This window comes from Dysgonomonas sp. UBA7710 (genome assembly GCF_002482385.1).
GTDB lineage: Bacteria > Bacteroidota > Bacteroidia > Bacteroidales > Dysgonomonadaceae > Dysgonomonas.
This window is the reverse complement of the sequence record NZ_DLFW01000023.1, coordinates 115,344-173,014: the sequence shown is the minus strand read 5'-3', so window position 1 is coordinate 173,014 and position 57,671 is coordinate 115,344. Positions and strand designations below refer to the sequence as shown.

Here is a 57,671-nt window from a genome sequence, read left to right as displayed (position 1 = left end):
CCTTAGTAACATAATGGAATACAACACCACATTAATGAAATCATTTAAACTTAAAACGTTTAATAAAAAAGCTTTAGCTATCAGTACATTATTGATACTTTCAGTTTTTTTATCAACCATTATCTACTTTTCTAATACTCTAATTGATAATGGTATTGACTCGCTCCTCATAATTGCGATTCCGATCTTGATATTATCGGTTGTCCTCTTATTGAAAAAAGCTTTTGTTAAGACATTTACAGTTAACATTTCCAATGCGAACCTGGTTATCATTCATAAAGATAAAGTAATCTATTCCACTCTTTTAAGTGAGATCGTGATGTTTAAATACGTCCGCAAAGAAAATACAGATACTTTACTCTTCTTCGCAACAAACAATCAGCAAGCAACATTTAGCATCGAATGTACAGATCAACGCAAGCGGTTTCGGAAAATAGTAGACACTCTAAACAACTCCGGAAATTATACTGTAAACATCCAAAGTGATGAGATCAGCACTCTATGGACTGATTACATAAACAAAGATATTATTGCAAAAGAGACTGTGATAAGAAAAAAAGCGCTGCAATATTATCGTCAGGTGCCATTACACCAGTTCTCGAATTAAATTGCAACTCTATCTATAAAAGTAAAAGGCTGAATTATAACAAATTCAGCCTTTTATTATAGAATAAATTATCTTAATTATTCTCCGGTCTCAATTTTCTTACAACCGCTCCCGTTCTCCACATTTCACTTTCACGAAGAGCCTTTAATTCTTCTTCCAGCTTTTCGCGATAATCAGGTTTTGAGTTAGTGTCTATTGAGCGTTGAGCTTCATTTCCGCAAGCCACTTCCTTGTATAATTTTTCAAAGACAGGTTTTGTTGCATCATGAAAAGGGCCCATCCAGTCAAGAGCACCGCGTTGAGCAGTAGTAGAACAGTTTGCATACATCCAGTCCATACCTTTTTCAGCAAACAAAGGCATCAATGATTGAGTAAGCTCTTCCACTGTTTCGTTAAATGCTTCCGATGGAGAATGACCATTTTCACGTAATACTTCATATTGAGCAAGCAAAATACCTTGTATCGCCCCCATCAATGTTCCACGCTCACCTGTAAGGTCGGAATATACTTCACGTTTGAAGTCTGTCTCAAACAAATATCCCGAACCTACGCCAATACCCAAGGCGATTACACGTTCTTTAGCACGGCCTGTGGCATCCTGGAAGATAGCATAACTTGAATTCAAACCGCGGCCTTCGAGGAACATACGGCGAAGACTTGTACCCGAACCTTTAGGAGCTACAAGAATAACATCCACATCAGCAGGAGGGATAATACCTGTACGCTCTTTGTATGTGATACCGAATCCGTGAGAGAAATACAAAGCCTTACCGGCTGTCAGATAAGGTTTCAGGCGAGGCCATACTTCTATCTGTGCAGCATCGGACAACAGGTACTGGATTATTGTACCTTTTTCAGCCGCTTCTTCTATATCGAATAAAGTTTCGCCCGGAACCCAACCGTCAGCGATCGCTTTTTCCCATGTTTTACCACCTTTACGTTGACCAATGATTACATTGAATCCGTTGTCGCGAAGATTCAAAGCTTGTCCCGGACCTTGTACTCCGTAACCGATAACTGCGATGGTTTCATTTTTTAATACTTCTCTTGCTTTTTCCAAAGGGAATTCATCGCGGGTGGCTACTTGTTCTACAACGCCGCCAAAATTCATTTCTGCCATTTTTGTTTTTGTTTAATTAATTAAAGAACTATATATGTTTTATTTCAAAATTTAATGATTCCAAGTTTCAACATTGTTAAATCCAACTTTCCATTTTTAGTTTGTCACTTCCACGTTACTCTTGTAGAACAGACGGATGTATCCCCGTCCTTCATTTCCAGTACGAATATGCTGTCTTTCTCAGTTCGTTTAAGGATATCAAGTTTTGTCCCATAACGACCCTCCGAAATATAGTTTATCTCTATACGGCGAATTTCTTTTTCCCTGAACATATCAATATCGAAAACATCAACAAAGTGCTCAATATACTTCATACTATTAAGGTGTTTATTGATGTCTACATCGCTGTATTTAACAACAAAATCAGTGGCTATCTCATAATCATCTTTCAAAGCCGGTATTTTAGTCATTCCCTCTATCGGATTTTCCTTTTCAGTGATATAATCAGACAATCCTTCCAATTCCAAAACATTCGTCGGTTTGCGGGTCACCAGATCAATAGATGCCCAAAGAGATTTTGCAAAGCCAATCTCTCTGCCCTGTTCGTCCTCAAATGAGAAATGCCGTTCGGTAAACAATCTGTTGACACTGGCTACCCATGTTTTGAGAACCATTACCGTATCGTTTTTCGGATATTCAAATACTTCGATCGCTATTCGGGAAAGCACCCAGACCCGTTGTTGGGATGTCATTGCAGAATAGCCGAATCCACGTTCTTCGGCATGCTTTGTTGCTGCCTGAAGCATAAATCCGCCAATCATCGGCAATGTAGCTTTTCCTCTGAAATCTGTTAAGTACGCGTCAATTCCGAATTCGTATCGGCCAATAGGAGTCATCATGTTATAAGTATATGAGTTAGTATTAAGTTAATAACGATTTGTAAAAATACTCAAATCTGTTAACAACTCATTATTACTTATCTGCTTCGTATTTTTTATCCAGTTCGGCCAGCATATCGCTCAGGCGCTCTATTTTGGATTTAGTGATCGCCACTCGTCCGGAACGGATAAACTGTAGGACACCTATGGTTTTACTCAATTCTTCAAACAAATCCTGTGTTTCCTGATAATGTCCGGTTTTCTCTAAAACCACGCTATTTTCATTTATATCCAGAATTCGCGCATTATATTTCCTGATAAGTCCTTCTACCGACTCGATTTTCAGAAAATCGGGAGTAGACAGTTTGTACAGGGCAATCTCCTGATGTATCAACTCATCATTTGTATTATAATATGATTTCAGAACATCTACACGTTTATCGACCTGCAGAACAACCTTCTTAATCATCTCCTCATCGCAAAAGACGGTGATTGTAAATTTATGTATGCCCTTCAGGGCCGATGGTGAAACGGATAGAGTCTCTATATTCAACTGGCGACGGGTAAATACACTGGTTACCTGACTGAGCAGCCCGACTGTATTCTCCGAGAATATGGTTACTGTATATAATGTTTTATCTTGCATAATTTTTAATTTGAAAATTTGAAAATTAGCATATCGGCAAATATCGAAAATAGAATATATCTCTCATTCATTTTTTAATTTGCGAATATCCGAATTTGCGAATTAATTATTCATTCCCCAATAATATATTTGTCACACATGTACCTGCCGGAATCATTGGATATACCATTCCTTTAGTCTCTACCTGTACATCCAGCAAATAAGAGCCTTTATGATTTAACATGTCGGCTATAGCTTTATCCAATTCTTCTCTTGTATCCACCTTCTTGGCCGGAATGTTATATGCCTCGGCAATTTTTACAAAATCAGGGTTTTTCATTACAGTTTCGGAATACCGCTCATCAAAGAAAAGTTCCTGCCACTGACGTACCATTCCCAGAAAGTGATTATTCAAAATTACGATTTTAACATCAATATCCGTTTGCATAATAGTACCCAGTTCCTGTATGGTCATTTGTATACCGCCATCACCAACAAACAGGCATACAGTACGGTCAGGAGCGCCATATTTAGCTCCGATAGCTGCCGGAAGACCAAATCCCATGGTACCCAATCCACCGGAAGTAACTACGCTACGACTACGGTTGTATTTAAAATAGCGAACTCCCATCATCTGGTGTTGCCCTACATCTGTAACAAGCACCGCGTCATTATTCGTAGCCTCAGATACTTTATTAATAACCTCACCCATTTTCAACTTGCCGGATTCAGGATGTAGTTCATCTTTGATTACAAAATTATATTCCTCATCATCGCAGGCTTTAAATTCAGACAACCATTCCGGGAATTTATTTCCTTTAAGTTGCTCTGTAATTTTTGGCAAAGAATCTTTTACATCTCCCAATACACGGGCAGTCACTGTTACATTTTTGTTTATTTCAGCCTTGTCTATATCGAAGTGTATAATCTTCGCCTGTTTGGCATATGTCTTCAAATCTCCGGTTACACGGTCATCGAAACGCATCCCGATGGCAATCAACACATCACATTCATTCGTTTTACGATTAGGACCGATGTTACCATGCATGCCCAGCATACCTACATGTTGCGGATGATCGGATGGTATAGCCGAGAGTCCCAATATGGTAGATGCAGCAGGAATACCCGATTTTTCAAGAAAAGCAAGCAGTTCTTTTTCGGCATTACCCAGAATGACCCCCTGTCCTACTAAGGCCAAAGGCTTCTTCGCCTCATTTATTATCTGCGCGGCAACTTCTATCTCAGCATCCTTTATGTCGGGTTTAGGCTGATAACTGCGTATAAACGCTCCCTTTTCATATGTGTAATTATCCACCTTTCCAAACTGAGCATCTTTGGTTATATCAAGCACAACCGGACCGGGACGACCGGTAGAGGCTATATAAAATGCTCTGGCAACCGCCCATGCCATATCTTCGGGACGGCGTATCTGATACGACCATTTCGAAATAGGCTGGGTAATACCTACAACATCGGCTTCCTGAAAGGCATCGCTGCCCAGCAGGGAAGAAACAACCTGACCGGATATCACAACCATAGGCGTACTGTCGAGCATAGCATCGGCGATACCTGTAACAGCATTCGTCGCTCCGGGGCCGGAGGTGACCAAAGCCACGCCAACCTTACCCGATGTGCGTGCATAACCTTGTGCTGCATGTGTCGCACCCTGTTCGTGACGAACAAGGATATGATTAATCTCTTTTTTGAAATCGTATAAACAATCGAATACGGGCATAATAGCGCCTCCCGGATATCCGAATATAGTATCTACCCCTTCATTTATCAAAGAACGGATAAGGGCTTCACTTCCTGTTATTTTATTGTTATCCATGTTTTACCTTTTTTTATATTATATTTTCCGGTGCCGGAATCTTTTCTTACGTCCATATATTTCGGCTTTTTCAAACCCAATGCATACAATACCTTTCTTTTGTAATATCTAAATTTTCTGCTTAGGCTTATATTCGGCCAGGCTAAAGCCTCGTCTTTCCAAGGAGACAGTATTTTATACTTTATAAACTCCCGATTCAGCGGATGCATGCTAAGTCTGAGCCAAGGCTTTTCCGGTGATGTATAATGGATGATCGCAGGATCTGCCAGTGCCTCATAAACTTCATCTTCATGGCCGTTTATATCGTTATTCACAGACATATAATATGAATTGAGAATATTAAACCTTATCGGCAGAAACAATTTGCTGTCATACAGTGTTCCATTGATAACATCCTGATCATGGAATGCCAGATAGTCATACTTTTTTTTAATAAAGCTAAGGAAAACGTTTATTAGCTTTTTCTCTCTCCAGTATTTCAGATTAATAAGCAATACTCCGGCATTCACATATCCTTTTACACTGGAGTAATCCAATCTCTGAAAAGTATCCGGACGCGAACTGCAGATGTAAAAATCCGGTACTCCGGCAATTGCATAACCATCGATGTCCGTATTCCATAATTCAGACAAATTATTAACAACTATCAGATCGCAATCCAGGTACAAAACTTTATCCACATCATGCGGCAACATATTTTCGATGAAAAGTCTGGCATATGTAGCTAAACTCAGATGTCTGGAATTTTGCAAGGATAATTTATATGAATCTAAAGATTCCTTACTTACATCGTAAAATAATATCGAAGCATTACGATACCGGGAACAAACGGATGATAGCTTTTTCTTAGACTCTTCTTTAAGTTCCAAACCTACAGTATGAAAAGTAATCATATTGTCCTTATGGTTTTCCAATAAAGAGATTATCGTAACTCCACAAGGCATGATATAATTATCATCGATACAAAATACAATATCCATTCTATTGTTTAATATGGTAGAATTGGCTACTTGACTCATTTATACCCGAATTTATTCTATAATTCTTATTGCTCCCAAATCAGCCGAACTCACCATGCTTGCATAGGCTTTCAGCGCTTTGGATACATAACGCTCACGATTTGGCCTGAATGCATCTTTACCTTTTGCTAATTCCTCCTGACGTCGTGCTTCCAGTTCTGCATCAGATAATTTCACATTGATGGAACGTTTAGGAATATTTATTTCTATAATATCGCCGTTACGAACCAAACCAATTGCACCTCCCGATGCGGCTTCGGGAGAAACGTGGCCGATAGACAAACCGGATGTACCACCCGAGAAACGGCCATCTGTAACTAAAGCGCATGCTTTCCCTAAATGCTTCGACTTAATATAGGACGTAGGATATAACATTTCCTGCATACCAGGTCCACCCTTTGGCCCTTCATATGTAATGATGACCACATCTCCGGCAACAACTTCACCCTTCAGAATACCCTCACATGCTGCATCCTGCGAATGAAATACTTTTGCGGTTCCCTTAAATTTGAAGATGCTCTCGTCAACCCCTGCCGTCTTTACAACACATCCGTTCAGGGCAATATTCCCTTTCAGTATAGCAAGCCCGCCATCTTTCGTATAGGCATGTTCGAAATTACGGATACAGCCTGCTTCCCTGTCTATATCGAGTGTGGGGAAATAATTATCCTGAGATCCCATTACAAGATTGAAACGGTTGCCGGGAGCCGATTTGTATGTAAGCTCTGCGTCTCTGGTTATAATTGTATTTTTTGTAATATCATATTTACTAATGGCTTGGGCAAGTGTAAGACCATCAGCCCTTGAAACAGAAGTATCTATCAACTTGGCTCTATCCAGTTCTTTCATAATACCTAAAATGCCACCTGCTCGGTTTACATCCTGTATATGATATTTCTGTGTATTGGGAGCGACTTTGCAAAGACATGGTGTTTTACGGGACAATTTGTCAATATCATCCATTGTAAAATCCACTTCGGCTTCCTGAGCAATGGCTAAAAGATGAAGGATGGTATTTGTAGAACCTCCCATAGCTATATCCAGTGTCATAGCGTTAAGGAAAGCCGTTTTTGTTGCAATTTTGCGGGGAAGAACCGACTCGTCTCCATCCCTGTAGTAACGATAGGCATTAGTAACTATTTGTTTTGCCGCATTCCTGAACAACTGCATACGATTAGCATGTGTAGCTACGATAGTCCCGTTGCCGGGCAAAGCTAATCCGATAGCTTCGTTCAGGCAGTTCATTGAATTTGCCGTAAACATACCCGAGCAAGAACCACAAGTAGGACAAGCTGCCTTTTCTATTAAACTTACTTCCCTATCAGAAACAGAATCATCAGCTGACTTTATCATAGCATCTATAAGGTCGAGCTGTTGTCCATCCAGTTTGCCTGCTTCCATAGGTCCACCTGAAACGAAAATAGTCGGAATGTTCAGTCTCATGGCGGCCATCAGCATTCCGGGAGTAATTTTGTCGCAGTTGCTGATACAAATCATTGCATCGGCCTTATGTGCATTTACCATATATTCCACACTATCGGCTATCAGGTCACGCGAAGGAAGAGAATATAACATGCCGTCATGTCCCATTGCAATACCATCATCGATGGCAATTGTATTGAATTCTGCAGCGAAGCAACCTTGTGCTTCTATTTCAGCTTTAACCTTTTGCCCAATTTCGTGTAAGTGAACATGCCCCGGTACAAACTGCGTAAATGAATTTACGATGGCGATCAATGGTTTCCCCATTTGTTCCTCCTTCATACCGTTTGCACGCCATAAAGCTCTGGCTCCTGCCATGCGTCTACCTTGTGTGCTTGTCGAACTTCTTAATTCAAATCCCATAACTTTCTTAATTTAGCCGTTAGCTCATCGCCACACGCTTATAGTTGTCTTTTAGTTTATTTATTATCCGAAATATTATAAAAAAGCCTTTCCCAAGAATGAGAAAGGCTATATTTTATTTATTCCTTATATTATCGAGCTAATATACACACCTTTCTCATTTATTCTGGCCGACGAGGAGAATATCAAGAACGAGGACATGTAAAAAGCAATTTGTCATAATTTCATATCAAAAAGTGAACACAAAGTTATAAACTTTTTTTTAAATACAAATTTTATCATTGTTTTTTTACTTCCTGGAGAAGAAGTTGTTTTAAATACAACAAAAACAGACTGCAATTTATATCAAAATATCCAATAAAGGTACCAGTAATTGTAAAGATTATGTAAAATATTTGGAAGTCTGCTTTTTAAGGTCTATGTTTATCCAAACATATTACATAAATATTTTTTAAAGAAAGGGTGCGTATGAAAAGACTTCACTGCTAATTATTTTAAGAATCTAATTTCTTATAGTTTATAACAGATTAAAATTTGATTATTATGCAAAAATATGAGAAATACAAGGTAATACACAGGATTTCATACATCGTTTTCTTTTCTTATTTACTGATTCTGGCTGTGGGCGATTTTGATTTTGGAGAATATACAAGTTATATACCGTATTTTATTGTCGTTCCATTCCTGACATATTGCACAATAGCAATCTCTGTAAATATTCTTATCAGAAAAGCAAGGGCAGAAAAAGAGTTGAATAAAAAGAAAGAAAAAGAGTTGAGATATAACAGAAAAGAGATGCCGACATTATCTAATATTTAATTATATATAAAGAGATTACATACGAAGTAATCTCTTTTATTTTATCATCCGAATATCATTGGTACAAAACTCAGGCTACATTCAGGGTGTTTATCACCAAACTTTTTCGTACAATTCACTATATTTACATAGTAAATTTATAAAGGTATTTATCCGGTAACAATCTGATTATGAAAAAGGCCATACTGTTTATTCTGCTTTCTTTAATAATAAATAATGCTATAGCCCAAGACCCGGTTAAAAAAGGTAAAAGATTCCTGTATATAGGCGACTCCATCACTGACGGCAACTGGGGCGGAGGTGATGCAAAGCCGTCATCGGAACGTAATCATTGGGATCAAAACCATATTTTCGGCAGTGGCTATATGTATTTATGTGCGGCTTACTTTATGGGAACTTTTCCGGAGCAAGGATATGTATTTTATAACAGAGGAATTAGTGGAAACGCATTAGATGACCTCGAAAAACGATGGAAAGACGATGCTCTGGAAATAAATCCGGATATATTATCCATTCTTATCGGTACCAATGACATAGCCCGATATCTAAGCAGCGGGACAGATAAAGACTTTGATCTGACTGGTTGGGATATGAAATACCGCAAACTTCTGGATTTATCCACAGCAAAGAATCCGAATCTTAAAATAGTAATATGTACACCTTTTGCTTATGAAACAGAGAATCTGAACAAACAGGGACCTTGGAATTTACGACAGAAATTGCTTGGAGAATGCAGCAAAATTATAGAAAAGATTGCATTGGACTACAATGCTATCCTTGTTCCGTTCGATAAATTATACAGCGACCTATTGGTCAGATACCCGAATGTTCCTGCCGGCTACTGGCTTTGGGACGGTATCCATCCTACCGCCGCCGCCCATAAACGGATGGCTGACATGTGGATAGAGAAAACAGCCGGTTTGTTTTGAGAAATAACTTTTACTACATCTTTGTCATTCTGAACGCAGTGAAGAATCTCTTTTAATTATAGAGGAGATGTTTCACTGCGTTCAACATAACATGAGAATAATCTTATATAAATATCATTTCACTTCATAATCGAACCAGTCGTAATACGCTTTTGCCTTACTGGCTTTACCGTTCGATGAAGCGTACAGTCCGATCATTACACCGGTGAAACCTCCTGCAACCTCGGTACTCAGGTAACGGGTATCCAGTTTTCCCAATTCATTATAATCTCCATTTTCTGTATCGGAATAAAAAAACGAATATTGTAGTGGAGTCCCTTCAATCTTAAATTTCACGCTATTGCCCTTAATTGCTTTTTCGGCAGCTATATAAGAAAGTGAGCCTGCTTGCACACGCAATTGTATAATATACTGCCCTTTTACTTTTTTTAGAAGTAAATCATAGTGATGGGTATTGTTCTGAACAAGTGTGATGCCTGCTTCTTCATTTTCGGTAGAGGACTCAAATTCAAAAAACGTTTCCGCGCTGAAGTCATGTTCTGTCTGTCTGCGTGCCACGAAAGATACAGCCTCGGTTTCATTCAATGTATATGATGAAGCACTGATTCTCAAATATCCTTTTCTCTCGGTAAGAGAATAATTTCCCCTTATGGGGTTACGCAGATATTGCCAGTCGAAACCTAATTTTTCCTCATCAAAATTGGTTCTTACCGGAGTTTTCTCAAAAGGATGTAACGGCAATGCCGGAACATTCATATCCAGCGAAACAGTCCCGTTCCCATTCACCTGCGGCCACCCGCCTTTCGGCCAGTCTACAGGCGCAAGGAATGTTTCCCGCCCCAGTATATGATAATAGGAATATACCTGTGTAACCCTGAACCCGAGAAATACCATCCACCACGAGCCGTCTTTGGCCTGCACGAGGTCGGCATGTCCTACTCCCTGTATCGGGTTCCCCTGCCCTATCCTGTTTGCATGTGTGAGTATAGGATTCAGAGGGCATGATTCGTAAGGGCCAAGAAGGTTTTTGCTACGCCCTATCGTAGCACTATGCATATATTCCGTACCACCTTCACCCAGAAGAAGGTAGTAAAACCCATCTTTCTTATAAATATGAGGAGCCTCGGGAAAACGGCCTCCGATACCTCCCCACACAAGATGCTCGGGGCCAATCACTTTTCCTGTTTTCAGGTCTACTTCTGTCACTCTGATACCTTCATCGCCTTGTGTGACGAAATAAGTTTTACCATCTTCATCCCAAAAGATATCGGGGTCGATACTTTTTATATCCACCCATGTAGGTTCGCTCCACGGACCAGCAGGATCAATAGCGGTACAAAAAAAATTACCTCCACCCGACACATTTGTGCATATCACATAGAACAGCCCATCATGATAGCGCAAAGACGGTGCAAACAGCCCTCCCGAAGCCGGAGCCTTGTGTAACGGGAGCTGTGAATCGCGGGTAAGGCAATGCCCTGTCTGCCGCCAGTTAACAAGGTCTTTGCTATGATAAATGGGCAAACCCGGGAAATACTCGAAAGAAGAGGTAACAATATAAAAATCATCGTTCACCCGGCAAATGCTGGGATCGGGATTAAATCCCCTGACTACAGGATTTTTATAGCCGGACTGAGAGAATACATTCATAGTGGATATATTCACCAAAACCATAATGATAAATAATTGAAATAGCTTATTTTTCATTTTATGTATTTTCATATATTACTATTTTGGGTTGTTTTTGTGCCCTCTTTGTCATTCTTCACTTCGTTCAGCATGACAAGACGAATATTAGTTATTTAATCTGAACAGTTACAGAACTTTTCACATCGGCAGACGATGCCGCACAATGCAGTGTAAATTTATCCGGTTCTACTACCCAACTGTGGGTTTTATCATCGAAGAAGGCCAGATCTTTCACCGGAACAGATAGTTCTACGGTTTTACTTTCACCTGCATTAAGATACACTTTTTTGAATGCCTTCAGTTCTTTGGCAGGGCGTTCCAGCGATGGTTTTGCCTGCGAGGCATATATCTGTACTGATTCTGCACCGGCTACACTTCCGCTATTGGAAAGAGTAAAAGAAACTTTTATGACATCATCTTTTCCATATTCTTTCTTGTCGGCGGATACTTTCCCATATTCGAACGTAGTATATGACAATCCGTATCCAAACGGGAATAATGCAGGTATCTTCTTCGTATCGTGCCAGCGATAACCTACCAGTATATCTTCTTTATATATCTGTGTGATACTGTCGCCCGGATATGAAACCGTACCGAATGACATCGCTCCGTTGTCTTCCAGTTTTGCTGGAATACTGAAAGGCAGTTTACCCGACGGATTTATATCACCTGCTATTATATTCGCTGTCGCATTACCCGCTTCTGAACCAAGATACCAAGACTGCATCAATGCGGGTACTTTATCCAGCCATGGCATTGCCACGGCATTACCGCTGACAATAACGACACCCGTATTCTTATTCACTTTCAGCAAGTCTTCTATCAATTCGTTTTGTCCGAAAGGAAGGTCGTAAGTGATGCGGTCGGCCCCTTCACAATCCTGCTGATAATTTTTGTTCAGCCCGCCGAAGAAAAGAACTACATCGGCATCCTTAACTAATGCCAGAGCTTCACGTTTCAAAGAATCGGCATTATATGGGGACGGAACAAAATTATCATATACTGTGGGTCCGGAACCGTAGCCCATTGTGTAGAATACTTTATCTTTACCATATTTATTTATCAGTCCTTCGAGTGGTGAAACTTCTTTTTTAACTTTCAGTTCCGACGAACCACCTCCCACAGTAAGGGAACGTGTAGCATTTTCGCCGATCACCACAATTTTATTGTATCTGCCTTTTGAAACAGGGAAAAAATTGTTGGTATTTTTCATCAAAACAATACCTTCTTCGGCTACTTTACGGCTCACCTCGGCGTGTTCCTTTGTAGCAAAGCTGCCAAACGGACGTTTCCTGTCCATATTAGTCCGGAATGTCAGGCGAAGCACACGGCGTACTTTATCATCGAGAGTAGACATCGGCAATTCACCGCTTTTCAGCATCTTCAGATAAGGCTGGGCCAGATAATAATTATCGTATGCGAAACTCTCGCCCCAAGTCAAGCCGTTTGTCCATGTTCCCATTTCCACATCCAGTCCGTAGAGAGCGGCTTCTTTCGTATCGTGGGCACTACCCCAGTCTGTTACAACAATGCCATCGTAGCCCCACTCACCTTTTAATATCTTATTAATCAATATCTCATGGTGGCTACAATACTGTCCTCTGAACTTGTTATACGAGCCCATTACAGACCATACTCCACCCTCCTGAACTCCGGCCTTAAATGCAGGTAAATAAATTTCATATAATGCCCTGTCACTTACTTCTACATCAATAACATTACGCCATACTTCCTGATTATTCAGCGCAAAATGTTTTAAGCATGCCGACACTCCATTCTTCTGTACACCTTTAATATAGGGCACCACCATTTTAGAAGCCAGATACGGGTCTTCACCCAGATATTCGAAGTTACGCCCGTTCATCGGAGTGCGGTAAATATTCACACCCGGTCCTAATAGTATATCTTTTTTCCTGTAACGGGCCTCTTCACCTATAGCATTCCCGTATAATGATGATAATTCCGGATTGAAAGTCGCTGCAAGACATGTCAGTGCGGGAAAAGCCGTGCACGAATCGTTTGTCCATCCGGCATGCGCCCATGTATCCCAATCTATTTCCATACGCACGCCATGAGGACCGTCGCTCATCCACAATTCAGGAATACCCAAACGGGGAACACCCGGTGTACTGAATTTCGATTGTGCATGGATGAAAGCAATTTTTTCTTCAAGAGTCATGCGCGATAAGGCATCCTCTATCCGGGTCTCTATAGGTTTACTATCGTCCAGATAAACCGGAGTAGCGTTTATTTGTGCCTTCACACTATTGATTAAGAAAAGGCCAAGCAAACCACAAATAAATGTTTTTTTCATGTTATCTTATAATTATTATGTTTTTTACTAATTATGGGAATCAGAGGTTAAAACAGTTTTCAGTCAATAGATAACGGTCAACAATAATACCTCACTTAGTTGTAGCTTTTCCAAAAAGTTACAAAAGTTACATATTTTACAATCTTTTCTACTTGTTACCTTTTCCCATTCTTGTCAGGTATGTACTTGTGCCTTCCCGCTAGCTGCTATGCGGGTACCCACGAGGGATTCTCCCTGCATAAAATGTAAAAAAAGTAACACAGAAAGCAATTAATAATTAAGAATGAAAAATTAATATTTAGCTTGTCATGCTGAGCAGAGCGAAGCATCTCGCCAGTCATCAGGGAACAACTTGTGTCTCCTTACTATTCATTATTCATTTTCAACGTTCAACTCAAAAAGTAACATCTCTATATTTACGAATCTCTTTTTTTAACAATATACATCGTGTAACCTTTATTTATTTAACCTCTGTTTGCATTATATTGTTAAAAGGTAACAGATGTAACACTTTTCAGTCAAGAGTCAACAGTAATCAGTTAATAACTCGTTTCTTGTATCTTGTTTACTCGTGTCTATTTACCTAAAACTTATTACTTGTAAAAGGTAACAAAAGTAACACCTTTCTATCGTTTTTCTTATTGCATCCTTTCTGTCCGATAACACGCTTGCTATCTGCCTTGTATAGATAAAATCATATAGAAAAGTTACAGTCCTTTCAACTGCTGATTCTCATTCATTATGGAAATTTTGATATTCTAATTATTTCTCCTTTTTCCAGATGAAGGAATAATTTACCATTCTCTGTTTTATAGTTCTTTGTCCCTGATATACCCATTTTATCATCAGCGAGTTTAAAAACAAATGTATTTGCTGTCCGGGCAATGAAATCAACATCAGTAACTTTTCCATTTTTCCATGCAAAAGATACTTCCCCTCCCCCTCTCACTTTCAGACCTTTCACACTGCCGTCTTTCCATTCTCCGGGAATAGAAGGTAACAACTCAATATATCCGGCATGGCTCTGTACGAGCATTTCGGCTATACCCGCGCAACCTCCAAAATTACCATCTATCTGCATTGGCGGATGTGCACTGAAAAGGTTTGGATATGTACCATGTCCTTTACCTGCGGGTTTCAGCAGATCACCAATTAATTTATATGTACGGTCGCCATCTTTGAGCCGTGCCCAGAAGTTTATCTTCCATGCCATCGACCAGCCGGTAGACTCGTCCCCCCGGCGTTCAAGCGTTTTTTTAGCGGCTTCCATTAATTCCGGTGTTTTTTCGTATGTCAGTTCATAACCGGGATGCAAGCCATAGAGTTGCGATACATGGCGGTGATGTATTTCTGCTTCCTCATAGTCGTTGAGCCACTCCATTATCTGCCCGTATTTACCAATAGTGGTAGGCGCCAACCTTTGCTTTTTTGTTTCTATGGCTTTTATCCATTGTTTATCTGTATTCAGGATTTTTGCGGCTTGGGATACATTCGTAAAAAGTTCCCGCACAATCTGGTTATCCATTGTAGAACCTGCGCAAACGCTCAGTACATCGCCAGATTCAGTTATATAAGTATTTTCAGGAGAAGTGGTAGGTGCTGTTACCAGATAACCGTTATTCGGATCTTCGACCAGCATATTTTCGAAGAATAGAGCTGCACCTTTCATTGTTGGATATACCGATTCCAGATATTTCACATCCTGTGTATAGAGGTAATGTTCCCATAAATGCCGGCACATCCAGGCCCCTGAAGTATTGGTGGCCCCCCAGGAAGGGCTTTCGCCCGGAGAAGTAAAGCCCCATACATTACCCAGTATATGAGTTACCCAGCCATCGCTGTTATAATATACTTTCGCGGTTTTATGTCCGGGCTCTGTTAATGATTTCACATATTCGATTGTAGGAAGATGTAACTCGGAGAGATTACAAACTTCGGCAGGCCAAAGATTCATTTGCAGATTTATATTCAGATGGTAATCTCCATTCCATGGCGTATGTATTTGCGGTGCCCATAGTCCCTGCAGGTTTGGAGGCAGTCCTCCTTCACGTGTAGATGAGATAAGCAGATAGCGTCCGTATTGCATATACAAGGCGACCAAATCGTAATCGGTGCGGTCATTTACAAAAGCTTCAAGCCTCCTGTTTATAGGTAAATCCGAATTTTTATTTTTGCCTAATGTAAGGTCTACACGGTTAAACAGGTTTTGATATTTTTCGATATGTTTTTGTTTCCGGGTTTTGTAGTCTCCTTTTAATTTATTTAATAGATCAGCTGCCAGCTTTTCCTGTTCTACCCCATTATAGTTAGTTGCAAGAGATATGGAAAGAGTGACCTCATCAGCATTTTTGATTTCTATATCCCCGGCATTGGTAAAGAGGTCTCCTCCCTCATTCTCTACTTTTACCATTCCCAGATATTTCATACCCTCTTTGCCTTCGCCTGCTGACAATTTTCCAAATATGTATAGAACCGGGCCACTCGTATATGTTTCATAGTTTTCGTCACGGCCAAGCGAGATACGCATACTCAATGATTCCGGTTTATCGGCAGTATATCTGGCTATTCCTATATCATCTGTAAAGGAGGTAAAATATTCTCTCGTGTATTTAATACTCCCTTTAGTATAGGATACATCAGACAAGGCATTATTCAGATCCAATGTGCGTTTATAGTCAACCGTGCCGGAAGCATCCGGATAGGTAAAGTCAATATATAGATTACCAAAATTTTCAAATTTACCATAATCTGCACCACTACTGCCTTCACCCTTACATGTAAAGGTTTTGTACATTAATTCCTGCGCTTCACGATTTTTATTTTCGAAAAGGAGTTTTCTTATTTCGCCCAGATATTTATAAGCGTCGGGGTTGTCGGCATCCTGTTTGTTCCCTGACCAAAGGGAAATTTCATTCAATACAATACGTTCCCTGTCTATCCCGCCCCACGGCATCATGCCAATACGGCCATTACCCAACGGAATAGATTCCTCCCAAATAGAAGCCGGTTCAGTGAAATAATATTTCCATATGTTTTGCGAAAAGAGTGTGATGCCGGAATAGAGAATACAGCTTATAGCCAATAATATTTTTTTCATGGAATCAGTGTTTTTACAATAAACAAATTTACTGTTTTTATTGTACTCTATCCCATTCCTAATGTTTCTATTTTGGGAATGCCATCATTCCCCGAAGGGGGTAATATGTCTCTTAAAAGGGGGTAAAATGTTTACACGGTTATCTAAATTACTTAGATTCGTTCTTCTTATACTCATTAGGCGTCACCCCGAATTCTTCCTTGAAATATTTACGGAAATACTTCGGATCATTGAATCCTACCTGGAAAGCAATCTCATTAACAAACATCTGGCTCTTTTCGAGTAAATCGGCCGCCCGCTTCAAACGGATGAAGCGGATAAATTCGGACGGGGTTTTATCTGTCAGAGCAAGAGTCTTTTTATAGAAATATACACGGCTCATACCCATTTCTTTGCACAAATCCTCGACCAGAAAATCGGCATTCCCTATATTCTGTTCGACTATCGCTATTGCCTTTTGTACAAATTTCTCATCCATAGAGGTTATCTCGATATCACTCGGTGCTACATCGATCTTTTTCTTAAAACTGCTTTGCAACTTCTTTTGTTTCTCTATTATCTTAGCTATTTTCAGTGTCAGCATATCTATATTGAAAGGCTTGGCTATATAGTCGTCAGCTCCGGCTTCTATACCCGAATAGCGGTTCTCTTCCGACGACTTGGCCGTAAGCAATATAATAGGAATATGGGATGTGCGTATATCTCCCTTTACCTGCCTGCAAAATTCGTAACCATCCATTTTTGGCATCATCACATCGCAAAGTATAATCTCGGGTAGCTGATCGAGTACGATACGCAGGCCTTCTTCACCATCATTGGCCGTAACTATATTGTAATTATCTATGAACAAGCCGGTTATAAATTCACAAAAATCTTCATTATCATCTACAATCAGCAATAATGGTAAATTTGCCCGCTGAACAGATTTTATCTCATTCTTACCTATTTCTGCATCTTCGGAATCGCCCGAATGTATAACATCCTGACTACTCAGTTCTTTATATGTAGGATTGTTGATAGGCAATAGAACAGTAAAAACAGAACCTTTATCCACTGTACTTTCCACCTCTATTTCTCCTCCGTGCAATTTCACATATTCACTCACCAGATGCAGACCGACACCTGTTCCTGACGGAGTGTTCTTATCGGCTTTTTCTATCCTGAAAAAACGCTCGAAAATTTTATCGAGGTATTCGGGCTCCATTCCAACCCCTGTATCTGATATCCTGATATTCAATTGCTTCGAAATAGCATTTTCACTATTCTGCATCAATTCGGATACACCTATACTTACATCTATATGTCCTTCTTCTGTATATTTAAAAGCATTGGAAATGAGGTTAGTAATTATCTTATTCATCTTTTCTTTATCAAATTCCATCTGCAACTCTTGCAAATAAGTTGTGAAAGTCAATTTTATAGACTTCTCTGCGGCAAGGGAAGAAAAAGACTGACAAATATCCTTTGTAAATTCAATAATATTGCCACGTGATATATTGAGGTTCATTTTATTCAGGTCAAACTTTCTGAAATCGAGAATTTCATTTACCATTTGCAGTAAGCTCTGTGCATTTTTATGCATAATATTCATAGTAGCTTTTTGCTCGTCCGATGCGGGAGATTTCATTAATTTCTCCAGTGGGGTAAGAATGAGTGTCAACGGGGTTTTAAACTCATGGCTTATATTGGTAAAGAATTTAAATTTGAGTTCATCCACTTCATGTATTTTATTGGCTTCGAGAATCTTCTGTGCCTGTTCATACTCTTCTCTTTGCTTATTCAGCTTATATTTAAGGAAAAAGCGAATTATAGCCGCAACCACAATAATGTAAACAATATACGCCCACCATGACAGCCAGAACGGAGGCTGTACTTCTATCTTCAATACAATGGGTTCTGCAGACCATATATTATCATCATTGCTCGCGTATACTATAAGTTTATAAGTACCTGCATTCAGATTGGAATATGAAGCTGCCCCAATGCCGTTTGTTATTTCTGTCCATTTATTATCAAGCCCCTCAAGCATATATTTATATTTATTTTTTTCCGGATGAATAAAATTAAGTGCTGAAAACAGGATTGTAAAATTCGTTTCTCCGTAATGCAAGGTTATTTCATTAATGTCTGTGATAGATTTCTCAATAATAACCCGTCCGTCATACTCTACGTTGGGTTTTATCACCTGATTGGTAATTAACAAATCCGTAAAGCGGGCCTTAGGAACATTCTTGTTAAAAACGATTTCCCTAGGGTTAAAAGCAACATAACCATTTGTGCTTCCTATATATATAATACCGTCTTTATCCTTAAATATGGCATTACGATTACAAACAGAACTTGGCAAGCCATCCTTTACGTCAAAATAAGTAATTGTATAATTAAAACCCTTATCAGAAAAATCACAATATATACATGCTAACCCATTGCGTGTACCAGCCCAAACATTTCCGTCATTGTCCTCTACAAGTGATACAACTTCATCACTCGGTAAACCATTACTCGCCATTATATAATAGAATTGATGCCTGTGAGGATCATAAATATTAATACCTTTGTCGGTAGCTATCCAAACCAATCCTTTTGAATCGACAAACTGATAATTGATAGTAATATTGGTCAAGGAATCCAAAAGCTTGTTTTCAGGAAAGTATGCGGTAATCTCTTTCTTATCTTTGTCAATATAATTAAGCCCCCTGTCGGTACTTAGGTAAATATTCTTCACCGGGTCTGCAAACATGGACAGAACATAGTCCGAAAGCATCTTGCTATTTCTTAAATTATGATGGGTAAAAATACGGCGACTAGCATCCAGCTTATCAGTTCCACCACCTAAAGTAGCTATCCACAAGTTATTTTCATTATCTTCGGCTAAACCGAATACACTCTTACTGGACAATGAATTAGGATTATCTTCATCCACCTGATATCTCTTAAATTCTCTGCCATTATAGGCATTCAACCCTCCAAGGAATGTACCTATCCACAGAATCTGAGCATGATCTTCGAACACTGAGGTAATTATATCAGACGATATGCTGCCGGCATCATTAGGATTATAACGGAATGTTTGTATACTTCCTGTAGCATCATTGTATTTTACAAGCCCCCGGCCATTTGTACCTATCCATAAATCCCCATTTTTATTTTTATACAGACTATTACAATCGAAGGTTTCTGCATTCTTATTAAATGTATAAAATAAAGGCGACTTCTTAAACTTGAATAAGTTAGGATGATAATATGATATTCCGTTTTTGTATGTCCCCACCCACACAGTACCATCTGCCTCACAGAAAATACTTATTATAGAATTCTGGCTGATGGAGTTATTATTGTATATATCATTCTTTACTACTGTTATTTCTTTTTTCTTTTTATTATAGATATTAACCCCACCATGGTCTGTACCGATCCATATAGAACCGCTGGCATCCTGTCCGACACATCTGACAAAACTGCTCGACAGGGCAACTTTACTTTTTGTATCTAGGAGTGTCCATTGCTTTTCTTTCAGACTGAAATAAGCCACACCTCTGTCATCTATACTGGGATATATCCACAGATCGTTGTCAGAATCAATATAGATAGATTTCAGAATTGTAGAATTCTGATAATTCTCTTTGAAGAATGTATTACGGATATCCACTTTGCCTGTTTGTACATTCAGCCGTTCTACAAGCCCATTGCTATGGAGTACCCAGATATAACTTCCTTTAATCTTAATATCTGCTATTCCTGATTGATCCAGTGTATTAATATCTGATGATTGCGGAAAAACCGTTACCTGCTGTGTAGCAATATCGTATCTGAATATTCCTCTATCAGGATAAGCGATATAAAAATCTTTCTTATCATCTATTTCAATTATAGAGGGGCCCGGTTCCAGCCCCATTTTATGTAATAAAGAATCAACATTGTTGATAAATGATTCTGTTCTCCAATTGTAAACGATATAACTGCTTTCTTTAAGCCATAGATTACCATCGACATCTTCCTGTATATCTATAATCCTGTCATATAACGGGCTATTTGCATCGTTTTTTATATTTGTATAAACTTTAAAATTTACACCATCGTACCTGTTCAATCCCATATTGGTACCAAACCACATAAACCCGCGACTATCTCTGAATAAAGATTCAACCTGATTATTAGATAAGCCATTTGTATTATTGAGGTGCGAAAACTCGAATTGCTGGGCGTAGATATTACATACAGATATAAAATAAATAAGTATAGGAAATAATATAGATTTCTTCATAAGTAATTAGGATCAGGTAGGTTCTTCTCATACAAATTTATATAAAATTATATGACACAATGTACTATGTTACCATTTAAATACCACTTTGGAAACATTTAACCCCCTACATATTTTTTTAGGCACTTTCTTTAAGAACATTTAAGAAAACCTGTTTAAACCACTTATCCTAATTTTGTTTATAAGAAATCTAAACATAAAATAATTACCATGAAAAAAATTCAACTCGTACTTGCGAGCCTTTTGTCAGTATTTTTACTCACCAGCTGCCAAAGCGGACCTTACAAGAAAACAAACGATGGGGTAATAGTAACATTAAAGACGGAAAACGCTAGCTCTACAAAACATGTCAGGTTACAAATAATCAATGATGACATCATCCGTGTATCGGCAACACCGGCGAGCAATTTCACTGAAAACAAGAGTCTTATTACAATCTATGATAAAACAAAAACTGAGGGCTGGGATGTTTCGGAACAAAATGGAAATGTTATTCTAAAAACAGCTACTACCGTTGCTTCTGTATCCCTGACTACAGGCGAAGTATCATTCTCCGATATTAACGGAAATTTAATCCTTGCCGAGAACAAGGGTGGAGGTAAAACATTCTCCGATATAGAGGTAGAAGGTAAAAAAGCCTATACCATGCAGCAGGTATTCGAGTCGCCTGCCGATGAGGCATTCTACGGACTGGGACAACATCAGGCTGATGAATACAATTATAAAGGAAAGAATGAAGTCCTTTTTCAATATAATACAAAGGTATCCGTTCCTTTTGTCTTGTCGAGTAAGAATTACGGTATACTATGGGACAACTACTCTCTTTCCAAGTTTGGTGACCCGCGCGACTATGCAGACTTAGATCAGTTTAAACTATACGATAAAACAGGTAAAGAAGGCGGACTTACTGCAACATATCTGATCGATGGCGATGCCAAACAGGTATTTATAGAAAGAAGCGAATCTGGAATAGATTATGAAAATCTGGAAACAATAAAGAAATTCCCGAAAGATTTTCCTTTCCATAATGCCCGTATCACTTGGGAAGGAGAAGTAGAAGCCAAAGAAACAGGCAAATATTATTTTATACTTTATTATGCAGGTTACACCACTATATATATGGACGGTGAGGTTATTGTACCCGAAAGATGGCGTACAGCATGGAACCCTAACAGTTATAAATTCACAGTGGATATGAAAGCTGGTGAAAAACGCAAATTGAAACTGGACTGGAAACCTGACGGCGGTATATCGTATATAGGACTGAAGGCATTAAGTCCAAGACCGGAAGAAGAACAAAGCAAACTATCGCTATGGTCCGAAATGGGCGATCAGATAGATTACTATTTCATTCGCGGAGACAATGCCGATGATGTTATAAAAGGATATCGTACAATCACAGGAAAATCTCAGGTAATGCCTAAATGGGCAATGGGATTCTGGCAGAGCCGCGAACGTTATAAAACTCAGGATGAATTACTGGATGCAGTAAAAGAGTACCGCAAACGTAATATTCCACTGGATAATATTGTTCTCGACTGGTCTTACTGGCCTCAGGATGCATGGGGAAGCCACGATTTCGATCCGGCACGCTTTCCTGACCCTAAGGGCATGGTAGACAGCGTACATGCAATGGATGCACGCATTATGATATCGGTATGGCCTAAATTCTACTATACAACAGATAATTACAAGGCTTTCGACGAAAAAGGATGGATGTACAACCGCGCGGTGAAAGACAGCATACGCGACTGGATAGGCAAAGGCTATATAGCCGGATTCTATGACGCATACAGCGAAGGAGCACGCAAATTGTTCTGGAGCCAAATGAATGACAAACTCTATTCGAAAGGTATAGACGCCTGGTGGATGGATGCTTCCGAACCGGATATCTTGTCGAATGCAAGTCTCCAATACCGCAAAGAACTGAGTACACCTAATGCTTTGGGTTCATCGACAGAATATTTCAATGCATACGCGCTGGCAAATGCAATGGCTATATACGACGGCCAGCGTTCAGTAAAGCCGAACGACCGTGTATTCCTGCTTACCCGCTCAGGCTTTGCAGGTACGCAACGCTATTCTACGGCAACATGGAGCGGCGATATAGGTACACGCTGGGAAGATATGAAAGCTCAGATATCTGCGGGACTTAATTTTGCCATGTCGGGTATCCCGTACTGGACAATGGATATAGGCGGCTTCTGTGTTGAGAAACGTTACGAAGTGGCGAAAGAAGGCTCGGAAGACCTTAAAGAATGGAGGGAACTGAATACCCGTTGGTTCCAGTTTGGTGCATTCTGCCCGTTGTTCCGCAGTCATGGACAGTATCCCACCCGCGAAATATACAACCTTGCACCGGAGAGCCATCCTGCATACAAAAGCATGGTTTACTATACCAAACTCCGCTACCAGATGATGCCATATATCTATTCATTGGCGGGAATGACGTATTTCAACGACTATACAATCATGCGGGCTTTGGTTATGGATTTCGGAAGAGATATAAATACCCATAATATAAGCGATCAGTATATGTTTGGGCCTGATATAATGGTATGCCCCGTATATAATTATAAAGCCACATCGCGTAATGCATACTTCCCTACCAATACCAATTGGTACGATTTCGAATCAAATAAGCATATTGCAGGAGGGCAAACACTGAATATTTCCGCTCCATACGAACGCATCCCTCTCTATGTAAAAGAAGGGGCGATTCTACCGATGGGTAAAGATATACAAACGACCAAGGAAATACAGAAAGATATTACTCTGAAAGTTTATACGGGAGCAAACGGAGAATTTACACTCTATGAAGATGAAGGCGTAAATTATAACTACGAAAAAGATGCATACTCGACCATCAAATTCACATACGACGAAGCCTCTAAAACACTTTCTATAGGCGATACAAAAGGCGAATATGAAGGCATGCCTAAGGATAGGACATTCCGTGTGGAATGGATTACTAAAGATGGTAAAACATCTGTTTCGGAAGTGAAATATACCGGAAAAGCAAATGAAATAAAAATGGCACAATAAATATCCAGATATGAGAAACAAAACAATATTCAATGTTTACTAAACCACTAATACAATGAATTTAAGAATGACAACCTCACCTAAAAACGCAAGTCTCCTTAACTTGCAGAGAGCATGCCTGATATTAATTATCAGCTTGTTCTCAGTAACCGGAATTTATGCTCAATCGGTGCATGAAATAACCGGAACGGTCACATCTCTTGGCGAACCCCTTGCCGGGGCATCGGTAATCGAGGTAGGGACTACAAACGGTACAATAACCGATTTGGATGGTAAGTTTTCCCTTACCGTTAAAGATAACGCAAAAATTGAAATATCTTTCATCGGGTTCAAACCCAAAACAGTCACTGTTGGTACTGAAACAGTATTCAATATCGAACTGGAAGAAGAGATCAACTTACTGAATGAAGTCATAGCCATCGGTTATGGTGTACAGAAAAAGAAATTGAACACCGGCGCCACTATACAGGTAAAAGGCGATGAACTGGCAAAAATGAACACGACAAATGCACTTCAGGCTTTACAGGGAAAAACCCCGGGTGTACAGATCACCTCCACATCGGGCCAACCCGGTGAAAGTCTGAAAGTACGCATCCGCGGCTTGGGAACTGTTGCAGATGCATCACCTCTATTTGTTGTTGACGGGATATTGACTAACGACATTACTTATCTAAACAACAGCGACATAGAGTCTATCGATGTACTTAAAGATGCTGCTTCGGCCGCTATCTACGGTTCGCAGGCAGCAAACGGAGTCGTGCTGATAACAACGAAGACTGGTAAGACCGGAGCAAAAGCACAAATCACGTTCGATGCATATTATGGTGTTCAGCAAGCTGCCAGAAAAGCAAAGTTACTTAACTCGCAGCAGTATGCAACAATAATGAACGAGGCTGCTATAAACTCAGGTAAAAGCGCATATTTTACCAATGATGAAATAGCCAATATGGGAACAGGTACCAACTGGATAGATGAAATGCTGGTAGATGATGCTATCACCCAAAACTATTCCCTTGGAGCTTCAGGAGGATCGGCCGCATCTGTATGGTCAATGTCACTGTCATATACCGGACAGGAAGGTATAGTAGGCGGTAAAGACCTGTCTAACTATGAACGTTATAACTTTCGCGTCAATACAGAACATAATCTGTATGACAATAAAGTAAGGCTTGGTCAGCATCTCACGTTCTCTTACAGTAAGAAAAATGGTATACAAGTGGGTAACCAATACAACAATACGTTGAGAGCAGCCTTCAATACCAGCCCGTTCGTACCGATGTACGACGAAAACGGAAATTTCTGGAACAATAGTAATTCCGACTGGTACAACGGTGAAGCCAATCCTTATGCACAGATGGTATATAACAATCAGAACAAGAGTAATACTCAGAAACTCGTAGGGGATGTATATCTTGAACTGGAACCTATCAAAAATCTGAAATTCAGAACAACATTGGGTATCGACTATTTTGCTTCCGAAAGTAATTCATACAAACCCATTTACAGACTGTCTTTATATGCTTTCAACGATCACACAGTGGCCACTCAGTCTATGAATAAAGGCCGGACATACAATTGGGATAACTTATTAGGCTATAATTTCAAAGTGAATGAAGATCACGACTTTGGAGCCATGTTAGGTTCATCTATGAGTCAATATTCGGGGACATGGCTAAACGGGAGTAATGTAGATCTGATCTTCAACAGCCTGAACCATGCCTATTTGTCAAATGCAACCAATACTTTAAGCAATCTGTTGAGCCTTGGAGGTAATAAAGATGCTGACATCAAAAAACTTTCATATTTTGGTCGTTTGAATTACAATTATAAAGAAACTTATCTGATAAACGCAACATTCCGCGCTGATGGTTCATCAAACTTTGCCAGTGGTAACCGTTTTGGATATTTCCCTTCTATTTCTACAGGTTGGATTATGAGTAATGAGTCATTTATGGAACGAACCAAAAACTGGATGGATTACTTCAAGCTAAGAGCCAGCTGGGGACAGGTAGGTAACCAGAATGTATCGGCATTCCAATATCTGGCTATGATCAATCAGCAGAATGTAAACTATATTTTCGGCAATACTGAGGGGGTACTTACCCCGGGTGCTAATCCTGACAATCTCTCCAATCCCGATTTAAGCTGGGAAACATCAGAGCAATTTAATCTCGGATTCGACGCACGTTTTATTAACGGGAAAATGAATGTAAACTTCGACTGGTACAATAAAAAGACCAAAGACTGGATCATCAGCGTTCCTGTACTGGCGACCGCAGGTGTAAGCTCTAAGTATATAAACGGAGGAGATGTTACCAATAAAGGTGTGGAACTAGGTGTATCATTCAGCGATAACATCGGTGGATTGGAATATACAATCGGAGCCAATGGTGCTTATAACAAAAATACTGTAGGCCAGATTCCTACCGAAGGCGGAATTATTAATGGTCTTACAAATATGCTCTACGACAATGCGACCGAATTCTATCGCGCACAAAACGGTGAGCCAATCGGATTCTTCTGGGGATACAAAACAGCCGGAATTTTTCAAAATGAAGCCGACGTTCAAAACTATAAATCGAACGGAAAAGTTCTTCAACCGGATGCTCAGCCGGGAGACGTAAAGTATGTCGATGTTAATGGGGACGGTGTTATCGACACCAACGATAAGGGAAATATAGGTGATCCGAATCCTGATTTTACATTCGGGTTCAATATCAATCTTGCCTATAAGAATTTCGATTTCGCCCTCAACGCAAGTGGAATGGCAGGGAATGATATTGTACAATCGTACAGAAACATTGCGAATCGCTTCTCTAATTATACAACATCTGTATTCGATCGCTGGCACGGTGAGGGTACATCCAACTCTATGCCACGCGTAACAGAAGATAATAAAAACTGGACAAATTTCTCCGACTTGTATATACACGATGGCAGTTTCCTCAGAATAAGCAATATTACATTGGGATATGATTTTGCCAAACTGATAAAATCAAAATATATAAGCTCACTGAGACTCTACGGACAAATACAGAACTTGTACACATTTACCCATTATGATGGCATGGACCCGGAAATAGGATATGGTGTAGACAGTTTCTCATCGGGTATCGACCTTGGATATTATCCTCGTCCCCGTACTTATTTGTTTGGTGTTAATATTAAATTCTAAAAACCGGAAAACAATGAAAAAAGTAAAGATATATTTATTAGCTGGAATCGCCATTTTATTTAATGCTTGTGGCGATGGCTTCCTCGATGTAGAACCGAACAAACAGACAGAGGAAAACTTCTACAAAACAACCGATGACGCATGGAAAGCTCTGGTTGGCTGTTACGACGGATTACAAACTGTATGGTCAGACGGAGTCAGTTTCCCCGTTGCTTCAGAAGTATTTTCTGACAATGCATTCGGTGGAACAGGTGCTTCCGACGGATTAGGCTACCAGATGCTGGACGAGTTCGATAAATCGCGTTCTCCATCCGATGCTCAAATTTTCGATGCCAACTGGAAAGCATATTATAGAGCTATGCTGAGATGTAATATGCTCATCAGTAAAGAAGATCAGATAGAATGGGGCAGCAACGAAACATTGAGAAAGACATATATGTCCGAAGCCCGTTTCATCCGTGCATATCTTTATTTCGATATGGTACGCCTTTGGGGAAATATTCCTTTACTCACAACACCTACTACCGACAACGTACCACAGGCTGCAGCTGATGAGGTGTACAAACTGATAGCAGAAGATCTGACTTATGCCTGCGAAAATATGCCGGCAAAACCCTGGAGCGCTTCTGATGTTGCCACTAATGGAGGGCGTGTAACCAAATATGCAGCTGAAGCGCTGATGGCGAGAGTGTTTTTATATTATACAGGATATTATGGAAAAACAGATTTAGCCGGTATTACACAATCTACTGTACTAGCATACCTTGAAGATATTATCGCAAACGGAAATTACGGATTAGTTGAAAATTTTGCCGATTTGTGGCCTGTATCTTCAGTTGTAAAAAATGAAGAAGAAGATAATGTAAACGGCAAAATCAATTATGTAGGAGAAGATAACAAAGAAACCGTTTTCGGCATCAAATATACATGGACCAGCGACTATAATGGCAATACCGATGGTAACCACTGGATGATAATGACCGGAATCCGCTCATTCGACGTCTATCCTTATGCACAGGGTTGGGGCGCATGTCCAGTAGACCCTAAGCTGTGGAGTGCATTCAAATCAGGTGATACTCGTCAGGCTGTTTCGATAGCTTCGATTAAGGATGAAGGACTGAAACTTTCTGCAAAACAGATACAGGACCAACGTGAATATACTGGCTACTATGTAAAGAAATATATGCCGATGTCGATGTACAATGATAAAGGAGAACTGCAAGATGCTGCGATCATAAACGGTGCCGTTAATAATATGATAGGACAGTATCAGGATTATGTATCCATCCGTTATGCCGATGTATTGCTTATGGCGGCCGAACTTGGCAGTCCGAATGCACAGGATTATATGGATATGATAATGGAACGCGCATTTGGTGATTCATTCACACAGGTATATGCAACAAAAGCAAATATACTGGAGCAACGCCGTTTGGAATTTGTGGGTGAAGGTATCCGTTACTGGGATTTACTTCGCCAAGGCATCGATGTAGCTGCCCAAGCAATAGCAACTACAACTGAAGTACAAAACGGAGGGGTAAAGACTACGAAAAAAATTGAGGCAGATAAAATCAGAGCCACTAAAGGATTACAACAAATACCGCAGAGCGAAATCGACTTATCGAATGGTGTGCTGGTACAAAATGCAGGATGGTAATAAGGTCGCAGACCTATTTATTACCGTGTTAATACATAAAAAATAATAAGTATATTATGAAAAATAATTTGAGACTATTATATACATTGTTGGGACTGGTATTCCTCTTTGCATACTGTACCCCAGACAAATACGAGATGGGTGCAAACATCTCTAAAGATGAACTGAAATACACGATATTACAGAATCCCGAAGATCCGAATATGATTATCATGGAGAGCCTTAATACGGGATTTACCCCTACATGGTCTACCCCATACGGGAAATCGATACGGGTAAAGGATACTCTCTACATCGCTTTTCCGGGAACATATACATTTCAATACGGTGTGTTGAGCGGTGGAGGTATAGTAGAGGCCGATGCCATAAATATTACCATCACAACCACAAACCTCAGCTATGTAGACGATCCCCTATGGACGGCGCTTTGCGGAGGTGTGGATAATGAAAAAACATGGATACTGGATACCGGTAAATACGGACTGGCTTCGGGACCTATGGGATATGCCGATCCGTCTGCTACCCAGGAATATGAAAACTTCACTCCAAACTGGGAACCGGGCGATGTGGGACAAACAGAGGCCGATTTAGCCGCAACTATGACTTTCAGCCTCAAAGGCGGGCCATACCTTACTACAGTGAAACCCAACGAATCGGGTGGCAATGAAAGCGGCACCTACTTCCTGAATGCATCTACCCATACTCTGACAACATCTAATGCATCGGTTATTCGTCTGGCCTCATTCATTGATAATGCATCTAATTGGACTTCAAACATTAAAATACTTCGTCTTAACGAAAATCAGATGAGACTGGCCATTATGCGTACAAACTCGGAAGGCCCATGGTACTACATTTTCAACTATGTATCCAAAACATATGCAGACAATTATGTACCGGAAGATGTTCCTGATCCTAATTTCAATTTTGGCGACCAATCGGAGATATTATCTGTTACATCCTCCAAAACATGGGTTGTGGACACAAATACTCCTTTCAACTGGTCTGACCTCAACGGTAACCTGATGAACGACTGGAACAGTATAGAAGATTATCCTGACTGGACAGGCTATAATGCCGCGGCTGCTGCTAATATTGCCGGATGTGCCATCACATTTACAAAAGACGGAAAGGTAACAATTAGGGAGAATGATGGTACAGAAACAGAAGGCACATATACCAACAAGCAAAGTACAAATACGATAACATTCAAAGATGCTATTCCTAATTTCCCTGTTGTAGGCTGGGTTAATATATCCACTACTGCTACCAACCAATGGAAGATTGTAAAAATAGAACATGATGTCATGGGTAGCGTTAGCGGTATATGGTTTGGTAACAGAGATGCTAACGAACCTCAGTATATGGTATATCACTTTATAGTAGGTAATACTGGTAACGAAGTGGATGTGAACAAGGCCATGAAAAAAGCCTTATGCGGAACAGGTTCAAAAACATTCAAAATAGATACAAACTGGCCGGTAGACTGGACAAACCTCAAAGGAGAAGGAGGATGGACTGTCGCCGGGACTCAGGATGGATGGTATTGGGATGCAACGACAATTGCTTCTGCACAAAACGCGTCAATAACATTCACACAAAATGCTGATGGTAGCGTCACTTTCTCCAAAACACAGGGCGGTGCAACAACTACCTCACCATGTGTCCTGGATGCCGAAAACATGACAGTAACCATATCAGAGACAGGCTTACCGGCTTTCGAAGGAGCAGGCTCATGGCTACCTGTAACAGGCCCTACATACAAATGGATAAGAGGTACTTTCACCAATGTAGATACTGATGGATTCTGGTTGGGAGTGAAGTCAAAAGAGGATGAATATACAGCATATCATTATATTCTTAAATAATAGTTGAAACTATCCCGGGATATTTGTTTTAGGTATTCCGGGTAAGTTTCCCTTTTCTTGTAAACATAAAAACGAAATTTCTGACAACATGAGAATATTCAAATATACATTGATCCTACTATGTTCGCTTTTATTTTTCTGGGCATGCGGTGATGACGATGATCCGGTAACGGAACCATCCATAGAGGCTTCCATTTCGGCTACGCCTACCTCCTACCCATTCGAGGCTGATGGCGGCACTGCCAAAATGGAGATAACATCGAACACTGTCTGGAAAATAGACTTTCCGGCCGACTCATGGGTAAAACCTTCAATACAGACAGCAAAAGGCAATGCTTCGGTAACAATAACGGCAGAAGCAAATGATGTAGAAGAACCTCGCTCCGCCACATTCATCTTGTCTGCTATAGGTGCAGAAAATATTACGATTACGCTAACACAGGCCGCAAAAACGCCTGATCCCGTGATACCGGATTATATAGATCCTGACAAAACAGGAATGGATAGTGATGCCCCCGCATTAGCGGCAAAGATGAAAATAGGATGGAATCTGGGAAACTCACTTGAAGCAACAGACGGTACTTCGGCAGGAGAAACAACCTGGGGTAATGCCAAAACATCGAAAAAGCTGATAGACGGAGTGAAAGCCGCCGGATTCAATACCGTGCGCATACCATGTGCTTGGAACGCTTATATCGAAGACCAGACCACATATAAAATAAAAGATTCGTGGCTGGCACGCGTAAAAGAAGTTGTAGACTACTGTGTGGATAACAACATGTACGCAATTATCAATATACACTGGGACGGCGGATGGCTCGAAGAAAATCCGACATACAACAAACAAGAGGAAGTGAACAAAAAACAGAAAGCTCTGTGGAAACAAATTGCTATCTATTTCCGCGACTATGACGAGCATTTGTTATTTGCAGGAACTAATGAGGTACATGCAGGATATGGTACACCTACGGCAGAGAATATTGAAGTACAATTGTCATACAATCAGACGTTCATAGATGCTGTACGTGCCACAGGCGGACGAAATGCATGGCGTAATCTGGTTGTGCAGGCTTACAATACAAATATAGATCTGGCCGTAAGTTCCCTGAAAATGTCGACAGATGCCACAGTAAATCGTATGATGGCTGAAGTTCACTATTACGATCCTTACGAATTCTGCCTGAGAGAAGACAATTCCGTATTCTTGTGGGGAAAAGATTTCACAGGGACAGGTACAGCTTCATGGGGACAGGAAGACTGGGCCGATTCTCAGTTTGCCAAAATGAAAACAAATTTCGTAGACAAAGGTATCCCCGTAATACTGGGTGAATATGCAGCAACGCTAAGAGCATCACTTCCTGCTGCGGATTATGCCAATCATATCAAAGCACGAAATTACTATTTGAATTACATAACAAAAGCGGCATTGCTAAACGGTATGGTGCCCGTCTACTGGGATAGTGGTATCACAGGCGATAAAGCTTCAGGCCTTTTCGACAGGGCTACCGGAGAGCAAGTACATACTGATGCAATCAGTGCTATTATAGATGCAGGGAATTAAATACATTTTAGGTTTTTAGGGCGAAGGTTTTTAAGGATTTTTTGAATTATAATAGTTCAAAAAAAGTAGAGGCCGGAATTCAATCCGGCCTTTATTCTCTTTGCTCCCGATTATCTGGATCGAATTATGCAAATTATGAAAAGATATTACATACTCCTTATTATAAGCACAATCTTATTTTCATGTACTACACAGGATAAAGTGAGGGATAATACCGATTTTACAGAAAATTGGAAGTTCTGTCTGGGAGACGATTCTCTGGCATATAATATCCAATATGACGACTCAAAATGGAGAACATTGAATCTCCCTCACGACTGGAGTATAGAAGCTGATTTTTCGGCAAATAATCCGTCCACTCCCGGTGGCGGTGCTTTGCCCGGAGGCATAGGCTGGTATAGAAAAGAATTCACAATAGACAAATCGAATGAAAATAAAAGCTTCTATATTGATTTCGATGGTATCTACTGGAACAGTAAAGTCTGGATAAACGGCCACCTATTAGGTGAAAGGCCCAATGGATATATATCGTTCCGTTACGATCTCACTCCATATATAAAGTCCGGTGAAAAGAATGTTATTGCAGTACGGGTAGATAATTCCCAACAGCCAAATTCCCGTTGGTACTCGGGTTCGGGCATATATCGTAATGTATGGCTGTTAACGGTTAATCCTGTACATGTAGATCACTGGGGTACTTATGTTACAACACCTCTCGTTTCTGAGGAAAAAGCCGAAATAAAAATCGTCACTAATATCCGCAACACGGAAACAACATCCCAAAATGCAGATATCTATTCCATACTTGTTGATGCAAAAGGAAGAGAACTTACACAAACAAACCGGAAGATAGCAATAACAGCACAAAGCAATGGGGAAACAGAACAGTCTATAAATATTGATAACCCCATTCTCTGGTCTGTAGAAAATCCATATTTATATAAAATCATCACACAGATAAAACAGAATGGTAAAATTGTAGATGAATACGAAACACCGGTCGGTATACGCTACTTTTCATTCGACGCAGAGAAAGGTTTTTTTCTGAACGGGAAATCCGTCAAAATAAAAGGCGTATGTAATCATCACGATCTCGGTTGTTTGGGAGCAGCTGTAAATACGCGTGCTATAGAACGACAACTGGAAATATTGAAAGAGATGGGCTGTAACGGTATTCGCACGGCACACAATCCTCCTGCCCCTGAACTGCTTGACCTTTGCGACAAAATGGGATTTATTGTGATGGACGAAACTTTTGACATGTGGCGAAAGAAAAAATCACCCTATGACTATTCTCAATACTTTCCCGAGTGGCACGAAAGAGATTTGACGGACCTCATTCTACGGGACAGAAATCATCCTTCTATATTCATGTGGTGCATAGGCAATGAAGTACTGGAACAATGGTCGCATATCAATGCCGACACATTAGATCTGCAACAAGCAAACATGATGCTAAACTTCGCTAACACACTAGACAAGAAAAATGTAAATCCGAAAGAATTACATATAAATTCATTACTGACTGTTAAGTTAGCTGATATAGTAAGGAAACTAGACCCTACCCGACCGATAACCACGGGTAATAATGAAACCGAACCGTCTAATCATGTACTTCGTTCAGGAGCAATGGATATTATCGGATTCAATTACCATGAATACAATTGGATTGATTTTCATGAAAAGTTTCCTAACCAGAAATTAATTATTACAGAATCTACCTCGGCTCTGATGTCACGTGGATACTACCAAATGCCCTCCGATAGCATGAACATATGGCCCGAACGATGGGATAAACCTTTCGACAGGCCCATACACCACTGCTCGTCATACGACAATTGCCATGTACCATGGGGAACAACACATGAAGATACATGGCGACTGGTGAAAAAATATGACCATATATCGGGTGTATATTTATGGACGGGATTCGATTATCTGGGCGAACCGACTCCATTCTGGTGGCCTTCGCGCAGTTCTTATTTCGGTATCATCGACCTGGCTGGTTTCCGAAAAGATATATACTATATGTATCAGAGTGAATGGACTGATAAGAACGTGTTGCATATATTCCCTCACTGGAACTGGCAGGAAGGGCAGGTAGTCGATGTATGGGCATACTACAACAATGCCGATGAAGTAGAATTATTTCTGAACGGAAAATCGTTAGGAAAAAAATCGAAAATAGAAGATCAATTCCATGTATTCTGGCGGGTGCCATACAAAAAAGGCGTATTAAAAGCCATCTCCTATAAAAATGGTAGAGAAGTTATGACAAAAGAAGTCAAAACAACAGGAGAAGCGGTAAACATCAGGCTCACTGCCGACAGGCAAACAATCAAGGCCGACGGCAAAGACCTGTCATTCGTAACTGTTGAAATACTGGATACAGAAGGAAATGCAATACCTATAGCTGATAACCTGATAGACTTCAGTATTGAAGGAAATGGTATCATTGCCGGAACGGATAATGGAGACCCCACCGACTCTAATTCACTGAAAAAGCCTTCGCGTAAATTATTCAGCGGAAAAGCACTCGTTGTTGTACAATCGGGTAAAGAAGGAGGGAATATAATGTTAAAAGCGAAATCGTCAGGATTCAAGGATGTATCTATAGAGATAAAGACTTTTAAATAAAGGGGGTAAATTAATAGAGCCGATCCTTATAATACTTCTTTTCTGTCCGGCGTATATCAGTTTCAATTTAGACTCCCCTTTTTCTATGCTCTTCCTGATAGAAAAAGGCAATGCTGAACCCATAGCAAACACGAAAAAGGGGAAGGCTAAATCGGCCCATGTTATACCCGGTGCTGCGGGATAGAATACATGGGTTGGAGGAAGTATCTGTGCATGATACATCCATCCGGGCAGGATGCCGCAGACTACGGCTCCCGACAAAACCATTGTCACAATGGCATATCCTCTCAGTGCATATGGCCTGTCGTTATCCATCCTTTTGTTGAATTTATCTTAGTATGCCACCGTTGCACATATCTGTTTCAACCTCGTTTCACATATTCTTATTCATTTTATAATGTCCATCAAATCCTACTTCTTTGCCGAAAGGATTGAGCAATGTATCCAATATCCTTGCCAGTTCACGTTTTGTAACAGATTTGGTTGAATATACTTTTCCATCGGTTTTGCCCTGTCCCGTAATCCGGTAAATATATTTAACGGCTGCATCTTCGGTAAGCAGTTTATTATCATCTACAATTTCCGATTCAGGGTCGAAAGAATTAAGCCCTTTTGTAAATTCAGCAACTGTGATTGCTGTATCCGGATAGAACCATGTGCGGTTTGCCCAGCCAAATGGCTCACCTGTTGTCTTTAATATTCCGGTCGCACTGACTTTTTGTATCGCTTCAAAGTCAGGGTCGGACGGCAGAATATCATATAAAGGCATGATGTATGCCTTTCTCTCCAGCAAGACAGATTGGACATTTCTTACCGATACCCCGCGTGGTTGTTTATTCTCTTTTACAGATAATGCCGCCAGAATTCCGGCAGCCTGTCCGGTAAGCAGGATTACAGGTTGCAGACGGGTAGAACCATTGATGAGGTTTGATACAGAAATAGCCTTATCCGACACTATCAGGCCATCGACAGTCTCAGGAATAAGAGACCCTAGCGGAATGTTAAATGATGGAACGGGATCGAAACCTATTTTAGGAGCTTCGGGATTTTTTCCGTGATGATGATCGACCGGATAATCACCTACCGATATGCCTGTCCTGTATAATAATTCCTTTTGATCGTATGGATTTTCAACATGGTTGAAAGTTAGGAAAGACAATCCTTTAAGTCTGCGCCCTTCCCTATGATATGGTTTATATGCTAATTTGTCCGATGTATCAAATTCATCATCAGCTAATCCCAGATGTTTGAATCCTAACTCATTCTGTATATAATATATAAAACAGAGCGTATGTTCTTTCGCTTTTTGGAGTTCTTTTTCCTGTTCTTTGCGAGGCAGTTCTATTACGTTAAGATAAATATCGTTGCCGAATTTAGGCCAGTTAATCATATACTTGTTATTCGGCATTTTTCCATAATCGAGCATTCGCCGGCAGTCGATTTGTATCGAATCGACAGTTTCTTTGCAACAACCATGGAAAATTTCCGGATTATAACCTTGGGGCTTAGGGATTGTTTTATTTGTTCCTTCTCCGTAATCTTTCAGTATCGCAACCCAGGTCAGATCCTGTACGATACCGTTTGATTGCTCAGGAGCGCCCTTTTCTCCGGTCTCATTCTTTGAATCCATTCCCAGCCTATAATCAGCTTTCGCCATTTTCAGGCTTTCGCCAATGTCAGTAGCATCGATTGTAATTTTGGCATGTATAATCAGTCTTTCATTTTTGCTATTACTGAAAACTGCACCTTTCACGATATTTCCTTCTTTCAGTATATCATCCAGAAAATAACCATAAAGTATCGTCAAATCTTTTTCGGTCGCAGCCATCGATTTGAAAATACTGTCACCTACATGGGGCTCGAATAACGTATTGCTCACCCAGCCTGTCCATACACCGCCAATACCTCCATATCTGTTGCGAAGTTTTTCTCTGAACTCATTCCATATACCCGAATGTAAATTGTGGTTCCCGTCGCAGGCTCCAACACCCTGAGCTGTAAACATACCCCCGAGCCACGGGCTTTCTTCTACTATAAGTGTTTTAACACCTTCTCTAGCAGAAGATATCCCTGCAGACGTGCCACTGGTGGTACCACCGATAACCAGAACATCAGTAGTGATTTCCTTCGTGCTTTGTATATTTTTACACGATATCAGGGAAACTGAAAATATCAGGGTAAAAAATAAAATAAGTGATGCTTTATTCATTGATGTATGGTTTTAGCAATGTAGCCCAAATCAAGTATCCTTTTTCATTCAGATGAATGCCGTCCGTAGTATAACCGGCATCAAGATATCCATCTTCCAATAAACCTGAATGAATATCGATATATTTTAGCCGGTGCTTTTTTGCTATTTCTTTAATAAGTTCATTAAATTCTTTTATTGTGCCGTTCTTATCTTTTAAGAATACACTACCGGGATTTACAATATCGTTGACTGGCAATAAGCTTTCAAGATATATACGGCAACGGGGTTGCTCCCTCGATATTAAATTTATAATTGTATCGTACCGGATTTCAAATTCCTCTTTCGTTATATTATGAAACAGAATATCATTAATTCCGGCTGTAATAAACATTTTAGAGGGCTTGTTTTTTAATATATCGGGTAACCGGTCAATCATACCGCATAAAATATCGCCACCGATTCCTCTGTTCAATATCTTCTTTCCGGGAAAATATTCCCACCACAAACCTCGCTCGGTAAGGCTGTTTCCAAGCATTACAATTGCTCCGTTTACTTTTGGAATGCTTTCCTGTTGTGCCCGCTTGTTGTCATAATAATCATTTCTGAAATCAGGCTTTTGCTGTGCAAAGGCATTTACTGCAATCAAGGACAAGATTATATATACAAAATATTTCATAATTAATATTTTATGATTTACACTTAATATTCTTCTTTATTATTTTATTTTTTTCGGTATTCCGGTATATACATTATTAAACCGGTCTATCACCTCTATTTTTATCTCAGCGTTTTTATCTGCCGGTTCAGCATAGAATAAATGTTCTGTCGGTCCCGCCCCGATATATTTATACCGAAAGGTTTCCCGGTTTTTCTCTACATAATCCACAACGCCGGGATCCCACCCCCTGTATTGCTTCATCTCACCCATTTTTGTTCCGTTTTCGTACCAATATACTTTCCATTGAGGATCATAATTCCATACGTTTGCTATAATAGCATCAGGTTTGTGTTTATCAGCTCCCGGCAGATATGAATCAAACTGATAATCCTTATCTTTTCCTATCGATTTATAATACCATTTCACACGGTTTCCGTCAAACTCATAAACAGTATATCCTAAAGGGGCGCCATCACTATTGTAGGGGGCTTGCCAAAAAATACCACAGAGAGCAGCATGAACATGCTCGAAAAGATTATCTGCCAATTGGTAATTTTCGTTATAATGTTCATGCCCCGAAAGAATTAAGGCGTTGTACGGTTTTAGCATTTTGTAAAGGCTATTCCTGTTTTGAAGCACTTTGTTCATTTCTTCCTTTGCATATTCTCCTTTCCGGGCTTCGGGTGAATAAGTAGGTATATGAAAGGCAACAACTACAGTGGCCCCCCCGGGAATAAGAGCCAAATCCTGTTCGAGCCAGCATAACTGCTCTTCATCAATATAGCCGATGGAGGAATATCCTCTGGCCGTAAAGAACACATCATCAAGGACAATATAGTGAACTTTACCTCTGTTGAATGAATAGTATGTCGGCCCTAGCGCTTTTTTGAAAGTTTTTTTCGAAGAAAAGTTCGATCTTCCATCCACGTCCATATCATGGTTCCCGGCAGCATAGAAGAATGGGATATTTGTATTGGCAAACATCTGTTTTATCGGTTTAAAAAACTTTGGTTCCCTACTTATCTCCGCTATTATATCACCGCAGATTATACCATGTACGGGTTGATCCTTGTAGTTCCGGTTAATCAGCGACTCCATATCTTTTACCGCTTCTTCCAGCATGGGCATTTCCTCATCGAATCCTACCTGCGGATCGGCACAGGCAATCAGGACATGCTTATCTTCATTTTGTCCGGATTTTTCCAATATAAAATTAAATTTTTGTTTTAATCCGGATTTATCGGTAATCCTTTGAAAATAGCCGGGAGCATTGTCCTTCACCGGAATAATATAGCCCGGTGGTATAGATATATACACAAAGTCGGCAGTAGCATTGCTTAACAGTTTATATTCACCTCTATTATCAGTTGTAACAATATTATAGCCATCGGTTACGGCAACCCCCGGAATAGCCGAACCTTTACTATCAAGAACTTTCCCCGATAATTCTATATTTCGCAAATCTACTTGAGCATTTATATTTACCGATGAAATAAATATAACTACCAGATAAAAATATTTGTAGGCCGGCATATTTGTTTATTATTTAAGTTCTTCAATATAAGAATTTCCAAAACGGTCGATAACCTCTACCTTTATTCTGGCCTCCTTATTCTTAGGGATAGCAAAAAACAAATGATCTGTCTGCTTAACAGAGATCCAGTTATATCTGAAGTTCTTTCCATTTTCTTTTACATAGTCGCGAATATTAGGATCATATCCTGTAAACCGTTCCATTTCGCCCATCTTCACATTATTCTCATACCAATAAATTTTCCATGAAGGATCGTAATTCCAAACATTTGCTGTTATCGCATCCGGTTTTTCCGGACTAGCTCCCCGGGGATATAAATTGAACTGGTAATTTTTATTTTTCCCGATTGTCTTAAAATACCATTTTACATTATCTCCGTCAAATTCATATACTCCGTATCCCGAAGCTGTTCCATCGTGGCACCACGGCGCTTGCCAGAAAAGGCCGCAGATAGCTGCATGATTATGTTCGAAAATATTATCGGCAAGGATATAATTTTCGTTTTGGTGCTCATGTCCCGAAAATATATGGACATTGTATGGCTTAAGTATTTTATATAGGGATTGCCGGTTCTGCAAGACTTTGGTCGGAGGCTCTTTACTATATTCTCCTCTTCGGGCTTCCACCGAATAAGAGGGTATATGCATAGAGACAACAACTGTAGACCCTTCAGGCACAAATGCCAAATCCTGTTCCAGCCAGTTGAGTTGTTTCTCAGGAAGATATCCGATATAATAAAAACTATTTCCGGCATAAAAGACATCGTCCAAGACCACATAATGAATTTTGCCTCTGTTGAACGAATAATAAGTTGGACCAAAATGCTTTTTATATAATTCTTTTGCATAATTATCCGATCTTACATCGAGATTTATATCATGGTTTCCCACGGCAAAGAAGAAAGGAATATTCATTTGCCTGACAATATCTTTCGTCGGTTCATAAAGTCTTGGCTCTTTGCCTGTATCGTGGATAATGTCTCCACATATTATACCATAAACAGGTCTGTCGGAATAATCATCCCTTATTAGTTCCGAGACATCTGAAGCAGCTCTTTCCACGAAAAACAATTCGTCCATGAAGTTTACCTGAGGGTCCGCCCACACTATAAAAGTGTGTTTATTATCATCAACACTGGATTTCTGTAATTCAAAATCTATTTTTTGCTTCTTTTTGTCACTCTTTTCTATTTTTTTGAAAAAGCAAGGCACTTTATTTTCAATCGGAATTTTATATCCCGATGGTACTGTGATATATATGTATTCGGAAGTTCCGTTACTCAATAATTTATATTCCCCCTTCTCATTTGTAATCACGATATTAATACCGTCAGTAACAGGGACTCCGGCGATACCTTTACCCTTTTCGCTGACTCTGCCGTAAAATTCTCGTGTCCGCAAATCGGCTTGCGCTTTACCATTGGTTACAGGCAAGGCGGTTAATATGATTAAGATATAAATTAGTTTTCTTTTCAACATATCCGTACTTTATCTTTTCAAAGGTTCTATGGCCTGCACCGATAAAAGCGGCAGGCCATAAAACAAAACTTAAATATTTATTCCACAGGCGTAAGTATAGCAGCCCATCCGCCGCCTTTAGCCATATTTATATCTAAAGTCTGGCCTCCGGAAACGTGTTTGGTTTCTATTTTGAAATCGGAACCGTATCTGTTTGCATTTACTCCGTCTCTCAGTATTTCCGCTTTATATTTACCCTCCCCTATAAAATTAAGATTAACACTGAGTTCGCGCTGATCCCAATTGGTAAGTGAAGCGATAAACCATTTACTTCCGCTGCGGCGGGCGATAGTGAGATACTTTCCCGCTTCGGCTTCGATTGCTCTGGTTTCGTCCCATACAGTCGGAATCTGTGCAATGAAAGAGGTAAAATCAGATGTCTTATAATAGTTGGACGGACTGTCCGCGAACATCTGTAGCGGACTCTCAAACGCAATGAATAAGGCTCCCTGATGCGCTCGTGTTCCCTGGCTCATCGGATGAATAAAATTCATATGGAAGTCGTTTTCCGTCGCATTAACGGTCGCTCCCGGCGTATAATCCATCGGACCTGCCACCATACGGGTGAAAGGCAATATCAGATCGTGGTTGGGAGAAATATCATGCGAAGACTTGTTATGTTCCAGCCCGTAAACTCCTTCATAGGTCATTACATTCGGATACTTGCGATGCAATCCCGAGGGTTTGAACGAACCATGAAAATCAACCAGCAATTGCCTATCGAACGCCGCTTTTCCCACATTTTCATAGAAATTTACCATTTCCTGATCGTTGCGCTGCATAAAATCAATTTTCACACCTTTTATCCCCCACTGCTTATATAAGTCAAGGATTCCTTCTAAATCTTCATGCAGTGGATTCCATAAAGCCCATAATACAAGCCCTACATTTTTTGTCTTTCCGTACCTGACCAATTCCTGCACATCGACATCCTTATTTGGCTCGCGGATATTCCATGTCCCGGCAGACCAGCCCTCATCCAGTAATATATATTCCAATCCGTATTTTGCGGCAAAATCTATAAAATATTTATACGTCCGGGTGTTGACTCCGGCCTCAAAATCTACGTCATATATATTCAGTGTACTCCACCAATCCCAGGAGATGCGACCGGGTTTTATCCAACTCTTATCTCCGGCTACGCCCGGAGTGGATAACTGATATACCAGATTATTTTCCAACAAGGATTTGTCGTCAGGGCCGATTATCAGCAATCTCCATGGAAAATTTCTCTTTCCTTCTGTTTTTGCAATATAAGCGGCATTGAGAACAATATCTTCATTGCGATCCGATCCTTCTTTTATCTTTTTTTCTAGAATGACAGGAGGAAATACCCCGTTTAATTTTTGCGTGGCTGTTCCTGATAAAAACAGATTCGGGTAGTCGAACAAATCGGCTTCCATTATAACCATCTTTGTGCCTGATGCTGAAGATAAATAAATCGGAAGATAAGCATATTTCTGATTCGGAATATCCGAAACGGATATATAATCGAAATGACCTTCGCAGTGTGTGATAAAGTTCGGGCTGCTCTCTTTCGGCCAATAGGTACTGTAATTACCTCCCAGATTAAATTCTACAGTTTCGTTTTCTATATGTATTTTCTGTGATGACACAGACGTTTCAAATCTGTAGGCCGCACCATTATTATAGACACGGAACGTTACGGCATAACCACCTTTGAAGGTCAGGGTCATTTCATTGAAGTTGTCCTGCATTTTCCGGAATTTAGTGGGAACTACAACTTCAAAAGCCTCATCGACAGACCGCCTGTTTACTTTTTGCGCCGAAACATTTATCCCGAACACCTCGTTGATTTCTTTAACCGTCATCGCTATTCTGCTCGGCTTCAGTATCGTTTCGTTATTGAAATTCACACTCCAGCTAAGTTCTTTTCCATCAGAAACCTTTACTTGTATTTTATGGTCGGGAGAAGATACGATATAGTCTTTCCCATGTATAAGACCTATAGAAAAACAAAAAAGTATAATGGAAGCTATTGCTTTGTTCATATTGTTTTTATTTCTGTTTATTATTTATATACGCGATTTATCCCGTCTTTTATCGCGTTCCATTGATTGAAATTAATAACATGCGATATCTCAAACACCATCAGCCCGTCTGTGTTTTTGAGGCATAGATATACAGCATCCGAAACTTTGGAAGCATTGCTTCCATATGCAGGAGTATTTATCGAACCATTTACTTTACAATCACCCATTGTAAATTTGTCGTACGTAGTCACAAAATTTTCCACAGACCAAACAGAATTAGGGGCCTCAGATTTCCAAATGGCATCGGCATACGCACCTAACGAAAACACATCCAACTGGTCGGCAAAACCTGTTTTGCTATAATTACTTGTAAACTGCCAACCATCCGGTTTGTAATTTTTGCTGGCCCAGTTCTGCCCTACACCATATCGGGAACCCCAATCGGCAGACGCCCACAAATGAAGCTCCATCTTCGGATTAACGGATTTTACTTTCGAACGGATATTCGTTATCAGATTCGTTATCGTCATCGAACGGAATTCAATCCACTTCTGATATTGAGGCCCCGGCGCCCCGGTAGCCGTAAGTATATTGTTTTTGTCGGTCACTGTTTCCCCGCTATATGCCTGAAAAGCCGAGATAGTAGCGTCGCTGAATCCGTAATTATCATACCACCAACGGCAATAATCCAGACATATTCCTTTTAGCTTAGGGTATTTTGTAGCTATTTCTTCTATAATGGAAACGACGAATGATTGTACTTCAGGCAAGCATGGATTTAGCATCGCGGCATCGACATTCTCCTCATTGCGTATATCTACTAAATCGTTCGGATTGTTGTTATTCATTCTCATTTGTGTTTTGCCATCCCATGTATGGTTATCATAGATCAGCCCCTCTTTTTTTCTCGTGTAACCGAATCCAAGAGCGGATATACTTGCGATGACTTTAATATCCTGGCGTTCGGCTTCTTCAATCCAATATCCAAGATAATCCCAACCGCGTGTCACCGTTTCAGTATCCCATTTGGTTAGTTGGGGCAGAATATCACTATCGTATAAGGCATAGCCAATTCCCGGCTTCACATCCACATAGATTTCATTGAAGCCTGTCGCTTTCATTTTTTCCAAAGATGATTTAATAGCTTCTTTAGTCGAAAAACGGCTGAAATTCGCATGAGCATCGATCCACATCTGTATCGGTTTATCAGCCATAGGCGGTTTATCCACGTCTATAGGAATCTCGGGTTTATTATTATCACCATTACCGCCATCATCGCCGGAACAACTTATCACTGAACATAGAACTGCCAGCAGTAATAATACATATCTTATCATGCGTAAATAAATTTTAGGATACATTGTTTTTTCTTCTTAGTTATTATTTCCCTCTGCGCGTCCGATACCTCGCTTGATATCGTCCCACATATTATATTTTATCACCTGTACAATATCAAATACCATCAGGCCGGCACTCTGGGTGAGACACACGTAAACAGCGTCTTCCATATTTTTTATATTATTCTCACCATAGACTGTCCCGTATATTTCACAGTCATCTCCAATAAGTTTATACGCGCGGTCTATCGCATATTCTATCGATTCGTTATTATCCAGCCCATATACATCGTACAGGTATGAACCCAGCATGAATACATCCAGCTGATCGGCAAAGCCCGTATTTTTATAGGTCTCCGAAGCCCATTCAGGAAACATTTCTGATGGGTCGTAATGCTTCTTGCTGCCCCAGTTTTGTCCGTTTCCATAAATGGAATGTATCCACGAAGCTGCCCAGTAGTTCAATTTCATATTGGGTTTCTTGTCTTTGATTGTTTTACGGATACTACTAATAAGGTTTGTGATAGTAGTGGAGCGGAATTCCCACCACTGCTTGTAGTATTTACCCGGGACACGCTCAGCCTTGTCATTATAAGTGAAAATATCTTCGGGAAAACGTTCCACTTTTTTCCCAATGAATTTTTCAAACGCCACACGTGTCGAATCCGAAAAATCGTAATTGGCATTGCAAAAACGGCAATAATCCAAAGTAAAAGCGTCAAAGTCGTAATTAGATATGATTTCTGAGACATATTCCGAAACAAGTGTTTGCACAGACGTTAATGCGGGATTCAGGAAAACAGCATATTCGCTGGTTTCTTTCATACTTTTCAATCCGTCGGGTGTATAAGCTATACAAACTTTATCGTTCCACGAAGTATCTTCATAGGCTGTTCCCGTTTTTTGCCTGACCAGTCCGGCTGGAAGTATCCCAGCCGAAACAGTTACTTTCATATTTCGCTTACGGGCCTCGTCTATAAAGAATTGCAGGTAATCCCAGTTCCGTTCGTACACATAACCGTCTCCGAACGTCGTCAAAGGCTTCAATATTTTACTTTTGTATAATACATCTCCCTCCATCGGGCGCACATCCACCACAATCCCATTAAACCCTGTATTTTTGGCAAGATCTAAATAGAAACGTATGCTATCCTGATCCGAAAAACGTTTGAAATTGGCCTCTGCGTCGAGCCAGAGTATTTTAGGTTTTCCGGTATCGGTCTCTTTCTCCTTGTTGGAACAAGCAGTGCATACAAACACTATAAAAAATAAGATTAGAATATTTCTCATATTAATTAACAATAAATATCCGGTGTTTCCGGATGAAAAAGGAAAGCCCCTGTTTTTTGAAAGAGGCTTCCCTATAATCGGGTAATTATTCGAAACAAGTCAATTTATAAGTGTACAATCCGAGCCGGCCAAACCAGACAGCCAGATAAGCTTCATTGTTTTCCTCACTCCAGTACCAGTCCACATATGAACCATAGCTCCAGTTACGGTTTACACTTTCGGCGATATTAAGATTTTGATGGGCCAGTGTTTGCAAATCGGATGTCAACACTGCGGCCGCGTGCCACCATGCTGTTCCACTGGTTACCACCACATAACTTTTCCCATTGACAACCATTCCACATACGACCGGAGCACGGCCACCTGTACGGGCTGTGGCGAATCCGGTTCCTACCCACCATGCCTGGAGCGTATTCTGCCAAAGCGGAGGCATAGTCGAAGTGGTCAACCCGGAAAACGTATTAATATAACAATGAATCGAATTGGCTGCACCCGCTGTGCCTTCGGTGTCACCCACGACATAGCTTGGAGAGTCGGAGTCGTCAAGCGGGGAAATCATCTGGAATCCGGCACTGTCTCCACTTGAAAAGCCGGTTTCTATTGTGGAATAGCTCGACGCGAGTTGTCCTCCCGTAACCTTGACGCGGTAATGTTCGCCTTTTGGTCCACGAGGGGCTAAAGCCGTAATCCAAGCATTACCTGTAATATCGCCTGCTACCTGGAAATTAGCCGACCCATCAGTAGACGAAGCCATATTCACGGCTATTTTACCCACCGATTTAGGAGCGTCTGTTGGCTGAACCCAGTAGAATATTTCGGTTTCGTTTCCGGTAACTACAGCCCCTACAAGCCTACCTTTATAGTCGGATGTAATCATCTTCAGATTAGCTACAGAGATGGAACCCAAATTAAATGAACCGGCATCGTTCAGCGTGTTTTTATCCACCACTTTGATACAATACGGAGAAGCAGGGTTGGCGTCGATGTATGCACGTGAAAGCATTACAATATAATTACCGCAATAGGCATGGTACATATTCAGGTCGCCATACTGCTTCGAATCAGGTAGATCAAAGTTACCTTGCTGACCGGGATAGCCCATCTGATCGAATTTTTTTGCTGTTCCTATCTCAGCGTAACTGAATCCTTCTCCATATGGTAACTGATCGGAAATACCCCACCCCACGGTGTAATCACGCTTATTTTTTCCATCTTCCGAGGTAACGGTATATTTCACACCACCGGCCTGTGCAAAGTTTTGAGGAATATCCGGATCAGGTGTCACTGTCGCCCCCTTCGACAGATAGAAAGTAGGTACAGCCGATTTTAGCGCTTCTTCCGCGTCGATATAAGGAGAAACCTTAATAGTGACTGTATTGTCGCCATTTATCACTCCCCTAAAAACAGCAGGTTTATCCCCAACTGTCCCCTCAACCGAAAAAGACAGGGTTATTTCCGCTTCGCTGTTCAGGTCATCGTCTTTACAGGCACCAAACGAAACGATGCAGCAAAGAGCTAACATTGAATATATATTAAAGATTAAGTTTTTCATAACGAAATAATTTTTATATAAATAATAAAAGTTATTCATAATAACCTCTTACACGGTATTGGCGTGTGGTTCCTATTCCCGACTTCACGGTAATTATAATACCTTCACCCGTAATGTCATGTCTCCCGGACAAAGGTGGCGTGATAAATTCATCATACGTCACTGTTGCCGTTAAATAGATATTCGTCAGATCCACGTCATTTTCAAGTGATTTGGATATTGCAAATAAAACCAGTCCATAACCGCCCTCAACTTCTTCCTGTGTGAAATCACCGCTTACAAGGTTGCCATTTTTGTCATACTCCATAATCTCTCCACGAAATTCGCTGGCACCATGCTGCGCTTTACAAATCATTTGCGAGATTGTATTAGTATTATGCACATGATCTTCATCGGCATCGGTACACCTCCATAACAAGACTGTCAATAAGATGCTCAGAGCCAGTGCTCCTATTTTAGTTATTTTCTTCATTTCCGATATTTTTTATAGTTTACCAATATGGATTATTGTCACCTAACTTGTTATTGTTGGCAAGTTCTGCCGTAGGCAGTGAAAAATAGTAATATTTTTCGAGGAATATACGAGGAGCTCCCGCATCACAATTTACTCTGGCATAAGTGTAAGATCCATTATCATTTGTTACTTTCACTCCATGCGCATTTTGTCCATTAATAACGTTTTCAGCCAGTTTCCAACGACGCAAATCCCAATAGCGGAAACCTTCGCCAGCCAACTCCACGCAGCGTTCTTTACGCAACAGTGTCATAAACGCTTCTTTGGTCGCGGCATCTTTCGCAGGTAATCCTACTCTGGCCCGTACTTCATTCAGTGCGCCTAAAGCCTGAGTCTTGTAACGGATATAATCCAGTTCAGCATACGCCTCAGCTTTATTAAGCAATACCTCGGCATAACGGAGTACCGCATCGTACTGGTAGCTTCCCTGCTCTACAAAGCGGGTGTAATTCTCCTGTAAATATTTACGCAGATAATAGCCAGTGCAAGTATGTCCGCCGGTACTCGCGGACATGGTGAAATCTTTAAATTCATCGGCTCCACCTTCCCATGTCTGTATCTGGCGGCCTTCCCATTCAGCGCCGTTAAACAATATAGTAGCATGAAAACGGGGTTCCCTATCTGTATAAGGATCTGTATGATTAAGAGTATAAGTACTCCAGCTGAAATCGGTTCCGTCGCTGAACTCATACATATCCGCCAGTTCAGCCGTCGGTACATGTTCTGCATATATAGCGTCCGTTTTATAAACGGCCCTGTCGCCGAAAGGACGGTTGTACTGGTCGAAACTGTGAGGCACACCGGGATCTGTGTCCGAGGCACTTGGCTTGTAATATAATGCGAATAAGATTTCCTTCGAGTTATCCTGTTTCCCATCTACCTGAAACACTTTCGCATAGTCAGGAGCGAGATCTCCACCTAACTCCTTCACTTTTTCAGCGGCGTCTACGGCTATCTGCCATTTACCTGCATATAAAGCCATTCTTGAAAGGAATCCGTAAGCGGTTTTCTTTGTTGCACGCCCTTCCCATTCGGCAGGCCATGAATCAGGCAAGCGTTCGGCAGCCCATTGCAATTCACTTATTACAAAGTCCCAACTTTCGGCTTCAGTAAGGCGGGCCCTATGCACATCTTCCTGATAGGCACCATCGTCTACGCCGCCGTTTATACCGGAAACATCCGTGCGAAGCACCACTCCTCCATAGACACGGATCAAGCGATAATATGTGAAAGCACGGCAAAGTCGTACCTCCGCGCGGCGTATATTACACCAGTCTTCTCCAAACCTGTTGTCAGCGTCGTAACGCCTCATTTCGTCCAACAATACATTGGCACGGCGAATACGGTCATTATATAACCCCCAACAATCAAATGCACCCGCACTGCCGGTTGAAAACGAGCTGGCTTGCAATAAAACCTTATTATATGAATGGTTATACAAATCCCATGATGTAGATTTCATCAGATCGGAATAGCTGTCATAGAATACACTACGACTGTTGCTCACCTGCGAAATATCAGTAAAGGTTTTATAAGATGCTGTGATATACAAGTCGGCCGCATCTGACGAACCCCAGACTGCATCGCTCGACAATACCCCCGTATTCTCCAAATCCAAAGCGTCATGGCAGGAAGGCATACACAGAGTTAAGGCGACGGCACTTAATAATTTTATAATTGTTCTCTTTTTCATTTTTTTTCCTCCTCACATTATTAGAATGTTACTTTAAGTCCCAAACTATAGGTTTTTTGTTGCGGATAATATCCGTTACTTACCGACGGGCTTTCGGGATCAACATATTTGAAATGACTGAACGTAAGCAGGTTGGTCCCTGCCAGATAGATATTCACCGAGCTAAACGGAGTGCTTTTCAATACTTTAGAAGGAACATTATATCCGATATTCGCGTTTTTCAGGCGCAGGTACTCACCGTTTACAAGCCACCATGTGGAATGCCATGCATTGTTGCCGCTATTTACGGTAGTCAATCTCGGATATTTGGCATTCGGATTTTCAGGCGTCCATGCTCCTTCGATACGGTAATAAGGCGAATTGCCATTCTCGGCGAACGAAGCTGTATAATTCGTGGACGAGAGTACTCCCGTATCATATGTACCGGACAGTGTATAGTCGGTATTCGTAACACCCTGCCATAATAATGTGGCATAAAAGTTTTTGTATGACAGGTTCATATCAAGCGAGAAAGTAATTTCGGGAACATCTCCGTATCCGATTTTTACATAATCATACATTGAACTGATAATCCCGTCTCCATTCACATCTTCATATTTTATGTCCCCCGGACGCAGGTTTCCTGACGGCGCTATCGGATAGTTGTCTATTTCTTCCTGACTCTGAAACAATCCGAGAGCCTTAAAGCCATATCTTGCATTCATGGATTGTCCCAGCTGACTGCGGTAGAGGGGATGATCGTCCGGATTGATTATCTTCAGTACGCGGTTACGGGCAAATGAGAAATTGCCTTTCAACCCATAACTCCAATCGCGGTCGATACGATTATCGTGTTTCAGTGTGAGTTCAAAGCCTTTATTCTCAACTTCCCCTGAATTCCTGATCGCAGGGAAAAGGCCACCTAATGAAGGAGGATAAGCTCCAGACTGAGTTTGTATAATATCATAAGTGCGTTTATAGAATAAATCCAGTTCCACACCTAGTTTACCCTTCCACATAGTATAGTCAAAACCCAGATTATACAAAATGGTGGAAGCCCATGTCACATCGCGGTAAAGGTATGCGTTTTTGGTATAAAGCTGGGTAATAGGATTATCTCCAAGCACCATACTGTTTTTTGCAACCTCAAATTCCGATTGATATAAGTAAGGCATATTATTAACCATATTACCCGCAGTTCCGACGCTGGCCCTGATTTTGAAAAAGTCAACATTGGGGAATGCATTAGAGAAAAACTCTTCTTCCGAAACCACCCAACCCGCCGAAGCCATAGGAAAAGTACCCCAACGGTTCTCAGGCGCGAATACATATGATCCATCACGACGAACCACTACTTCCGCCAAATATTTTTTATCGAACACATAGTTGAGCCGTCCCACGTAAGAGGCCGTTCCATCAGAATACTTATGAGATCCCGTCACTGCCTGCCAACCTTTTGGAAGGGAGAGTAATCCCATGCTTATATCGACAGCTACGTCACTGTAAAATCCCCGGGCCGCTCCGGTCATCGTATTCGAATAACTCTTTTTAGTTTCGAATAACAGCGTAGCGCTTATAGAATGTTTACCAAATTCGCGGGAATAATCAAATTGCGGGCGCAACATCCATGTATCGCCCCACGACGCTGATTTGGAATATGAATTACCTTTTGTGTATCCACTGGCTCCGGAAACTCCCTGATCAAAATTTCCGTTAATGGAGTATACCTCATAGTAACGGTCGTAATTATCATCGGTTGTATTACTGTAATTATAAGCGGCGAATACTGATGCTTTCAATCCCTTCAATACATCCGTCAGACCGGAAAGGTCGTATTCCAGCTTATAATTGGAGTTGAGCTGCCATTGGGTATTATTCTTCCAACCCGATTCTGTCAGGGCGGCATAACCGTTATTGTTGTACGTCCCGTTATTCCATGCCACATTCATACCGTCATATTCGGACTTGAAGATAGGTATGGCTGTTATAGCCTGTCTGATCGGGCTGAATTCGGTTTGGTTACCAATAGCCGTACCCGGCCAATGCCGATCCCTACGGTCCCCTGACAGTCCTATGCTGAATTTCAAATTTTTAGCTACCTGAATATCAAGGTTAGTGCGTACATTATAACGCTTTAAATCTGTATTAATCAATGTTCCTTCCTGATTCATGAAACCTATGCTCGCATAATATTTTACTCTTTCGGTGGCGCCCGAAGCTGAGATATTATGTTGCTGGGTTATTCCGGTTCTGAAGATTTTATCCAGCCAGTCGGTCTGACCAAATATACTGTTCGGGTCATCGCTCATCACTTTATTCTGAATACCGGCCGTCCACAGAGGATCAAGCCCATCCATCTGGCGGGCTTTGTTATGCCAGTACATATAGTCCCTCGCGTTCAGGTACTCGGGCATCGCCGTATTTGCCGTCCATGTCATAGAACCATCATAAAAGATTTTGGCAGGACCTTCGCTTCCCGATTTCGTAGTAATCAGGATAACCCCATTTGCGCCCTGAATACCATACACGGATGCCGCCGCATCTTTGAGCACGGATACGCTTTCGATATCATTCGGATTCAGATTATCTATTGTACGGGGTACTCCGTCAACAACTATCATCGGGCCATTACCGCCGGCAAACGAATTCAATCCGCGTACATAGAACGTTGCCCCGTCATCGCCAGGTTTGCCCGACCGCTGAAGGCTGGTCAATCCGGGCAGTTTACCGGTAAGCATATTCGAGACATTCTGCATTGGTGCTTTTACTATATCCTCAGATGTAATCTGCGAAACAGAGCCTGTCAGGTGCGCGCGTTTTTGGACACCGTATCCCACAACCACCACTTCGTCGAGTTCCTTCAGATTTTCGACCAATGTGATATTTATCTCAGAGCGGTTTCCTACTATCACAGTTTGAGGCTTAAAACCCAGAAACGAGAACTCAAGCGACGCATCACCGGAAGGCACCGTGATTTTGTACGCACCGTCTATATCCGTAAACGTACCCACTGTCGCGCCTTTCAACACGACAGAAACACCAGCCAACGCTTCCTGATGAGAGTCAGTAACTTTCCCTGTTATTGTTTTTTGGGAATAAGCATTGGACAGACACATAAAAGCACATAATAATATCCATATAAATTTAGGATATCTGCGCTTTCTTTTTTCATCGTAATTAATCTTCATAGTGTCGATGTTAAAATGTTAGCAATTTCTTTTGTTTTTCATTGAATTTAATAATTATAATAGTCATAGATCATTCTGGTTTTCAGATATTGTCTTATATATCTGATATAGTCCGCGAGGAATGTGGAAACATCCTTTCCATTTTCCTCCTTTAAGGCTCAATAAGACGTCACCTTGCCTGTTAAGGTATCCGTACCATTCGGGGTATTCGTTATCTTTAAAGTGTTGCCATGTATAATTATGTATTGATTCAAACCATTCCGCGCATTCCTGATTTCCTGTCAGGTAATATCCTTTTATTAATGCTATCAGTGTCTCGATATGTACCCACCATAGCTTCTGGTCCCATTCCAATTGTTGCGGCGGGCGTCCCAGGCGATCCATATAGTAGAAAATACCTCCATATTCCTTGTCCCAGCCGTAATCAATCATTTTTAAAGTTGTCTCTACAGCCTTGTTTATCAATTCGGGCCTGTTGAGACGGTGTCCGAGATCCATTATAAACCACATAGCTTCAATGGCATGTCCGGGATTCATCAGGCGGCCGTCGAACGTATCGGACAATTCGCCTTCTATAGTCACGTTCTCTACTATCAGCCCACCTAGTTCCGGCCTTAGAAATACTTCCATCACTTCATGAATACAATCCTCTATCACTTTATTCAGGAACTCTTCCGGTAACAGGTGCTCTATTTCCAGAGCCAGATTACAAAGAATCATCGGTAGCGCGAAATTTTTCAGGTTCCGTGTTCCCGGATATGCCTTATTCCATTTCCCTTTCGGATTATCCACTTTCGATAAAATAATATCGAAAGTCCTGCGCGCTATTTCTGCATATTCCCCGTTCCCCGTAGCCTTGTTCAATTGCCCGAATGCCATTGTGGCAAACGTATATGAAAATATATTATAAGGCTCTACCAATGGATTACCTTCACGGTCGAGAGAGAAATACCAGTTGTAATTACCATCATGTCCGTACTTTTTGAGGAATTCCCCGCCCTGAACGGCACAATCCAACCAATCCTGACGTTTTTCCACGTTATTATACATCATGGAAAACATCCATACCTCGCGCCCTTGCAGCCAAATAAACTTATCGGTATCGAATACTGTCCCGTCCCTGTCGAGGCAAGAAAAATATCCGCCATATTCTTTATCCTGAGAGTTTTTGAGCCAAAAAGGCAATACATTGTCCAGCAGCTCCGATTTGTACTGCTTCTCTAATTTTTTAAAATCCATAAGATTATATTTTTATATAGTATTTTTCTGATTTATGTTTCCCAGAATTTTTCTATTTCTTCTAACGACTTACCTGTTGTTTCAGGGACTAATTTCCACACAATAAGTATATATGGGATACACATAACCGCAAAGAGAATGAACGTACCTTCGGGCCGCAGATTCTGTAGCAGCCATGGGGTAAGCTGTCCTATAAGATATGTCCCTATCCAAAGAGAGAACCCGGCAATAGACATAGCCAGACCACGCACTTTGATGGGATACATTTCCGACAACAAAACCCAGATAACAGCACAGATGGATACCGCACAGAAAAAGATATAGGCAAGAAAGAATATGAGCAATAACACATCAGGTATACCTAAATCATTTCCTTTAACAAAATAGAATGCAATGAGAAGGAGTGAAACTATCATACCCGAAACACCATAGTATACAAGTTTCTTACGTCCTATCTTATCGATGATAAAGATCGCCAGAATGGTAGTCAACATATTCACCAGTCCCACAATCACCTGATAGAAAAGAGAGTCGTCGCCTGACAGGCCGCTGCTTTCGAAAATGGAAGGCCCGTAATAAAGTACGGCATTCACCCCCATAAACTGTCCCAGCATAGCAATTGCCACCCCGATAATGACAGCTTTCATTATACCCGGTTTTAGCAGAATACGCCAGTTTGACCTGGTTTCGCTTCCTATTACTTTTTTAGTTTCGTTCATCTCATATGCCGCAGACTCTACCGAACCATATATATGTTTCAGTATCGATCCGGCCCTCACATCACGATTCTTCAATATCAGCCATCTAGGGCTTTCGGGTATGAAGAATATAACAATAAAAAACAGCAAGGCCGGTATTACCGCCATTCCCAGCATACTCCGCCATACTTCGCTATGGAAAATATGATATAGTGCAGGATTCGATAATTGTTCCGCCCCGTTTGTAGAATAATTCAGCAATACGTAATTTACAAGGTAAGCCCCCAAAAAGCCCACCGTAACAGCAAGCTGATAAAGAGATACTAATCGTCCGCGGTATTCTGCAACTGATATCTCTGAAATATAAAGCGGTGATATTATAGAAACAACGCCGATACCAATACCTCCGACAACGCGTGCCATCACCAAATGATTGAAATCGGAAGATATAGCACAACCGACAGCAGATATAGAGAAGAGTACGGCTGCTACCAGTAATGTTTTTTTCCGTCCGAAATTATCACTGAGTATCCCGGCACACATAACGCCGAATATGGAACCGATAAGGGCACATCCCACATACCAGCCCTGAGATAAAGCATCCAGAGAGAACTGAGCGGAAACCTGCGCTATCGTTCCCGAAATCACAGCAGTATCATATCCGAACAGAAATCCACCTAAGGCTGCAACAACAGACAAAAAACTTATATATCTTATATTTATAGAAGAATTCATATATATGTCCTGTTATTTTATTTCAAAATATTCTTTATACCTGTCATACAAATGCCCTGCTTGCAGATAGGCTGACTGAGGACTCATAAAATGTGAAAACTCAAATGTAATGGCCTTATCATATCCTGCACGTTTAGCAGCTTCGAGTTTCATACGCAGTTTGTCGAATTTGATAGGGAGAAATTTTATAGGCATATCACGGTCGAAAGTCTCTGCATTTGTCCAGCATTGCAAACCATATTTATCGGCCAGTTTTTTATTCACTTCGAAGAAAGCGTCGAGTTCGTCATAATCTATATGCCCATCCTGAAAGGCACATGCGTCAACCGCACCTTTTATACCATCAAATATTTCACCCCATTCTTTTTCGTGTTCCAGAACAGAAACCGATTCTGTTTTCGATAGCTGACCCGATGCCGCCATTACTGCCTTTTTACCATCGATCCAGGGTGATATAAATGTGGGTAATCCGCCGGATACATCCTTACACTGTTTTCCCATCGAATAAAAAGCATTTATCGCACCTTTGGTTTTCCTGCTGATCTCTCCGCTTATATACCATCCGCCGAAACTTTTATATTTTTCTCCGTATTTCTTCCACACTTCGTCTATTACATATTTATTATGCTCTATTTCGGAAGACAGATCACCCGTATCCCAATATTCTCCGGAATCATAAAGCCCGAAATAAAACTTCATGTTATATTTCTGAGCGAGGCGCAAGTACATATCAACCAGATCGACAGAAGGCATGTAACAGCCTTTTTTCAATAAATATCCGGAAGGGTATGTAATAAACTTACGGTATCCCGAACGAATCATTATGACTGTATCGATCCCTATATTCTTCATATGACGAAAATCGAGATCCCACTCTCTTTCTCCCCAATTCTGATGGGGTATATCGTGTGATATTTCATCCAGAAACGTACCCGAAATATGTAGTGCGTTCGCTTTTGGTACTATCAGACTACTCTGAATAGAATCGTCCGCTTTTAAGGTTTTGCTGTTATCCGAAGTTTTTCCTCCGCAAGCCGCCACAGCAGGTATCGCTGCAACTGAAGCTCCGGCTATTGCCGCTTTTTTGAGGAAATCCCTGCGATTATTTGTTTCCATATAGTATTTGGTTATTATTTACTTACAATTACAATTTATTCCGGCCGTATGCTATATTATGATAATAAGATAAAACAATCAATCTTCTCTTTTTACAATAATATACTAGTTATCAAATATATAATCCGTGTATCAGAGCGTCAGGTTTATTAAGGAGCTACGTTAAGCATGTATTTCTACAGCAAATATGATAAAATATTTTTTATGAACAAAGGATTTAATAAAATAATTAATTATATAAGTTCATTTTTAACATTAAAATTAAATGTAATGCTATACAATTAAAAAAAATATTTATTAATAAAGATTCTTTAGCAGATAAAAAAAATAGTTCGAAATAAATTTAACAATATATTGAAACTTTTAATAAATTATATAAATAGAGTGGAAAATCTCTTGTAAAGACGCTAAGGTGAAAGATATTTTTTGTATTAAACTACTGATTCGCATAACTATTATCCATTTATTTTATCTATACAATAATACATCGAACCGAATATGATAAAGAGAAGAGTTCTTTGACACATTGTAAAATTTAGAAAAAGTAGCCAGAGAGAAATATGCAAAAGGTGTTACATTTGCATAGTACATGTGTTACTTTTAGTAAGTAGTAAGTATTAAGTTGAAAGTTATATGAGATACGAGTAGACAAGACACGAGATACAAGTTGTTAACTGTTGACTGATAACTGAAAATACTGTTACCTTTGTTACTTTTTAACCATATATAGTTAACGAATGTGAAAACAACAAGATGAAAACAATGAAAAAACTGTCAGATGTGTCAGGTTTTAACCAAACATAGTTAATAAACGTAAATATGGTGATGGGTTAGACTCACGCCTTAGCGTCTCTGCGAGAGAATATTGTTGATTATCGACTATTAACTGGCAAGATACTTCGCTCCACTCATCATGACAAACAAATTATTAATTGATTTCCGTTACTTTTTAACTATATATAGTTAATGAATGCAAATATTACATCTATTCGAAGAATAACATTAAACAGCCTATTATTTATGATAAAAGACCATTTCATTTACTAATATAAAATTTAGAGGCATAAATATTTAATAAACACATATACCTTTTTAATAATAAGCACAAGCTTCAGGATATTTAATAATATTTTTTATTTATATTTGTATTAACGTTCAAATTTTATTTGAAAGGAAAACATCAATAAATCAGGAAACATGAATATACAACTGCTCCAAGAAATTGAACGAGGCACTAAAAGCGCCTTAATCAAGAAGAATATTATTAATTATTATATCCAAAATGGAAGTTCAACCATCACCGAGTTGTCGAAAGAACTGGATTTAAGCATACCTACCGTGACTAAGTTTATCAGTGAAATGTGCGAAGATGGATATATAAACGATTACGGTAAACTGGAAACAACAGGAGGACGATACCCTAACCTATACGGACTAAATCCCGAATCCGGCTATTTTATAGGCGTTGACATGAAACAGTCGGCCATAAATATCGGGCTGATTAATTTTAAGGGAG

34 protein-coding genes and 1 pseudogene (1 of these 35 only partly in view) are annotated in these 57,671 nt (G+C 40.4%); 10 read left to right on the top strand and 25 right to left on the bottom strand.

Annotation, left to right across the window (positions count from 1 at the left end):
- Positions 1-34: 34 nt before the first annotated feature.
- The gene (locus B3317_RS07835; RefSeq protein WP_291110362.1) at positions 35-607 is read left to right on the top strand and encodes a hypothetical protein; all 573 of its coding nucleotides are present in this window, start codon (positions 35-37) and stop codon (positions 605-607) included.
- Positions 608-680: 73 nt separating this feature from the next.
- Here B3317_RS07835 and ilvC read toward each other — a convergent pair whose 3' ends face one another.
- The 6 genes from ilvC to ilvD form a co-directional block, all read right to left on the bottom strand.
- A complete protein-coding gene (ilvC, locus tag B3317_RS07830) occupies positions 681-1,727 on the bottom strand; it encodes a ketol-acid reductoisomerase (RefSeq protein WP_291110360.1) in 1,047 nt (348 codons plus the stop codon).
- Between the two features lie 104 nt (positions 1,728-1,831).
- Positions 1,832-2,566 (bottom strand): acyl-[acyl-carrier-protein] thioesterase, encoded by a 735-nt coding sequence (locus B3317_RS07825; RefSeq protein WP_291110358.1) that lies wholly within the window; start codon positions 2,564-2,566, stop codon positions 1,832-1,834.
- A 73-nt stretch (positions 2,567-2,639) separates the two neighbouring features.
- Complete coding sequence (ilvN, locus tag B3317_RS07820) at positions 2,640-3,191, bottom strand: acetolactate synthase small subunit (protein ID WP_291110356.1); 552 nt, start codon at positions 3,189-3,191, stop codon at positions 2,640-2,642.
- A 106-nt stretch (positions 3,192-3,297) separates the two neighbouring features.
- Positions 3,298-5,001 carry a biosynthetic-type acetolactate synthase large subunit gene (ilvB, locus tag B3317_RS07815; protein ID WP_291110354.1) on the bottom strand — a complete coding sequence of 568 codons (1,704 nt, stop codon included), beginning with the start codon at positions 4,999-5,001 and terminating at the stop codon, positions 3,298-3,300.
- Positions 4,983-6,020: a glycosyltransferase family 8 protein gene (locus tag B3317_RS07810; RefSeq protein ID WP_291110352.1), complete on the bottom strand. Its 1,038-nt coding sequence runs from the start codon at positions 6,018-6,020 to the stop codon at positions 4,983-4,985. The genes ilvB and B3317_RS07810 overlap by 19 nt, the downstream gene beginning before the upstream one ends.
- A 12-nt stretch (positions 6,021-6,032) precedes the next feature.
- Positions 6,033-7,865 (bottom strand): dihydroxy-acid dehydratase, encoded by a 1,833-nt coding sequence (ilvD, locus tag B3317_RS07805; protein ID WP_291110350.1) that lies wholly within the window; start codon positions 7,863-7,865, stop codon positions 6,033-6,035.
- A 543-nt stretch (positions 7,866-8,408) separates the two neighbouring features.
- Here ilvD and B3317_RS07800 point away from each other — a divergent pair.
- A complete protein-coding gene (locus B3317_RS07800) occupies positions 8,409-8,684 on the top strand; it encodes a hypothetical protein (protein WP_291110348.1) in 276 nt (91 codons plus the stop codon).
- Between the two features lie 170 nt (positions 8,685-8,854).
- Complete coding sequence (locus tag B3317_RS07795; RefSeq protein ID WP_291110346.1) at positions 8,855-9,613, top strand: SGNH/GDSL hydrolase family protein; 759 nt, start codon at positions 8,855-8,857, stop codon at positions 9,611-9,613.
- A gap of 114 nt (positions 9,614-9,727) precedes the next feature.
- Here B3317_RS07795 and B3317_RS07790 read toward each other — a convergent pair whose 3' ends face one another.
- The 4 genes from B3317_RS07790 to B3317_RS07775 all read right to left on the bottom strand — a co-directional run bounded on the left by B3317_RS07790 (position 9,728) and on the right by B3317_RS07775 (position 20,977).
- Positions 9,728-11,287, bottom strand: a complete 1,560-nt coding sequence (locus tag B3317_RS07790; protein ID WP_414647474.1) for a glycoside hydrolase family 43 protein — start codon at positions 11,285-11,287, stop codon at positions 9,728-9,730.
- Positions 11,288-11,411: 124 nt separating this feature from the next.
- On the bottom strand, positions 11,412-13,616 hold the full coding sequence (locus B3317_RS07785) for a beta-glucosidase (RefSeq protein WP_291110344.1): 2,205 nt from the start codon (positions 13,614-13,616) through the stop codon (positions 11,412-11,414).
- A 739-nt stretch (positions 13,617-14,355) separates the two neighbouring features.
- Positions 14,356-16,713, bottom strand: coding sequence for a glycoside hydrolase family 95 protein (locus B3317_RS07780; protein ID WP_291110342.1), 2,358 nt, complete (start codon positions 16,711-16,713; stop codon positions 14,356-14,358).
- A gap of 148 nt (positions 16,714-16,861) precedes the next feature.
- Entirely contained in the window at positions 16,862-20,977 is a 4,116-nt protein-coding gene (locus tag B3317_RS07775; protein WP_291110340.1) for a hybrid sensor histidine kinase/response regulator, read from the bottom strand.
- 210 nt (positions 20,978-21,187) lie between these two features.
- Here B3317_RS07775 and B3317_RS07770 point away from each other — a divergent pair, with 210 nt between their 5' ends.
- The 6 genes from B3317_RS07770 to B3317_RS07745 all read left to right on the top strand — a co-directional run bounded on the left by B3317_RS07770 (position 21,188) and on the right by B3317_RS07745 (position 34,920).
- Complete coding sequence (locus B3317_RS07770) at positions 21,188-24,022, top strand: TIM-barrel domain-containing protein (RefSeq protein WP_291110339.1); 2,835 nt, start codon at positions 21,188-21,190, stop codon at positions 24,020-24,022.
- Positions 24,023-24,077: 55 nt separating this feature from the next.
- Entirely contained in the window at positions 24,078-27,197 is a 3,120-nt protein-coding gene (locus B3317_RS07765) for a SusC/RagA family TonB-linked outer membrane protein (protein ID WP_291110337.1), read from the top strand.
- Between the two features lie 13 nt (positions 27,198-27,210).
- Positions 27,211-28,854 carry a RagB/SusD family nutrient uptake outer membrane protein gene (locus B3317_RS07760; RefSeq protein ID WP_291110335.1) on the top strand — a complete coding sequence of 548 codons (1,644 nt, stop codon included), beginning with the start codon at positions 27,211-27,213 and terminating at the stop codon, positions 28,852-28,854.
- A 56-nt stretch (positions 28,855-28,910) separates the two neighbouring features.
- Positions 28,911-30,722: a hypothetical protein gene (locus tag B3317_RS07755; RefSeq protein ID WP_291110333.1), complete on the top strand. Its 1,812-nt coding sequence runs from the start codon at positions 28,911-28,913 to the stop codon at positions 30,720-30,722.
- Positions 30,723-30,810: 88 nt separating this feature from the next.
- Complete coding sequence (locus B3317_RS07750; RefSeq protein ID WP_291110331.1) at positions 30,811-32,283, top strand: cellulase family glycosylhydrolase; 1,473 nt, start codon at positions 30,811-30,813, stop codon at positions 32,281-32,283.
- A gap of 135 nt (positions 32,284-32,418) precedes the next feature.
- Positions 32,419-34,920: a sugar-binding domain-containing protein gene (locus B3317_RS07745; RefSeq protein ID WP_291110329.1), complete on the top strand. Its 2,502-nt coding sequence runs from the start codon at positions 32,419-32,421 to the stop codon at positions 34,918-34,920.
- 30 nt (positions 34,921-34,950) lie between these two features.
- On the opposite strand, the pseudogene B3317_RS07740 reads toward B3317_RS07745, so the two are convergent.
- The 15 genes and pseudogenes from B3317_RS07740 to B3317_RS07670 all read right to left on the bottom strand — a co-directional run.
- Positions 34,951-35,235: pseudogene (locus tag B3317_RS07740) on the bottom strand (DUF5009 domain-containing protein); the annotation flags it as partial.
- 58 nt (positions 35,236-35,293) lie between these two features.
- The gene (locus B3317_RS07735) at positions 35,294-37,129 is read right to left on the bottom strand and encodes an FAD-dependent oxidoreductase (protein ID WP_291110327.1); all 1,836 of its coding nucleotides are present in this window, start codon (positions 37,127-37,129) and stop codon (positions 35,294-35,296) included.
- Positions 37,122-37,787, bottom strand: coding sequence for a GDSL-type esterase/lipase family protein (locus tag B3317_RS07730; RefSeq protein ID WP_291110325.1), 666 nt, complete (start codon positions 37,785-37,787; stop codon positions 37,122-37,124). Before B3317_RS07730 ends, B3317_RS07735 begins: the two co-directional genes overlap by 8 nt.
- A gap of 39 nt (positions 37,788-37,826) precedes the next feature.
- On the bottom strand, positions 37,827-39,302 hold the full coding sequence (locus B3317_RS07725) for a calcineurin-like phosphoesterase family protein (RefSeq protein ID WP_291110323.1): 1,476 nt from the start codon (positions 39,300-39,302) through the stop codon (positions 37,827-37,829).
- A gap of 9 nt (positions 39,303-39,311) precedes the next feature.
- Positions 39,312-40,781, bottom strand: coding sequence for a calcineurin-like phosphoesterase family protein (locus tag B3317_RS07720; RefSeq protein WP_291110322.1), 1,470 nt, complete (start codon positions 40,779-40,781; stop codon positions 39,312-39,314).
- A 77-nt stretch (positions 40,782-40,858) separates the two neighbouring features.
- On the bottom strand, positions 40,859-42,832 hold the full coding sequence (locus B3317_RS07715; RefSeq protein WP_291110320.1) for a glycoside hydrolase family 97 protein: 1,974 nt from the start codon (positions 42,830-42,832) through the stop codon (positions 40,859-40,861).
- A gap of 20 nt (positions 42,833-42,852) precedes the next feature.
- Complete coding sequence (locus B3317_RS07710; protein WP_291110318.1) at positions 42,853-44,151, bottom strand: family 10 glycosylhydrolase; 1,299 nt, start codon at positions 44,149-44,151, stop codon at positions 42,853-42,855.
- 36 nt (positions 44,152-44,187) lie between these two features.
- Positions 44,188-45,441 (bottom strand): family 10 glycosylhydrolase, encoded by a 1,254-nt coding sequence (locus B3317_RS07705; RefSeq protein WP_291110316.1) that lies wholly within the window; start codon positions 45,439-45,441, stop codon positions 44,188-44,190.
- Positions 45,442-45,526: 85 nt separating this feature from the next.
- Positions 45,527-46,993, bottom strand: coding sequence for a DUF5018 domain-containing protein (locus tag B3317_RS07700; RefSeq protein ID WP_194223119.1), 1,467 nt, complete (start codon positions 46,991-46,993; stop codon positions 45,527-45,529).
- Between the two features lie 31 nt (positions 46,994-47,024).
- Complete coding sequence (locus B3317_RS07695; protein ID WP_291110313.1) at positions 47,025-47,465, bottom strand: hypothetical protein; 441 nt, start codon at positions 47,463-47,465, stop codon at positions 47,025-47,027.
- A gap of 19 nt (positions 47,466-47,484) precedes the next feature.
- A complete protein-coding gene (locus B3317_RS07690; protein ID WP_291110311.1) occupies positions 47,485-49,200 on the bottom strand; it encodes a RagB/SusD family nutrient uptake outer membrane protein in 1,716 nt (571 codons plus the stop codon).
- Positions 49,201-49,220: 20 nt separating this feature from the next.
- Entirely contained in the window at positions 49,221-52,367 is a 3,147-nt protein-coding gene (locus B3317_RS07685) for a SusC/RagA family TonB-linked outer membrane protein (protein WP_291110309.1), read from the bottom strand.
- Between the two features lie 63 nt (positions 52,368-52,430).
- A complete protein-coding gene (locus B3317_RS07680; protein WP_291110307.1) occupies positions 52,431-53,606 on the bottom strand; it encodes an AGE family epimerase/isomerase in 1,176 nt (391 codons plus the stop codon).
- Between the two features lie 32 nt (positions 53,607-53,638).
- Positions 53,639-55,039 (bottom strand): sugar porter family MFS transporter, encoded by a 1,401-nt coding sequence (locus tag B3317_RS07675; RefSeq protein WP_291110305.1) that lies wholly within the window; start codon positions 55,037-55,039, stop codon positions 53,639-53,641.
- A gap of 12 nt (positions 55,040-55,051) precedes the next feature.
- Positions 55,052-56,155: a DUF4434 domain-containing protein gene (locus B3317_RS07670; RefSeq protein ID WP_291110303.1), complete on the bottom strand. Its 1,104-nt coding sequence runs from the start codon at positions 56,153-56,155 to the stop codon at positions 55,052-55,054.
- Between the two features lie 1,197 nt (positions 56,156-57,352).
- Between B3317_RS07670 and B3317_RS07665 the strand changes: the two genes are divergently transcribed.
- Positions 57,353-57,671 carry the 5' end (the start) of an ROK family transcriptional regulator gene (locus B3317_RS07665; protein ID WP_291110301.1) on the top strand. It continues 893 nt past the right edge of the window, so only the first 319 of its 1,212 coding nucleotides appear in the window; it begins with the start codon at positions 57,353-57,355; its stop codon lies off the right edge, out of view.

Coding starts and splice junctions, on each gene's coding strand:
- B3317_RS07825 (WP_291110358.1), bottom strand. CDS start 2,566: ATGATGACTCCTATTGGCCGATACGAATTCGGAATTGACGCGTACTTA.
- B3317_RS07745 (WP_291110329.1), top strand. CDS start 32,419: ATGAAAAGATATTACATACTCCTTATTATAAGCACAATCTTATTTTCA.
- B3317_RS07710 (WP_291110318.1), bottom strand. CDS start 44,151: ATGATAAGATATGTATTATTACTGCTGGCAGTTCTATGTTCAGTGATA.
- B3317_RS07770 (WP_291110339.1), top strand. CDS start 21,188: ATGAAAAAAATTCAACTCGTACTTGCGAGCCTTTTGTCAGTATTTTTA.
- ilvN (WP_291110356.1), bottom strand. CDS start 3,191: ATGCAAGATAAAACATTATATACAGTAACCATATTCTCGGAGAATACA.
- B3317_RS07765 (WP_291110337.1), top strand. CDS start 24,078: ATGAATTTAAGAATGACAACCTCACCTAAAAACGCAAGTCTCCTTAAC.
- ilvB (WP_291110354.1), bottom strand. CDS start 5,001: ATGGATAACAATAAAATAACAGGAAGTGAAGCCCTTATCCGTTCTTTG.
- B3317_RS07695 (WP_291110313.1), bottom strand. CDS start 47,465: ATGAAGAAAATAACTAAAATAGGAGCACTGGCTCTGAGCATCTTATTG.
- B3317_RS07750 (WP_291110331.1), top strand. CDS start 30,811: ATGAGAATATTCAAATATACATTGATCCTACTATGTTCGCTTTTATTT.
- B3317_RS07835 (WP_291110362.1), top strand. CDS start 35: ATGAAATCATTTAAACTTAAAACGTTTAATAAAAAAGCTTTAGCTATC.
- B3317_RS07700 (WP_194223119.1), bottom strand. CDS start 46,993: ATGAAAAACTTAATCTTTAATATATATTCAATGTTAGCTCTTTGCTGC.
- B3317_RS07690 (WP_291110311.1), bottom strand. CDS start 49,200: ATGAAAAAGAGAACAATTATAAAATTATTAAGTGCCGTCGCCTTAACT.
- B3317_RS07685 (WP_291110309.1), bottom strand. CDS start 52,367: ATGAAGATTAATTACGATGAAAAAAGAAAGCGCAGATATCCTAAATTT.
- B3317_RS07680 (WP_291110307.1), bottom strand. CDS start 53,606: ATGGATTTTAAAAAATTAGAGAAGCAGTACAAATCGGAGCTGCTGGAC.
- B3317_RS07760 (WP_291110335.1), top strand. CDS start 27,211: ATGAAAAAAGTAAAGATATATTTATTAGCTGGAATCGCCATTTTATTT.
- B3317_RS07730 (WP_291110325.1), bottom strand. CDS start 37,787: ATGAAATATTTTGTATATATAATCTTGTCCTTGATTGCAGTAAATGCC.
- B3317_RS07675 (WP_291110305.1), bottom strand. CDS start 55,039: ATGAATTCTTCTATAAATATAAGATATATAAGTTTTTTGTCTGTTGTT.
- B3317_RS07785 (WP_291110344.1), bottom strand. CDS start 13,616: ATGAAAAAAACATTTATTTGTGGTTTGCTTGGCCTTTTCTTAATCAAT.
- B3317_RS07755 (WP_291110333.1), top strand. CDS start 28,911: ATGAAAAATAATTTGAGACTATTATATACATTGTTGGGACTGGTATTC.
- ilvD (WP_291110350.1), bottom strand. CDS start 7,865: ATGGGATTTGAATTAAGAAGTTCGACAAGCACACAAGGTAGACGCATG.
- B3317_RS07725 (WP_291110323.1), bottom strand. CDS start 39,302: ATGCCGGCCTACAAATATTTTTATCTGGTAGTTATATTTATTTCATCG.
- B3317_RS07780 (WP_291110342.1), bottom strand. CDS start 16,713: ATGAAAAAAATATTATTGGCTATAAGCTGTATTCTCTATTCCGGCATC.
- B3317_RS07705 (WP_291110316.1), bottom strand. CDS start 45,441: ATGAGAAATATTCTAATCTTATTTTTTATAGTGTTTGTATGCACTGCT.
- B3317_RS07810 (WP_291110352.1), bottom strand. CDS start 6,020: ATGAGTCAAGTAGCCAATTCTACCATATTAAACAATAGAATGGATATT.
- ilvC (WP_291110360.1), bottom strand. CDS start 1,727: ATGGCAGAAATGAATTTTGGCGGCGTTGTAGAACAAGTAGCCACCCGC.
- B3317_RS07775 (WP_291110340.1), bottom strand. CDS start 20,977: ATGAAGAAATCTATATTATTTCCTATACTTATTTATTTTATATCTGTA.
- B3317_RS07800 (WP_291110348.1), top strand. CDS start 8,409: ATGCAAAAATATGAGAAATACAAGGTAATACACAGGATTTCATACATC.
- B3317_RS07795 (WP_291110346.1), top strand. CDS start 8,855: ATGAAAAAGGCCATACTGTTTATTCTGCTTTCTTTAATAATAAATAAT.
- B3317_RS07735 (WP_291110327.1), bottom strand. CDS start 37,129: ATGAATAAAGCATCACTTATTTTATTTTTTACCCTGATATTTTCAGTT.
- B3317_RS07720 (WP_291110322.1), bottom strand. CDS start 40,781: ATGTTGAAAAGAAAACTAATTTATATCTTAATCATATTAACCGCCTTG.
- B3317_RS07790 (WP_414647474.1), bottom strand. CDS start 11,287: ATGGTTTTGGTGAATATATCCACTATGAATGTATTCTCTCAGTCCGGC.
- B3317_RS07715 (WP_291110320.1), bottom strand. CDS start 42,832: ATGAACAAAGCAATAGCTTCCATTATACTTTTTTGTTTTTCTATAGGT.
- B3317_RS07670 (WP_291110303.1), bottom strand. CDS start 56,155: ATGGAAACAAATAATCGCAGGGATTTCCTCAAAAAAGCGGCAATAGCC.